Genomic DNA, 56869 nt, shown 5'->3' with positions numbered 1-56869 from the left:
GAAGGTCGCCTACAAGGGCTATGAGAAGATGGTGAAGGCGGGCATCAAGAATGTCTGCGTCCACAAGGGACTGTTCCCGCCCGGGATCGAGAAGCAGTATCCGAACCTGCGCGGCTTCGCCGACGTCGCCGATGTCGGCCAGGCCGCCAAGGACTGGCCGCAGCTCAACTTCGTCATCTATCACTCGGCCTATCGCCATGTCGGCGGCGATCCGAAGGTCGCGCTCGCGGAGTTCGAGCGCACCGGCCGGATCGCCTGGACCTCGGATCTCGCCGACATCCCGGCGCAATACGGCGTCAACAATGTCTATGGCGATGTCGGGCAATTGTTCGCGACCACGCTGGTCGCCGAGCCGAATGTCTGCGCCGCGCTGATGGGTACGCTGATCAAGGGGCTCGGCGTCGACCATGTCTGCTGGGGCACCGACGCACTGTGGACCGGCGCGCCGCAATGGCAGATCGAGGGCCTGCGGCGGCTGGAAATCCCGGAAATGATGCAGAAGAAGTTCGGCTACGCGCCGCTTGGGCCCGCCGACGGGCCGGTGAAGACGGCGATTTTCGGCGACAACAATGCGCGGCTCTACAACATCCAGCCGAAGCGCGCGATGCTCGACATCAAGGGCGATCGCTTCGCGATGATGAAGGCGCAGTATGAGAAGGCCGGCGCGGAGCCGTCGAACACGCGCTACGGCTATGTGGTGCCGAACGGGCCGATCGACCACACGGTGTTTGCTTAGTCTCTCCTCGTCATTCCGGGGCTCGCGAAGCGAGAGCCCGGAATCCATTTCTCCGCCGAAGCCGTGGTGAGATGGATTCGGGGCTCGACGCTACGCGTCGCCCCGGAATGACGAGAGAAGCCCCTCCCGCCCTACTTCCCGGTAAACTTCGGCTTCCGCTTTTCGCTGAATGCCTTGACGCCTTCCTTGAGGTCGTCGCTGTCTCTGACTTCATCGAGCAGCCGCCGCACGTCGGCGACCGTCTCCAGCGGCCCCTTCGGCATTGCTTCGCGGGCCAGCTTCTTCAGCGCGCGGACCACCAGCGGCGCGTTGCCGGCGATCTTGGCGGCCATCTGCTGTGCCATGGCGACGTGCTGCCCCTGTGCGGCGACCTTGTTGACGAAGCCGATCTGGAAGGCGCGTTCCGCCGACATCTCCTCGCCGACCAGCAGAAATTCCATCGCGATCTTGTGCGGCATCCGTGCCATCACCGACGAGACGCCGCCGGCCGTCGTGCCGATCTTGCCCTCGGGATAAATGAAGCGCGTCGTCTCGGACGCCACGCACAGATCCGCCATTTGGACCAGCACGAAGGCCCCGCCGACCACCCAGCCCGACGTCGCCGCAATGACCGGCTTGTCGAGATCGACGCCGAGGCCAGGCACCGCGTGCCACATATTGACGGGAAGGTCGGCCACATCGGCGCCGACGGAGAAATACTTGTCCTCAGCGGAAGCCAGCACCGCGACGCGATCGTCGCTGTCCCGAAACCGTAGCCAGGCGTCACGCAACTCCGTGCACAACGCGTTGTTGAGCGCGTTGTGCTTGTCGCTGCGTGCCATCGTGATGGTCGCGACGTGGTTGGCGCTCTCGTAACGAACGAGCGTCATGCTGGCCTCCCTGTTTGTTATTGTTGTCCGTCGCGGCGATGCCGCGCGGCTATTTCTTCTCGTCGGGATGCCGGTGCACCGGATCGACCCACAGCACGTTCTCCGGCTTCTCGACCGGCTCGATATCGAGATTGATCGCGACCGCCTCGCCGTCGGAGCGCACCAGCACGCATTCCAGCACTTCGTCGGGACTGGCGTTGATCTCCTGATGCGGCACGTAGGGCGGCACGAAGATGAAATCGCCGGGCCCGGCTTCCGCGGTGAATTGCAGCTTCTCGCCCCAGCGCATCCGCGCCTTGCCCTTCACGACATAGATGATGCTTTCCAGATGGCCATGATGATGCGCGCCGGTCTTGGCATCCGGCTTGATGCTGACGGTGCCTGCCCACAGTTTCTGCGCGCCGACGCGGGCGAAATTGATCGCGGCCTTGCGGTCCATGCCGGCGGTCGACGGGACGTTCGGATCGAGCTGGTTGCCCGGAATCACGCGGACGCCGTCGTGCTTCCAGCGCTCGTCGTCATGATGGTGATGATCGTGGGCGTGATCGTGGGAATGGGTGTGATCGTGGGAACCGCTCATCATTCTTGCTTTCGTTGGTCAAGTTTCGTGGCCGGAACGCTAGCGAAAACCGCGCGCGCAGGCGAGCGCAAAATGGGAACATCGCCAAATCGGAACATAGCCATGTCCCGGCGCGTTGCGTCAGCGTATTCTGAAGGAGTAATTTCATGAGTAGCAGGACCGACAAGATCAGGGGCACGGCCAACGAGGCGGTCGGCAGGTTCAAGCGGCGTCTTGGCAAGGTCACCGGTTCTCCGGCGATGCAGGGCAGAGGCGCGATCCTGGAAGCCAAGGGCAAGGGACAGAAGGCGCTCGGCGGCGTCAAGAACATCGTCAGACATGCGGTCGACAGGGTGACCGCAGCGGCCCACTGGACTCGCTGAACGATGATGAGACGGCCCGTCCATCGAGCCGGGCGCTACGGGTTAGCGACGCAGGTCAGTCGCGCGGCCGCGGATGCGCCAGTACATCCGGATTCACCACATTGGTCGGCGTGCCCGCAGCATAGGCCAATATCTGATCGAAGATGTCGGTGAACTGGATCTCGTATTCGTCACGCGAAACGTAACCGAGATGCGGCGTGCAGACCACATTGTCCATGTTGAGCAGCGGATCCGTGGTGTCGCGCAGCGGCTCCTTCTCGTAGACATCGATCGCAGCCATGCCGGGGCGGCCGGCGCGCAGCGCGTCGACCAGCGCGCCCGGCTCGATCAGCGGCGCGCGGCTGGTGTTGACGATCAGCGCGGTGTCTTTCATCCGCGCGAGGTCTTCGGCCTTGACGATGCCGCGCGTCGCATCGACCAGCCGCATATGCAGCGACAGCACGTCGCAGCGGGCGAAGAAATCGGCCTTGCTGGCCGCGGTCTCGTGACCGTCGGCGCGCGCCTTCGCCAGCGCACCCTCGCGCGCCCAGACCAGCACGTTCATGCCGAACGCCCTGCCATAGCCCGCGACCACGGCGCCGATCCGCCCGTAGCCGTAGATGCCGAGCGTCTTGCCGCGCAGCGTATGGCCGACGCCGATCTGCCACTTGCCCGCCTTCAGCGCCGCCATCTGCTGCGGGATCGCGCGCATCGCCGCGAGGATCAGGCCCCAGGTGAACTCGGCGGTAGCGTAGGACGGGGTATCGGCATGCTGGCTCGACGACACGATGATGCCAAGCCGCGTGCAGGTGTCGATGTCGATATGCGGATAGACGCTGCGCTGGCTGATCAGCCTCAGCTTCGGCAGCCGCTCGAGCAGCGGGGTGCGGATCTGGGAGCGTTCGCGGATCAGCACCAGCGCGTCGGTGTCGGAGAGCCGCTCGGCCAGCGCGTCGACGTCCTGGACGTGATCGTTCCAGATCGTGACGTCGTGGCCATTGAGCTTGCGGAAGCAATCGAGGGTGCGCAGCGTGTCGAAATAGTCATCGAGGATCGAGATCTTCATCGCTGCGCCCCTCTTGTCGTGGGCCCGTTACCTGACGGCCAGTGGCTTACTTTACACCAAGCAGTTCGACGTCGAACATCAGCGTGGCATTCGGCGGGATCACGCCGCCGGCGCCGCGCGCGCCATAGCCGAGGTTCGGCGGGATGATCAGCGTCCGCTTGCCGCCGACCTTCATGGTGGCGACACCCTCGTCCCAGCCCTTGATCACGTGGCCCTGGCCGATCGGAAACTCGAACGGCTCATTGCGGTCGACGGAGGAGTCGAATTTCTTGCCCTTCTGGCCGTTCTCGTAGAGCCAGCCGGTGTAGTGCATGACGCAAGTCTGGCCGGTCTTCGGCGAGGCGCCGGTGCCGACCTTGCTGTCGATGATCTGGAGGCCTGAAGCTGTGGTCATGGGCTTTCCTGCGGTTTGGGCCGTTGCCATTTCGCTGACAACGGACGTGGAGGCCGCCGCCGCGACAGCGGCGAATGCGGTCTTGATGATCGTGCGTCGTGAAGATTGCATCTGGGGCGTCCTTCCCTGATTGATGTCGATCCGATCAGTAGCCGAGGGCGCAGCCGTCCTTGCGCGGATCGGAGCCGCCGGTCAGCGTGCCCTTGTCCCAATCGATCCAGATCCCCTGGCCGCCGCCGAGCGGGGCGACCACGCTGGTGGTCTTGTGGCCGATCTTCTTCAGGCCTTCGACGATCTCGGCGGGCACCGAGTCCTCGAGCTGATAGAAGCCCTCGTAGTGCAGGCCGCGCGGCATGTCGATCGCTTCCTGCACGTCGCAGCCATAGTCGAGCATGTTGGTCAGCACGTGGGTCTGGCCGACCGGCTGATACTGCCCGCCCATCACGCCGAACGACATGACGGAGCGGCCGCTCTTGGTCGCCAGCGCCGGGATGATGGTGTGCAGCGGACGCTTGCCCGGCGCGATGCAGTTCGGATGGCCAGGCTGGATGCGGAAGCCGCCGGCCCGGTTCTGCAGCAGGACGCCGGTCTTGTTGGAGACGATCGCCGAGCCGAACGAATGCGCGATCGAGTTGATGAAGGAGCAGACGTTGCGATCCTTGTCGACCACCGTGATGTAGACCGTCGACGGGTTCATCGGCGGCGCCACGTTCGGCAGGTCGAGCAGGCCGTCCATCCGGATGTTCTTGATGTGCTCGTCGGCGAACTCGCGGGAGAGGATGCCGGCGACATCGACATGCACCTGCTGGGGATCGCCGATATGCTGCTCCCGCATCATGTAGGCGATGCGCGCCGCCTCGGCTTCCAGGTGGAAGCGCTCGACGCTGAGCGGCTTGTATTTGGTCAGGTCGAAGCGCGACAGGATGTTGAGCATCACCAGCATGGTGATGCCGGGGCCGTTCGGCGGGCACTGCCAGACGTCGTGGCCCTTGTACATGGTGCCGATCGGCGCGGTGGTCTCGGTCGAATGCGCCGCGAAGTCTTCCAGCGTGTGCAGGCCGCCGATGCCGCGCAGCGTGTCGACCATGTCGGCGGCGATCTCGCCGCTATAGAAGGCGTCGCGGCCCTTTTGCGCGATCGCGCGCAAGGTCTTGCCGAGCTCGGGCTGGCGGATCACGTCGCCGGCGACCGCAGGCTTGCCATGCGGCAGCAGATAGCGCTCGGAGTTGGTGCCGTTCTTCAGCTTCTCGTAGCCGTTCTTCCAGTCGAAGGCGATGCGCGGCGCGACGACATAGCCCTCTTCGGCGGCCTTGATCGCCGGCTGCAGCAACCGGTCGAAGCCGAACTTGCCGTGATCCCGCAGGATCACGTCCCAGGCATCGATTGCGCCGGGAATGCTGACGGCATGCGCCGAGGTCAACGGCACCGAATGGATGTTGCGTTCGAGATACCACTCGACATTGGCGGCCATCGGCGCCCGGCCGCTGCCGTTATAGGCCGTGATCTTGCCCTCGCCCTTCGGCTGGATCAGCGCAAAGCAGTCGCCGCCGATGCCGGTCGATTGCGGCTCGATCACGCCGAGCAGCGCGCAGGCCGCGACCGCAGCGTCGGCCGCCGTGCCGCCCTCGCGCATCACCTCGATGGCCACCAGCGCCGCCTCCGGATGCGAGGTCGCCACCATCGCGTTCTGGGCGTGGACCGTGGAACGGCCGGCGAAATGGAAATTCCTCATAACGGAGTGCTCGCTTGATCGTGATGGTCTGATGTTGCCGCAGCGGATGGATGGCAAAGGGATGCAAAGTACATGGCACATTCATCCCCAGCAGAGCAATGCCTGGCATGCCAGAGGAATTATCCCGATAATGCATGGCTTTGCGGGGTTTCGCCGGCTTGACCGGCCTGATAAACCCCCGGCCATGCCCCTCAAGGTCGCCGCCTTCTACCAGTTCGCCGCGCTGCCGGATTTCCGCGCATTGCGCGAGCCGCTGCGTGCGCTCTGCACAGACCTCGATCTCAAGGGCAGCGTGCTGCTGGCGCATGAGGGCATCAACGGCACCATTGCCGGCACCGCCGACGGCATCGATGCCTTCGTCGTGGAGCTCAGGCAAGGATCGCTGTTCGGCGGGCGTCTCGACAATCTCGAGCTGAAATTCTCCGCGGCCGCCGAGATGCCGTTCCAACGGCTCAAGGTGCGGCTGAAGAAGGAGATCGTGACGCTCGGCGACAGCACGATCGATCCGAGCCGGCAGGTCGGCACCTATGTCGACGTCGCCGACTGGAACGAGCTCATCACCTCACCTGACATCATGGTGCTCGACACCCGCAACGCATTCGAGGTCGCGATGGGCACCTTCGAGGGTGCGGTGGATCCCAAGATTGCGAGCTTTGGACAATTCAAGGACTTTGCCGCGCAACAGCTCGACCCGGCGAAGCACCGAAGGATTGCGATGTTCTGCACCGGCGGCATCCGTTGCGAGAAGGCCAGCGCCTATCTGCTCGCGCAGGGCTTCACCGAGGTCTATCACCTCAAGGGTGGCATCCTCAGATATCTCGAGGAAATTCCGCAGCAGGACAGCCGCTGGCGCGGCGGCTGCTTCGTGTTCGACGAGCGTGTCGCGCTCGGCCACGGCCTGCACGAACGTGGGCACGGAGACGCCGTCCATGAGTGATGCGGCAAGACTGAGCGAGCGTATCGACGCGCTGGAGGTCCGCCTGACTTACCAGGACGAAGCCATCGAGACGCTGAACCAGACCATCACGGCGCAATGGAAGCAGATCGACGCGCTGACGCGCCAACTCGCCGAGTTGCGCGACCGGCTCCAGGACGCCGAGCGCCAAGCACCGGGACCCGCCAACGAGCGCCCGCCGCACTATTGATCGGTGCCGCGAGATTGCCGCGGCACGGGACTACATGTTGCTCACCTGACGCATCGGCTTGGCGCCGCTGAAGAACAGGCTGGACATCCGCTGCACCATCGCCGTCGCACGGCTGCCTTCGAGGCCCGGGCGAACACAGAGCAGACGCTTCTGCACCGGCAGCTCCGGAAGATAATAGTCCTTCGCCGAGACCAGCGAGGACGGGATCATCCGCTCGGGGCACGCCGTCAGGCCGTATCCGGCCCGGGCGGCTTCCAGTCGCAGCTGGTGGTTCGGGCTCCTGAACACGATCTTGTACGTGATGTTGTGCTTGGTGAGCGTCCGGATCATCCAGTCGTCGCCCGGCCACGCCAGGATCGGGATCGGGGCGCCCGGCCGCAGCACAAAATCCCGCGATCGTACCCAGACCGAACGCTCGTCCGCCTCGGCGGCGATCGTTACCTCGTCTTCGTTCTCGAGCGAAGGGTTGCTGTAGACGAAGGCGATGTCGATGTAACCGTCGATCAATCCTCTGATGACGATCGGCGACATGTCGGCGTGAACCAGCACATCGGTGAGCGCATCGGCCGGATGCAGCTTGAGGAATTCCTCGGCAAGCATCGTGCTGAGTCCCAGCCGCAGCGGCTGGGGTCCTTCATGACTGCCACCGAGTCGAAGCAGCTGATCGTTGGCTTCGAGAATTCGCCTGGCCTGTTGCACGGCAACCTTGCCGAGCTCCGTCGTCGTGGTGCCGTTTGCCGTTCTGACGAACAGCGCGCCGCCAACCAGGCTTTGCAGTCGCTTCACCTGGGAACTGATCGCAGGCTGACTGAGGCCGAGACGTTCGCCGGCCTTCGATAGACTTCCCGTCTCTGCAATCGCAACGACGGTGCGAACAATTTCAGTAGGAATATTCAAATGCTGACGTGGTCTGTGCATCGCGACCGCTCCAATCTCAGCACGGGGCGCAATTACGATCTCCATAGTATGTGATTTAGCTATACTAACATTTGGTTGCACTTTCGTTTAGCCTCAATTTTCGGCCAACCCACTGCAATTGCAGCACATATGTATTGTTACGTGCATTATCCTGCGTAGCTGCGGTATCGGGCGACTACATCCGCGCGGGCGCGCGGATATCGAGGGTATGAGCCCCCGCATTATTACGGACGTAGCATCAAATATTTTGATCGCCTCATAAGGTGTCGAGCATCCGATAAGTTCTGGCGTAGCCATCGATCTCGATTGCCGCCACTGATTCGCTGAAGCGTTTTCATATTTTTCCTTAATCAAAGCCTCGCAACGTGACGCCGTAGCTTGCGTGTCGAGGTGTGCAATGACCAGGTTCTTTCGCTGTCGAAGCGGCGCTTCTGCTGTCGAATTTGCGCTGATGCTGCCGCTGTTTCTCGCCTTCATTTTCGGCATCATCGTATTCGGCTCATATCTCGCGATGGTGCATGGCGTTCAGCAACTCGCCGCCGAAGCGGCGCGATCATCGATCGCCGGAATGACCGACACCGAACGCAACAGCCTCGCGACGAGCTACGTCGCCGCCAACGCATCGACCTATCCGTTGCTCGTTGCCAGCAATCTCACGGTCAACGCGGCGCCGTCCCCGTCGAATGCCAACGTCTACGTCGTGACCGTCAACTACAACGCGGCCGGCAACTTCATCTACAAGCTGCCGTTCGTTCCCGCGCCGGCGAGCACCATCGTCCGCTCCGCGGCCATTCAGTACGGGGGTTTCTAGATGACGGGCATCCTCATGCTGATGCGACGCTTCGGCGCCGACGAACGCGGCAACTTCGCGATGATCTCGGCCGGCTTGATGACGCTGCTGATCGGGTGCGCCGGACTCGCGATCGATCTCGGCACGATCTTCGCCGATCGGCGCAAGACCCAGAGCACCGCCGACCTCGCCGCGATCGTCGCCGCCGCCAATCTGAGCAATCCGGTCAACGCCGCCACCGCGACGGTGACACAGAACAATTATCCAGCCAGCGCGCTGGTCAAGGTCGAGACAGGGACCTACACCGCGAACAGCGCCATCGCCCCACAGTCCCGCTTCGTGACCCCGGCGGTCGGCATTCCCAATGCCGCGCGCGTCACGTTGAACACCCAGACCCCGCTCTACTTCGCGCGCTATTTGACCGGCGCGAGCAGCTTCACCATCAAGACGACTGCCACGGCGACATCGACCGAAATGGCCACGTTCGCGATCGGCTCAAGACTGCTCTCGGTCAATGGCGGCGTGATCAACGCGTTGCTCGGCTCGATGCTCGGCACCTCGCTGTCGCTCTCGGTGATGGACTACAATTCGCTGATCAGCGCCAAGATCGACGCCCTGGACTTCCTGTCCGCGCTGGCAACCCGGGTCAACCTGACCGGCGTCACCTATAGCGACCTGCTGAGCAGCAACTTCAAGGTCGGCGACATCATCGCAGCCGCGCTGACGACCCAGCAGATCACCAACGGCGCGAACGCCGCCACGACCGCACTGTCGACGATCTCGCAGGCCGTCACCGGCTCCTCGACCAAGATTTCGCCGGGTAACCTGATCGACCTCGGCCCCTTCGCCAATCTGACGGTGGGGCAGAAACCGAAGGTCGGCGCCAGCGTTTCGGTATTCGACCTTATCTCGACGGTGGCGCAGATCGCGAACGGCAGCCATCAGATCGCAACCTCGGTCAATCTCGGCTTGCCCGGCATCGCCAACGTCTCCGTGATGGCAACGATCGGCGAGCGCCCGGTCGGATCGAGCTGGATCGTGATGGGCACCCAGGGCGTGAGCGTGCACACCGCACAGACCAGGATCCTGGCGACCATCAACGTTCTCGGCTCCGGCAGCATCGCATCGATCAATCTGCCGGTCTATGTCGAGGTCGCCTCGGGGACCGCGACGCTGAACGCAGTGTCCTGCGGCCATCCGGACATCAGCACCTCGCAGGTCACGGTCGGCGTGACGCCGGGAATCGTCGATGCCTGGATCGGCAACGTCACGGTTGCCGACATGACCAACTTCACGACCAAGCCCAATCCGCCGCCGGCAACACTGGCCACTGTGCTGGGGATCCCGATCACCGGCCTGGCCCATGCCGGCATGGGCAACACCACACCGACCAACGTCAATTTCAGCTATAGCGACATCCAGTCCGGGACCAAGAAGACGGTGACGACGACCAACTTCCTGACGTCGCTGACCAGCACCCTGCTCGGCGATCTCTCGCTCAACATCGCCGGCATTCCGCTCCCGGGATTAGGCGCGCTGGTGATGAGCATCCTGAACGCGGTGACGAGCCCGATCGACCAGGTGCTGGCGACCTTGCTCTCGACGCTCGGCATCGGGCTCGGCCAGGTCGACGTTTGGGTGTTGGGCATCCGCTGCGACGGCGCGGTGCTGGTCAACTGAAGCGCGATCCTCGCGCTCGAGGGGAACGAGCGCGACGGAGCATCACCTCGGGGTAGGGAGACCGCCGTGAGTACAACAATAAGAAGATACAAGACCGACAGCCAGCGAACGCCCCTGATAAAGCGCGGAACGATCTTCTTCCGCAACACCCGCGTCGGATGCGTTGTGCTCAACATCTCGACCGGAGGCGCGGGGCTAGCGGTGGAAGGCGACGAGGCAATCCCGTTGGCGTTCGATCTCGAGATCGAGAGTGAGCCGATCCGGCGGCGTTGCGTCCTGGCCTGGCGTCTTGAGCGCCGGCTCGGCGTGACCTTCGAATTCGACCGGATGCAGCGCCCCGAAGGCGGCCCGGTCTAGTCTGTCAATCACGCGTTGCGGGCGGCTTCGCTCGTCGGGGCCGCCCGCAAGCGTGTCACGCCTGCAAGATCAATCACCGCCGCAGACCATAGGCGCGGCACGCGTCGAACCACCGCTGCGCGGCTCATCGTTCCCCGCTTCGCCGAACTGATCTTGCATCGTGGTTAGCAAGCGCTGCGATATACCAGCTAATTGTCCCGATTGCCGTCGTGCTTCGACGGCGCGGGCTGCGTCACGCTGACCGGATCGGAAGCCGGGAAGGTATCCTCCAGCCCCTCCTTCAGCCGGGAGCGCGCCTTGCGATCGGCAGCCTGCGCCTCGTGCGGCTTCTCGGCGTGCTTGTCATGCGGGGCAGGATCGAATTTCTCGGTCATCTCGTCCCTCCATTCCCCAAAATAGCTTCGAAGGACAACGGGCGGTGCAAAGGGGGGTTCCAGAACCGCCTTGGCCCATTGCGCCGCAGCGTGTATCAGGGGCCAAATTTTGATCGAGATCAGGAACTTTGCGCGTGCCCCAGGATCCCACCAAGAAGCCGTTCATCGAGGTCCTGTCGGGCCACCGCCAGGCCGTGCCGCCGCTCTGGATGATGCGGCAGGCCGGCCGCTATCTGCCGGAATATCGCGAGCTGCGCGCCAAGGCCGGCGGCTTCCTCGATCTCTGCTTCACACCCGAATTCGCCACCGAGATCACGCTGCAGCCGATCCGCAGGTTCAACTTCGATGCCGCGATCATCTTCTCCGACATCCTGGTGATCCCCTACGCGCTCGGCCGCTCGGTGCGCTTCGAGGCCGGCGAAGGGCCGCGGCTCGATCCGCTGGCAACGCCCGGCGAGATCGCGACGCTGGCCACGCAGGCCAATTTCGACCAGCTCGAGCCGGTGTTCGAAACCCTGCGCCGTGTCCGGCGCGAGCTTGCGCCCGAGATCGCGCTGATCGGCTTCTGCGGCGCACCATGGACGGTCGCGACCTACATGGTGGCCGGACAGGGCACGCCGGACCAGGCGCCGGCACGGATGCTCGCCTACCGCCATCCGGACGCGTTCGCCAAGATCATCGACGTGCTGGTCGAGAACTCGATCCACTATCTGGTCGGCCAGTTGAAGGCCGGCGCCGACTGTCTGCAGATCTTCGACACCTGGGCCGGCGTGCTGCCGCCGCGCGAATTCACCCGCTGGTCGATCGAGCCGACGAAGCGCATCGTCGCCGGCGTACGCAAGCAGGTCCCCGGCGCCAGGATCATCGGCTTTCCGCGCGGCGCGGCCGGCATGCTGCCGGCCTATGTCGAACAGACCGGCGTCGATGCCGTCTCGATCGATTGGACAACCGAACCGTCGATGATCCGCGAGCGCGTGCAGGGCCGTGTCGCCGTGCAGGGCAATCTCGATCCGCTGGCCCTGATCGCCGGCGGCACAGCGCTCGACCGCGCGGTGGACGACGTGCTGGAGAATTTCGCCAAGGGACGGCTGATCTTCAATCTCGGCCACGGCATCCTGCCGGAGACGCCGATCGCCCATGTCGAGCAGATGGTCGCGCGGGTGCGGGCGTATAAGGGCTAACGTCCGTACCCCACTCCATCACCGTCACCCTGAGGTGGCCGCTTCTTCAGCGGCCCTCGAAGGGTCGATGGCCCGTCTGCGGCCGCGCATCTTTCGAGGCTCGTCCAACGGCGCAATTGCGCCGCATGGCTCGCTCTTCCAGCGACAAAGGCGAAGCCTTTGCGCGGGGATGACGGGACGCTGTCTATCTTGCATCCTCCAAGATCATATCCGACGCCTTTTCCGCGATCATGATCGTCGGCGCGTTGGTATTGCCCGACATCAAGTCCGGCATCACGGACGCATCGACCACGCGCAGGCCGTCGATGCCGCGCACCTTGAGCCGCTGGTCGACCACTGCGAGCGCATCATTGCCCATCCGGCAGGTCGAGGTGGGATGATAGACCGTGCTGCCGGTGCGGCGGCAGAACTCGAGCAGATCGTCGTCGCTGACCACCTTGGCGCCGGGATCGACTTCCCCGACCGCGTATGATTTCAGCGCCGGCGCGGCCAGGATCTTGCGCAGGATGCGGATGCCGTCGATGAAGGCGCGGCGATCGGTCTCGGTCGCCAGATAGTTGATGCGGATTTCCGGCGCCACGCTCGGGTCCGCGCTCCTGATCTTCAGCGAGCCGCGGCTCTCCGGACGCAGCTGGCAGACCGACGCCGTGAAGCCCGAGAACGGATGCAGGTTCTCGCCCATCTTGTCGGTCGAGAACGGCAGGAAGTGGATCTGGATGTCGGGCGAGGCCAGCCGCGGGCTGGTCTTGAAGAACGCGCCCGAGGTGCCGGCTGCAATCGTCAGCGGCCCCTTGCGCAGCGCCGCGTAGCGCAGGCCCGCCATGACGCGACGCACCGGATTGTTGACGACGTCGTTCAGCGTGACGCTCTGCGCGCAGCGTGTGACGATGCGCACCTGCATGTGATCCTGCAGATCGTTGCCGACACCGGGCGCGTCGAGCACGATCTCGATACCGTGCTGCTTCAACAGATCGGCCGGGCCGACGCCGGAGAGCTGCAGCAATTGCGGCGAGTTGTACGCGCCGCTCGACACCAGCACCTCCTTGCGCGCCTTGGCTGTGCGCAACTGCCCGCCCTGCTTGTAGGCGACGCCGCTCGCGCGCTTGCCGTCGAACAGGATGCGCTGCGCCAGCGCCGAGGTCTCGACATGCAGATTGCCGCGCGTCAGCGCCGGCCGCAGATAGGATCGCGCCGTCGAGGCGCGCCGGCCGCGCCGCGTCGTGGTCTGGAAGAAGCCCGCGCCCTCCTGGGTCGCGCCGTTGAAATCCGGGTTGGTCGGAATGCCGGCCTCGGCCGCGGCGTGCACGAAGGCTTCCGACAGCGGATCGTGATGCCGCCAGTCCGACACCGGCAGCGGGCCGCCGGCGCCGTGATATTTGTCGCCGCCGCGCTGCTGGTCTTCCGCCTTCCGGAAATAGGGCAGGACGTCGTCATAGCCCCAGCCGGCATTGCCGCGCTGCCGCCAGCGGTCGTAGTCCTCGTGCTGGCCGCGCACATAGAGCAGGCCGTTGATCGAGCTCGAGCCGCCGAGCACTTTTCCGCGCGGCTGGAACACCTGCCGCCCGTTCAGGCCGGGCTCCGGCTCGGTCTGGTACATCCAGTTGACGGATTTTTCCTTGAACAGCTTGCCGTAGCCGAGCGGCACGTGGATCCAGATGTTGGTGTCCTTCGGCCCGGCCTCGAGCAGCAGCACCGAATGCTTGCCGTCAGCGCTCAGGCGGTTGGCGAGCACGCAACCGGCCGAGCCGGCGCCGATGATGACGTAATCATACTCGGCTGCATCACGATTATTGTTCACTGGTTTCCCCCGGAATTTCTTTCTTCCGGTGGTATAGACAAAGCGGCGGCTTGAAAAGGCTAGCGCCCTGCGCTGAGGTTCTGGAGCAGTTGCCCGACAAGCATATTGAGCTCGTCGGCGTTCCCGGCGGCGCCGAACACATATCGGTCCGGCCGCACGATCACAGCAGCGGCGCCATGTTGCCGCATCCAGTCGGCGAACAGTCCGTCGCGCTCCACCACGCTCAAAATACCGTCGACATCGGCGCTTGCACCCGATGTGGCGATGACGACGCGTTCGCCGGCGAGACGCTGCCAGGCAGCACGGGACGCCTCCGACAGCCACGCCATCGGCTCTGCCGCCGTTGTCACGATGACAAATTCCGGTTGCAGCAGATCGTCGAGCCGGCAGGTCCGCCCGTCCGGCGCACGCACATGCGGCTGCACGAACAGCCGTCCGGCAAGAACAGAGTCGCGCGCGATCAGGCCGGAGACGAGATCGGGGATGAATTTCTGCCTGACGGTTTCGGCCGTGCCCGCCTTCAGCTCGGCGCGCAGCCGCAGGTCGCGTTCGGCCGCAGCCACCGGATCGAGTTCGCCGATGATCTTGCCGAACTCCTTGGCGCTGGCGACGACGGCGCGGACATGCGGCTTGCGCTCGATCTCGTAGCTGTCGAGCAGCGCCTCATCGGCATCGCCGCGCAGCACCAGCCGCAGCTTCCAGGCGAGGTTCACGGCATCCCGGACGCCGGCGCACAGCCCTTGCCCGAGGAATGGCGGCGTCTGGTGCACCGCGTCGCCCATCAGCAGCACGCGGCGGTCGCGCCAGCGCTGCCCGAGCAGCGCGTGGAAGCGATAGACCGCCGAGCGCCAGATCGTGAGGTCGGACATGTCGGTGAAGCCCTTGAGCAGTGTCACCACATTGTCGGGCGCGCCGAACGCCTCGGGATCCTCGCCGGGCAACAGCTTGATTTCCCAGCGCCGCAAATCGCGCGGACCCGGCACGAAGGTGCCGGGACGCGACGGCCAGCAATACTGAAAGCTCTTGGCCGGCCGCTTGGCGGGATCGCTGGTCAGCGTGTCGACCACCATCCACCATTCATCGAATGCGAGATCGTCAAGGCCGACGCCGAGCTGCTTGCGCACGAAGCTGTTGGCGCCGTCGCAGCCGACCAGATAGCGCGCTTGGATTGAAAACTCCTCGCCGGATTCGCGCCGCGCGGTCAGCGTCACCGCGCTGTCATCCTGCCGCAATGCCACGCCGGCGGCTGCGAGGACAACGTCGGCCTGCGGGTATTCGGCAAGCTTGTCGCGCAGCGCTCGTTCAAGATCCGGCTGCACGAAGGTGACGTTCGGAATCCAGCCGAGCGGAAACGGCGGCGGCATCGGGTCGAAGATCTTGATGAGCTCACCGTCGACGCCGAGATAGTGCGAGCCGTTATGCGGCGCGATCGCCTGCTCCATGAAATCGCCGAGCCCGATCGCCTGCAAGACGCGCAGCGCCTCGTGGTCGAGCGTGATCGCACGCGGCTTGTCGTAGATCTCGGCGACGCGCTCGACGACGGCAACCTTCAGGCCGGCTTTCGCGAGCAGGTTGGCGAAGATGGCGCCGACCGGCCCGAGGCCGACGATCGCCACGTCATGACTGGGGCTCGCGGCTGACACTGACATGCTACTTCGCGAGGTAGCTCTCGAGCGTCACCGGCTTCGGCTTGATTTGCGGCTCGCGGATCGCAACATCGGCAAACGGCGTCGCCTCCTCGAACCAGGCCTGCCGCGCCGGCAATCCCCATGGAAACGAGATCGTGTGGTCGGACGGGTCCCAGCCGATCGGCTCGTTCTCGATGTCCATGATCTGGTAGTGCGTGTTGAACAGCTCGACGCGGTGCCCGTCGGGATCGCGCATGTAAACATACATCGCATGCCCCGGCCCGTGCCGCCCCGGGCCACGCTCGACCGCGGCGCCATAGCCGAGCTCGCCGGCGATATCGCAGGCGTTCAGCAGATGATGAATTTCAGGCGCGAGGAACGCGAAATGATGCAGCCGCGGCCCCGCACCGTTGAAGAACACGATGTCGTGCGGATTGCCCTTGCGTTGCAGGAACACGCCGCGCAGATCGAACGTGCCTGCGGGCGCGATGTACTCGCTGAGCCGGAAGCCTGCCGCTGTGTAGAACTCGCACGCCTTGCGCACCTCCGGCGTCAGCACCTGGTAGTGATCAAGGCGCAGCGCCGAGCCGCCGGCATGGCGAGTGAACTTGGTGATCATGCGCGGCTCGACCGGCATGGTCGCGCAGAACTCCAGCGGCGTGCCGGCCGGATCGGTCGCCTGCAGCGTGCGGCCCTGATGCGGCACGTCGGCCCAGGCAGCCCGGCAGCCCTGCGCTTCGAAGAACGCCTTGAGCCGGTCGAGGTCATCTTCCCTGAACACCCGCAAGCCGAGCCGCGCGCAGACGGCGCCCTCGCCCCGGCGCAACACAAGGCTGTGATGACAGGCCTCCTCGACGCCGCGGAAATAGAGCGCGTCGCCCTCCTCCGCGGTCAGGATCAGCCCGATCACCTTTTCGTAGAACTGTCGGCTCGCGGCGAGGTCACGCACGGTCAGGACGACGTGGCTGGCCCGCGTGATCCGGAACCCGGGATCGTGGTTTGTGATCGGGAGGCTCATGCTCAACCTTCTGGTTCTTGCCGTTTTCCTGCCGCTCGCGGGAACTCAAGTCATTGCGAAAAACCGGCGGGGGATCAAGCCACGTGGCGCTGGGCAGTCCTTGCCGGTCCGTGATCTCCCGTCACGCATTTGTATCGATTTGTTAGCAATGCCCGCCGGTGGAACCCAAGCGGCGCCCACGGCGGCACGGTCCGCTCCAATAGTTCATAGTTTGTCAAAGGTTTGCAGAGAATTCTTCGGTGCTGCGCCCTGGCCAACCGCGCAGCCAACGTAGTGAGATGCGTACCTATCTCAGATCATATTTCGCGGCCCTGTTCGCGGGTGACCTCGCGGCCTTCGGCGCACCACCGACGGATGAAGCGCTTGCCGGCCACATCCGCGCCGAGCAGGTTTCGCTCGTGCTCGGCTATTCCTTCGGCATCATGCTGGCCAACGCCTGCAACGCGCTGGTGCTCGCCGCGGCACTCTGGCAATCGCCGGACTGGATCTTTGCGCTGATATGGGCGGCCGCCGTCAGCAGCGCCGCGCTGTTCTTCGGGTTGCAGGCGCGCGCATCGCGCCGCTTCGCCAAGCCGCAATTCGTGTCGCGCCGAACCATGTACCGCCTGGTGCGCAACGCGCTGGCGCTCGGCGCGGCCTGGGGCGTCGTCCCGGTCGCGTTCTTCGCCGGCGCATCGAGCGGCGCGCAATTGGTGATCACCTGCCTGTGCGCCGGAATGCTGGCCGGCGGCGCCTTCGCCTTCTCGACGATTCCGATCGCCGCGATTGCTTTCACCGGACCGATCTTCGTCGGCACCGCGATCTGCCTCGGCCGGGACGGCGACTTCATCTATCTCCTGATGGCGGTGCTGGTGCTGGTCTACGGTTCAGTGCTGCTGCGCGGCGTGTTCGTCAACGCCTTCGAATTCAGGCGGCGGATCATCGCCCAGCACGAGGCCGAACGGACGGTGCGGCAGGACCCGCTGACGCATCTGCCGAACCGCGTTGCCTTCAACGAGGCGCTCAACGGCGCCTTGAGCCGGCTCGAGCGTTCCGGCGAGGAATTCGCCGTGCTGCTGCTCGATCTCGATCGCTTCAAGGAGATCAACGACAGATACGGCCATCCGGCCGGCGACGAGTTCCTGGTACAAGTTGCGGCCAGGTTGCAGCGTTGCACCCGCGCGGCCGAGCATGTCGCGCGGATCGGCGGCGATGAGTTCGCGCTGATCATGTCCAATCTGACGCGGCCCGACGATGCGCTGGCGATCGCCGAACGGTTCGTCGCCGCCTTCGCCGATCCGTTCCGGATCGACGGGTTCGAAATCACCAGCGCGATCAGCATCGGCATCGTGCTCGCGCCGCGCGACGGCAACACCTCCCACGATCTGCTCAAGCATGTCGACATCGCGCTCTACCGGGCCAAGAAATCCGGCCCCGGCACGATCTGCTTCTTCGAGGCGGGCGACGACCAGTCGGCGCGCGACCGCCGCGCCTTGCAGCGGGATCTGGAACAGGCCATCGAGGCGGACCAGCTGTTCCTAGTCTACCAGCCGTTCCTCGACATCCGCAAAGGCCGCGTTACCGGCTTCGAGGCGCTGCTGCGCTGGCAGCACCCGACGCGCGGCCTGATTCCGCCGAGCGTCTTCATTCCGATCGCCGAGGAAAGCGGGTTGATCCACCAGCTCGGCGAGTGGGTGATCCGCCGCGCCTGTGCGATGCTGTCGCGCTGGCCTGACGACATCAGGATCGCGGTGAATTTCTCGGCGGTCCAGTTCCAGAACGTCGGGATCCTGCAGACCATCGTCGAGGCGCTTGCCGAGGCGAACGTCGCACCCAACCGGCTCGAGATCGAGATCACCGAATCGATGCTGATCTCCAAATACGGATCGGCGCCTGCGATCCTGAACGGGCTGCTCGAGCTTGGGCTGACGGTCGCGCTCGACGATTTCGGCACCGGCTTCTCGTCGCTGACCTATCTGCGCAAGCTGCCGTTCAGCCGCATCAAGATCGATCAGTCCTTCATCCGCGACATGTTGACCCAGCCGGATTGCGCCGCGATCGTCAAATCGGTGATCGGCCTCGCGCAGGACCTGCAGATCGGCGTCGTCGCCGAAGGCGTCGAGACCGCCGACCAGCTCGAATATCTGCGCCAGACCAGCTGCGACGAGGTGCAAGGCTATCTGATCGGCCGGCCGATGTCGGCCAGCGAGATCACCGCCCTGCTCGATCACGATCCGCGGCACTCGGTGCACGCAGCCTGATCCTGATCGCGCGCCTGCGCGTCAGGGCGCGTCGGCCCGATGCAGGGTGTCGATGGTGATGGTGCCGCGGGCGCGCGACACGCAGGCGCAGATCTTGCGGCTCTCCTGCTTCTGATGATCGCTGAAGAACACGTCGCGATGGTCGATTTCGCCGTCGACGTCGATCACGTCGAGCGCACAGACGCCGCATTCGCCGCGCCGACAGTCGCTCATCACCTCGTGGCCGGCCTCGTTGAGCACGTCCAGCATCGAGCGGTCGCGCGGGATCACGAACTCGGTGCCCTCGTCCCTGAGCCGAACGCGGAACGCCTCGGTCGGCAGCAGTCCGCTCGAGCCAAAGGTCTCGTAACGCAGATCGGTCATCGGCCGGCCGGATGCGTCCCAGGCGCTTCGCGCCGCATCCAGCATCCGCATCGGGCCGCAGAACATTGTCATCGTATCCTGCGGCAGGCCTGCGAACACGCGCGCAAGGTCGAGCCGCCTGCCCTCGTCGGCGGCATGGACGATGAGGCGATCGCCGAGCAGACGTTCAAGCGCTTCGAGATAGGCCGCATCGCTGCGCGCGCGCACGGCATAGTGCAGCGTCACGCCGGCATCGCGGCGGGCCAGTGCCTGCGCCGCGCCGATGATCGGCGTGATGCCGATGCCTCCCGCGATCAGGCAGAACTGCCGCCGCGTCCAGTCGAGCTGCACCAGCGAGGCGGGCTGCGTGATATTGAGCCGCGCGCCCGGCGCCAGCGACCACATGTAGCGCGAGCCGCCGCGGGAATCCGGCGCATGCCGCACCGCGATCCGAAACCCTTGCGGATCGATTTCGCCGACCAGCGAATAGGACCTGACCTGCGGCTGGCCGTCGATGGTGACGCCGACATCGATGTGGCTGCCGACGGGATAGGGCGCGCCGGTGAAATCGTCGGGCCGCAGCAGGAATTCTCGGATGCCGGGCGTGAGGTCGCGCACGGCAAGCAGCGTGGCGGACGTCCATGTTTCGATGAATCGCATGGCGCGCTCCGTTCAGCCGGCCGTGATCAGCGCCAGCGCCGGCAGCAGATCGAGATGGGTGCGGTTGCGCAGCGCCAGCCGTAGATTGCGCGCTGCAAGCCTTGCGTGCTCGCGCATGATCGCCTCGGCGCGCGTGCCCTCGCGGTTCTCGATGGCGTCGACCACCACGCGATGATGATCCTGTCCGATCAGCAGGATCTGACGCGCTTCGGGCAGAGCCGATTGCGCCATTACGAAGCCGCTCGGCGAGGCGAACGGCAGCGCCGAAGCGCGGTCGATCTGCCGGATCAGCGGCGGGCTGCGCGACAGCTCGGCCAGCAGCACGTGGAAGCGGGCGTTGAGCGCGACATAGGACGAAAACGCCTCGATCGAGATCGGCTCCTGCCGCACCAGGCCGTCGATCTCATTGAGGCATTGTTTCAACGGTTCGAGATCGCGCGACGAGACGCCGCGCTCGGCCGCAAAACGTGCCGCCAATCCCTCCAGCGTGCCGCGCAGCTCGATCGAATCGAGGATGTCGCGCTCGGAAAATGCCTTGACCATGAAGCCGCCGGACGGGATCACCTCCAGCAGGCCTTCCTCTTCCAGCCGGACCAGCGCCATCCGCACCGGCGTGCGCGACACCCCGGTGACCTCGACCGCCTGTAGTTCCGAGATGCGCTCGCCCGACCGCAGGCCGCCCGAAACGATCAGCTCGCGCAGCGCAAGCTGCGCCCGCACGGTCTGCGACACGGAACGATCGGCCTCGCGCTCCGCCATGCCGCCTACTCCGCTGCCTGCAACTGCTGCGGCGGATTTTCCTTCGCCACCATGCGGTCGATGACGCGCCGCGCCCACATCGCGCCGGCATCGATGTTGAGATTGTAGAACACGCGGTCCGGATTCTCGTCCATCGCGCGCTGCTGCGCTTCCAGGATGATCTCGTCCTCGTGGAAGATGCCGGCGACGCCGTCGCGGATTTCACTCGTCAGGCGCTGCTCGGTGATACGGTGACTGCGGACGAAGGCCCAGAAGTAATGGCAGGTCTTCTCGGTCTCCGGCGTGATGGTGTTGAGCACATAGCCGTTGACGCCTTGCGAGCGATCGCCCTCCGGCGCACCCGATCCGGCCGGCGCGACGCCGACGTCGATATTGACGGTACACGGCGCCTCGAAGCGGATGATCTGCCAGCGATCGACCGGGCCCGGCCTCTCGAGCTGCTTGGCCCAGAACGGCGGCGCATCGATGCCCTGCATCCAGCGCGTCACGGTGACGGTCTTCTCGCCATGGGTGACGTCGAACGGCGCTTCGGCGACCGCGTCATTGCCGATGCTCGAGCCGTGCACGAAGGTCTCGTGCGTCAGGTCCATCAGATTGTCGACGACGAGGCGGTAGTCGCATTTGACGTGAATGGTCTTGCCGTCGCCGGCCCAGGCCGGATCGTGATTCCAGTGCATGTCGGGCACCAAGGCCGGATCGGCGAGCGCGGGATCGCCCATCCAGAGCCAGATGAAGCGGTGGCGCTCGACGACGGGATAGGCGCGCACGCAGGCCGACGGATTGATCGTCTCCTGCGAGGGCATGAAGGTGCAGCGGCCCTGCGCATTGTATTTCAGGCCGTGATAGCCGCAGACCACGGTGTCGCCGTCGAGCCGGCCCTTGGAGAGCGGCACCAGGCGATGCCAGCAGGCATCCTCGAGCGCGACCACCTCGCCATCACCCGTCCGGTACATCACGACATGCTTGCCGCAGATCGTCCGCGGCAGCAGCGCGTGCTTGATCTCGGCATCCCAGCCGGCCGCGTACCAGGCGTTCATTGGAAAGGGCTTTGGCACGAGATCCTCCCTACTTTGCATTCTGATTGTATACATCGATACCCGAATTCCTGCCAACATCCAAAGAAATTTCGGCCATTCGAGCTATTTCAGTATACATAAGCTTCATCCACTGGGCCAGACCTCTGATAAAATCGATTTTCGATTGACGACGACAAAGTCGTCCGCCAGTCTGCCCAGCCATGAACATCGGGTTGAGTTTTCGCGAGGGCTTGGCCGGCGACGGGCCGCGAAGCCTGACATCGGCGGTTCAGGAGCGGCTGCGGGCCGACATCCTGTCGACCCGGCTGCTTCCAGGCCAGAAGCTGCACATCGCAGGCCTCGCCAAGCAGTTCTCGGTCAGCCTCGCCGCCGTCCGCGAGGCGCTGTCGCGTCTGGTGGCCGACGGCCTGGTGCAGGCCTCCGACCAGCGCGGCTTTCGCGTCTGCCCGGTCTCGCTCGCCGATCTCGCCGACGTCACGCAGACCCGGATCGACATCGAGGGACTTGCATTGCGGCGCTCGATCGAGCGCGGCGACGAGGCTTGGCTGTCGTCCGTCGCGACAGCCTGGGAATCGCTCAAGGCCGTGCCGCATCGCTATCCCGACGACCCCACCGTGCATTACGAGGAATGGGTGGTCCGCCACCGCATCTTCCATCGCGCGCTGGTCAATGCCTGCGGATCGCAATGGCTGCTCGGCTTCCGCGACGTGTTGCATGAGCAGAGCGAGCGCTATCGGCGGCTTTCGATCCGCCGCGAGGTCGGCAGGGCGCGCGACGTCCAGGCCGAGCACGCGGCGATTGTGGACGCGGTTTTCGCGCGCGACGCGGATGCGGCAGTTCGCGCATTGTCAAAGCACTTTGGCATCACCAAGGAATTCGTCGAGCTCGCGGCTCCGCGCATCGCGGAGGTCAACGGCACGTCCTGATCTACGGCGCACAAGGCGCCGCAAATAACAACAATCGATATTCGGGAGAAACAGAACCATGAGCATCACGCGCCGCCGCGCGCTGGCAACCCTGATCGCCACCACCCTGCTGGCCGGTCCAGCCTTCGCCGCCGACACGATCCGCGTCGGCCTGCCGACCAAGACCTATTGGCCAACCACGATCGCCGAGACCGCAGTGCGGCAGAAGCTGTTCGAGAAGGAAGGCATCAAGGCGGAGCTGACGATCTATCGCAGCGGCGCCGAGACCTTCGAGGGCATGGCGGCCGGAGCTGCCGATATCATCCTCGATCCGCCGTCGCTGGTATCCGCCGGCCGCAAGAAAGGCGTGATGTCGCGGATCGTCGCCAATGCCGCGATGGGCAATTTCGGCTGGCAGCTGATGGTGCCGACCAAGTCGACGCTCGAGGTCAAGGATCTCAACGGCAAGAAGGTCGGGATCACCGCGGCGGGCTCGGGCTCCGACCTGCTCGCACTCTGGACAATCCAGGACAGGAAGATCGACTTCACCCGCGTGCCGGTCGGCGGCGGCGGCCTGGTGCCGAACCTGCTCGCCGGCAATGTCGATGCCGCCGTGGTCTATTCACCGCTCAGCTTCCAGGTCGCCAAGTCGGGCGAAGCGAAGACCATCCTCGACTATGCGACCGCGGCGCCGCCGAACCTCACCGCGGGCTGGATCGTGCTCGACAAGTTCGCCGAGGCCAAGCCCGAGGTGGTGCAGAAGGCCGTCAATGCGCTCTATGGCGCCGTGCAGTTCATGCGCGCCAACCGCGACGTCACCGTGAAGCTGATCGCCGACCTCTACGAGATGCCGCCCGAGATCGCCGCGATGGAATACGACAACACCATCATGAAGCTCGAGACCGACGGCGACATGGGCGCGGCCAATGTGCCGGCAGCGGTGCAGCTGTCGCTCGATCTCGCCAAGCTCGGCGGATTGAAGGACATCGTTCCGGTCAAGGACGTGATCTCGACCAAATTCAAGCCGGTTCCGACCAAGCCATAACATGCAGGCCACCCTCACCATCAAGCTCGCGCGGGTCGCGATCGTGATCGCGATCTTCGCGCTGTGGGAAATGCTGTCGCGGACCGGCCTCGTCAATCCGCGCCTGCTGCCGTCGGCATCGGACACGCTGATGACGCTCGGCGATCTGCTGCAACGGTCGAGCGTACGGACGGATTTGCTGGTGACCGCGACCGAGGTGCTGACCGCCTTCGCGATCGCGGTGCCGATGGGCGCGCTGATCGGCTTCCTGATCGCGGAAAACCGCTATTTTGCCGATGTCGCGAAGCCGCTGTTGTTCTTCGCCTTCAGCATCCCGAAATCGATCTTCCTGCCGATGTTCATCCTGGTGTTCGGCGTCGGCTTTGCCCAGAAAGTCGGGTTCGGCTTCTTCTCGACCATCTTCATCGTGATCATGTCGACCACGACGGCCGTTGAATCGGTCAAGGTCGAGCATCTCACGGTGGCCCGCTCCTACGGTGCCACGCGCGCACAGACCGCGTTCCGTGTCTATCTGCCGAGCATGCTGCCGGTGCTGTTGGAGGCGCTGCGGATTTCGATGATCTTCAACCTCACCGGCGTGATCCTCGCCGAGATGTACGCCTCGCGCGACGGCATCGGCCACCAGATCGCGACCTGGGGTGAGAACTTCCAGATGAAGCAGCTGCTCGCCGGCGTCGTGATGGTTGCCGCGATCGCCATGACCTTCAATGAACTGATCAGATGGGTGGAAACACGATGCAGCCATTGGCGAACGTGACACCGTTGAAGCCGCCGCCGCGCGCCGGCGCGATCGAGGTGCGGAATGTCGGCCAGGTGTTCCGGACCAAGTCGCAGGACGTCGTTGCGCTGGAGGATGTCTCGCTCGACATCAAGCCGGGACGTTTCGTCGTGCTGGTCGGTCCGAGCGGCTGCGGCAAGTCCACGCTCCTGATGATGATGGCCGGGCTGCGCGCGCAGACCTCGGGCACCATCACCGTCAACGGCGCACCGATCCCGCAGCCCGATCCGAACCGGGTCGGCGTCGTGTTCCAGGAAGCGAGCCTGTTTCCCTGGCTGACCGCGGAAGACAATGTCGAGTTTCCGCTGGCGTTGCGCGGCGTCGCCAAGGCGGAGCGCCGGGCCAAGGCGCAGGACGCGCTCAAGCTGGTCGGCCTCGAAGGCTTCGGCAAACGCCACCCGCACGAGCTGTCCGGCGGCATGAAACAGCGCGTCTCGATCGCGCGCGGCCTGGTGCAGGATCCGCCGGTGCTGTTGATGGACGAGCCGTTCGCCGCGCTCGACGAGCAGACCCGCATGACGATGGGCGATGAGCTGCTGCGGATCTGGGCCGCCACCGGCAAGACCGTCGTGTTCGTCACCCACAGCTTAACCGAGGCCGTCTATCTCGCCGACGAGGTGATCGTGATGTCGCCGCGGCCTGGCCGCATCGTCGATCAGTTGCAGGTCAATCTGCCGCGGCCGCGGACCTACGAGATGCTGAGCGGCGACGCCTTCGGCGCGCTACGCGACCGCATCTGGCGGCATATCCGCAAATCGGCGTGAGACAGCGATGAGCGCGAAAACACTTCGCCATCTGATCGTCGCAGGCCTGCTCGTGCTGTGGGAGCTGCTGCCGCGCACCGGCCTGATCCCCGAGCTGTTCCTGCCGTCGCTGTCTTCTACCTTGCTCGCCGGCTGGAATGAGGCCGCCGAATACGGCCACGCGCTCGCGGTGACGCTCTACGAGGTCGCAGTCTCGATGGCGTTCGCCTGCGGCGGCGGCATCCTGCTCGGCGCCATCGTCGGCAGCCTGCCGCGGCCGCGTCTGCTGATCATGCCGATGGTCTCGAGCCTCTATGCGGTACCGCTCGTGATCCTCTATCCGGTGTTCACGGTGTGGCTCGGCATCGGCTCGGAGTCCAAGATCGCATTCGCCTCGATCTACGGCTTCCTGCCGACCATGCTGGCGACCGCGGCCGGGATCCAGACCATCGACCCGCAGCTCCTGCTCGCCGCCCGCAGCATGGGCGCGACGCTGAGCCAGCGGTTGGTTCGCGTCATCATTCCCGCCGCGATCCCGACCGTGCTGTCGGGCCTGCGGATCGGCGGCGCGCTCGTCATCGTCGGCGTGGTGGTCTCGGAGATGCTGATCTCCTCGGCGGGCATCGGCTATCTGATCTCGCGCTACCGCACCATCCTCGACAGCCCGCATGTGTTCGCCGGCGTGCTGCTGGTTTTGTTCATGGCGATTGCCTTCAACACCGCGATCCGCTGGATCGAGCGCAAGGCCGCGATCTGGCAGACCGGCACGCGCGCCGGCCAAAGCGCCGCCGACGAAGTCGGCTCCGGCGCGATGCAGCCGGCGACGTAAGGGGATCGCTAACGTGTTCGACCTCACGCTGACATTCGACAATGGACCCGAGCCCGAGGTGACGCCGCGTGTGCTCGATATCCTGGGCGAGCGCGGCATCAAGACCACGTTCTTCGTGATCGGCGAGAAGCTCGGCGATCCCGCACGCCGGCGGCTCGCGGCCCGAGCGCACGATGACGGCCACTGGATCGGCAATCACACGTTTACGCACAGCACGCCGCTCGGCATGCAAGCTGGCGCGGACACGGCGCAGCGCGAGATCGGCCGCACCCAAGCCGCGATCGGCGACCTCGCTCATGCCAACCTTTGGTTCCGGCCGTTCGGCGGCGGCGGCAATCTCGACGACCGGCTGCTGAAGCCCTCCGTGGTCACCTATCTCGCGCACCACAAGCACAGCTGTGTGCTCTGGAATGCGATCCCGCACGACTGGGACGATCCCGACGGCTGGACCGAGCGGGCGCTCGATCAATGCCGCGCGCAGCCATGGACGCTGCTGGTTCTGCACGATTTGCCGACCGGAGCAATGGCGCATCTCGGGAGCTTCCTCGATCGCGCCGCGGCGCACGGCGCCCGCCTCCGCCAGGACTTTCCGCCGCAATGCGTTCCGATGCGCAACGGCGAAATCGCACTTCCCATCGAAGCCTATGTTTCCTCCATCGAACAGAGTGAGAGACCATGAAGATCGCAAGTTTCAAGGCGGCAGGCACCGCAAGCTACGGCATCGTGACCGACGCCGGCGTGATCGACGCCGGCAAGCGGCTGAAGGCGTATCCGACGCTGAAGGCGCTGCTGACGATGGGCTCGCTGAATGAACTGAAGAAGCTGCAAAGCGAGCCCGTCGATCACGCGCTCAGGGATGTCGAGCTGCTGCCGACCGTGCCCGATCCCGACAAGATCTTCTGCATCGGCGTCAATTATGCGACGCACCTCGCCGAGAGCGGCCATCCGACGCCGCCGCATCCGATGATCTTCACCCGCTTCGCCAACAGCCAGGTCGGCGCCGGTCAGCCGATGATCCGGCCGCTGGAATCCGAGCGCTTCGACTATGAAGGCGAGATGGCCGTGATCATCGGCAAGGCCGGCCGCCGTATCCCGCGCGAGGCCGCGCTCGGCCATGTCGCCGGCTATGCATGCTACAATGACGGCAGCATCCGCGACTGGCAGCGCCACACTTCGCAATTCGCGCCGGGCAAGAATTTCGTCGGCACCGGCGGCTTCGGGCCGTGGATGGTAACATCAGACGAACTGACGGACATCAGCCAGCAGCACATCGCAACGCGCCTCAACGGCGTCGAGGTGCAGGCCGCGCCGATCTCGGACCTCGTGTTCGACGTCGCGACCCTGATCGCCTATTGCTCGACCTTCACCGAGCTGGTGCCGGGCGACGTCATCGTCACCGGCACCACCGGCGGCGTCGGCGCCTACCGCACGCCGCCGCTGTGGATGAAGGAAGGCGACGTCGTCGAGGTCGAGATTTCCGGCATCGGCGTGTTGCGTAACCCGGTGAAGGACGAAACCGCGGCAAGCGCAACGCGTGCGGCCTGATCCAGCCGCACCACCAACAAGAAGGAGGACATCATGAACCTGCCCAAGCACCTGCTGCCGACCACCGTCGTCGGCAGCTACCCGCAGCCGGAATGGCTGGTCGATCGCGCGATGCTGTCGAAATCGGTGCCGCGCACCCGCATGCACGCGATGTGGCGCCTGCCGGCCGAGCATCTCGAGGAGGCGCAGGACGACGCGACCATCGTCGCGATCCGCGACATGGAGCGTGCCGGCATCGACATCGTGACCGATGGCGAGATCCGCCGCGAGAGCTACTCCAACCGATTCTCCACCGCGCTTGAGGGTGTCGATGCCGACAATCCCGCTGTCATCACCGCGCGCACCGGCAACACGCAGACGCCGGTGCCGCGCGTGGTCGGCCCGGTGAAACGCAGGGGACCGGTCGAGCTGCACGACATGCAGTTCCTGCGCAAGAACACCGACCGTGCCGCGAAGATCACCCTGCCCGGCCCGTTCACGATGAGCCAGCAGGCCAAGAACGAGTTCTACAAGGACGACGAGGAGCTCGCGATGGCCTTCGCCGACGCCGTCAATGCCGAGGCGCGCGACCTCGAGAAGGCGGGCGCCGACGTCATCCAGCTCGACGAGCCCTGGGTGCGCAACAATCCGGAGCTGGCGAAGCGCTATGCGGTGAAGGCGATCAATCGCGCGCTGCAAGGCATCACGATCCCAACTGTCGTGCATCTCTGCTTCGGCTATGCCGCTGTCGTGCCGGGCTCGACCAAGCCGGCCGGCTATTCCTTCCTCGCCGAGCTCGACGACACCATCGCCGACCAGATCTCGATCGAGGCGGCGCAGCCGAAGCTCGATCTCGGCGTGCTCAGGGATCTGTCGTCGAAGAAGATCATGCTCGGCGTGCTCGACCTCGGTAATCCCGAGATCGAATCCGCGACTGTCGTCGCCGATCGGATTCGCAACGGCCTGAAGCATGTGCCGGCCGAGCGGCTGGTGGTCGCGCCGGACTGCGGCATGAAATACATGCCGCGGCAGATCGCGTTCGGAAAGCTGAAGGCGATGTGCGACGCGGCCGCGGTGGTCAGGACGGAGATCGGCTAAGCCGATCTCACCGATCAACCATGAAGAGGGTCAGTCGCCAGCACTGCTGGCGATGGGGCTCTCGGCCTAGGAGTTCGACGGCGAACGGCTCGAAGCCGATTGCGTGTCCTTGATGTTGATCACCACCGCGATGCGCTTGACCGTACCGTTGCGGTAGGCCTGCAGGAAGCGGTCGTAGTGCTTGACCGAGATGCAGCCGTTGGAGTCGCCGTTCGGCCCGAGCATGTAGCTATGGACCAGCAGGCCGACGCGCCCGAAGGTCTCGCTGCCGTCGACCGGGGTCATGCGCAGCGCGGGCACGCCATGGAACAGCTTTTCGCGCGGCTTCATCTCATAGATGCCGGGCGGCGTCGCACCTGCGTTGCGCGCATTCACATGCGCGGGATCGTCGAGCAGATTGCCAAGGCCCGAATGCGCCTCGAATTTGGTGCCGTCGGGCATGTACACGATGCGGCCGGTGATGTCGTAGACCGCCGTGGTGCTGTCATAGCCGAGTGCGCCGAGGTCGGGGCTCGGTCCGGACAGCAAGCCGTCATTCGGATCGAGCGAGGCCAGCTGGATCTTGCCCGGCATCATGTCGGCGATCTTCTGCAGGAACGTCCGGTTGTCGCCCTGCTGCACCGGTGCTTGCGGCGGTGGCGGCTGATCGTTCCGCGCCAGCAGATTGGCCTCGGCCGGACGCGAGCGCGGCATCGGCACCGCAGACGTGGATGGGGTTGTCGTCGTGGCCGCGACGGACGCCGTCGCCGGCTGGCTGGACGGCTGTTCGGTCTGGGTGTCGCGCAGCTGGCCGGCCAGCGCGTCCTCGATCTGACCGAACTCGGAATTGAAATCGCCGCGGCTCGAACGGAATCCGCGGCGGAGGGGATAATACAGTGAAGCCGTGTTGATCGTGGAGCGCGAACCGAAGCGATCGTCGAAGTTCAGCGATGCGGTGGTGTTTGCAAACGCGGATCCGTGCAGCCATGCGGTCGGGTCGATGCCGACCACCCAGGCGGCAAGGCCAGACGACAGGACGAGCGCGCTCACGGCGAACGCCGTGCTGCCCACCAGAGACACGCCACGCTTCGACTTACGCGCGGCAGGTTTCGTCGTACGTTGACCCATCATCCCCAAGTACGGTGCTCTGGAGCCTGTTATCCGGCCCACATGGGATTCACCGATCACTCATCATATCAGGGAATTAGAGTAAGGCATAATCGAGACGAAGCGGCCAACGACAGGTTTTTTAAACGTTTTTCGGATGGAAAGTGCCAGAGAATCAGCCCTGGGCGGGCTAAAACGGCCAAAAAAGTCCCGATTCGGGACAATTTCGGCGACTCAGGCGATCTTTTCCTCGCGCAGGGTAAGCACCGGCACCGGCTTCCCGATGGCGTAGCCCTGGACGTAGTCGACCCCGATCTGGCGCAGTTCGTCCAGAATCGCGAGGCTCTCGACGAACTCCGCGACCACCTGCTTCTGCATGATCTTGGCGGTCTTGGTGATCATCTCGACCATCGCGCGATCGACCTTGCTGTTCAGGATCTCCTTCACGAACGAGCCGTCGATCTTGATGATGTCGACCGGCAGGTGCTTGAGATAGGCGATCGAGGACATGCCGGTGCCGAAATCGTCGAGCGAGAAGCTGCAGCCGATCTCGCGCAGCCGCGCGATGAAGGTCTGGGCCTCGTCGAGATTGGAGATCGCGCTGGTCTCGGTGATCTCGAAACACACCACGGCCGGTGAAACATCAAGCTCGGCAAACAGCCCGGCGACGAAATCGACGAAGTCGCCGTCGCCGATGGTGGCGCCGGAGAGATTGATGGCGTAGCTCGCGATCTTGCGCGGGTGGTGTTTGCGCTCGGCGATGATCTCGAAGGCGCGGCGCACCACCCAGCGGTCGATCAGCGGCATCAGCCCGTAGCGTTCGGCCGCGGGCAGGAAGCTGCCGGGCGGCACCAGGGCGCCGCTCTCGTCGCGCAGCCGCAGCAACAGCTCGCGCCGGTCGTTGCCCTTGAGCATGCCGTTCATCGGACGGATCTCCTGCTCGTAAAGGCAGAAGCGACCCTCGTCCAATCCCTTGCGGATGCGATTGACCCAGCTCATCTCGGCGACCCGCACCGCCATGCCGGTATCGGACGGACGGTGCTCCTGGACGCGGTTGCGTCCCTTGTCCTTGGCGAGGAAGCAGGCGACATCGGCGAGGCGCAACGCGTCCTGCACGCCGGCGCTGTCAGCCAACCCGACCAAGCCGATGCTGGCGCTGATCCGGAAGCTCGAGCCCTCATGGACGAAGTTCGACTGCTCGACCACGGCCCTGATCCGCTCTGCGACGTCGGCCGCAACGTCATGCGTGGCCGAGCCGTCGTCGCGCAGCAGGATGCCGAACTCGTCGCCGCCGAGCCGCGCTACCAACCCGCTGTCGCCGACCTCGGCGGCCAGCAGCCGCGCCACCTGCTTCAGCAGCCGGTCGCCGGCCATGTGGCCGCAGGTGTCGTTGACGATCTTGAACTGATCGAGGTCGATCAGCATCAGGTCGGCGCCCGCGGCCGGCGCGCCCGACATCGCCTTGTGCAGCTCGAACTCGAACTGCCGCCGGTTCGCAAGACCGGTGAGCGCATCGTGCGAGGCGGCCCAGGCCAATTCCTCGACCAGCCGCCGTTCCGCGGTCATGTCGTGAATGATCATGACGCGGCCGGCCGGCTCGCCGGCATGCACGATCGGGGTCTCGACCACCGAGACCGGCACGCTGGAATGATCCGGCCGCACCAGCAGCCGCTGCTGCGGGCGGCTTTCATCGTCGGCATCTGCGCCCCGGAACGAACCCCGCACCGGTTGCTCGGCGATGCTGAACAGCGACGAGAGCTGCCAGCCGGTCACGTCCTGCCCCGACGTGATCAGCCGCTGCGCAGCGGCGTTCATGTAGCCGACGCGATCGTCCTGCGTGGTCACGATGACCGCGTCGCCGATCGAGGCCAGCGTGAGCTGGGCGCGCTCCTTCTCGACCGCAAGCGCAGTCTCGGCAAGCCAGCGCCGCCACAGCATCCGCCGCGTGTGGAACAGCACGATGCCGGCCAGACAGGCCGCGATCACGAGATTGACCAGCAGCAGCAGCGCAGAGACCTGGCGCGACGCCTTGCCCAGATGATCGGAGAAATCGACCGCGAGCGTGCTCATCGCGGCGTCGACCACGCCGATCCGCTCGACCCAGTGCCTGATCGTCGCAGCGGACGGATCATGCAGCGCGACGTCGTTCGCGGCCTCGTTCCTGATTTCGATCAGCTGATCGAGCAACGCATCGGAATTGCGCCAGGCCGTCACCGCGCCGGCAACGTGATGCATGGTGCGGAAATATTTGAACAGCCAGATCAGGCCGCCAATGTCGTCATCATGATTGCCTGCCTTGGCGAAACCGGCGCGGGCCACGGCGTCATTGTTGCCAGGCGATTCCAGCGCACGCCGCGCCGTGCGATCGGCGAGCGGCACCGCGATCGCGGCATCGAACTTCTGCAGATAGAGCGGCGCGCCGGTAGAGACATAGATCTGAAGATCGTGAATGGCGTCCTTCTGGCCCTTCGACCACAGGCTTTCGCCCGCCACATAGGCTCGCACCGCGGACATCACCTGCAGACTCCCGGCCGACAGACCGCCCAGCAGCAGCACGATCGCCAGCAGTGGCCCCACCACGCGCCACAGTGCCCAGCTTCGAAACGAAAAGAACATGCCCAATGCGCCCGACCCTGAAATTGTCGGGTAAGCCTAGGAACCGTGACTTAACCTCACGTTGCAAAACGCGATGAGTTTGAAACGACTTGGTTGTAACACAATCGCTTCAAAATTTACGCATCCCCACTATCAGCCGGCGCGGCTCAGGGACGCAATGTCGGCTGTGTGTTCGGCGACGGCGCCTGCTCCATCTCAGCCTCTTCGGGCAGCTTGTCGGCATGGACCGCAAGCGGCGTGCCGATCCAGAGCGGATCGTCGCGATGATCACGGCGCGGATTGGTCGTGTTGGGGTGGACAAGGATGCTCAGGCTGCCATGGTTCAGCATCAGCCATGGCACCAGGGTCGGAAACAGCTCGGCTGCAAACGCCACCTGGTACATCGCCTGATCGTGCGGGCCGACCTTGACGTCGTGCCAGCGCCCGAGCGTCACCAGGAAGCGCTCGCCCATCCAGTGGCGCAACCGCTCCGCTTCGCCGCGGCTCGTAGTGGGATCGTAGTAGACATGGGCGTGGTAGCTCGCGATCTCGCCGATCGTCCGTGGCGCGTCCGTCATCTCACCTCTCCTTCGGCGGCCGGTCACGTCCGCCGCAGCACACTGAATTGGAACGACTGCGTCGCGCCCCACGGCGTGACGTGTCGATGCGCCTCCTCGGCGATCAGCTCGAACGCCGGACCGATGATCCGGCTGAGCGTTGCCGGATCATAGCGCTGCACCGGCAGGCCGCTGCATTTTTCCGGACCGTCCAGCGCGAAGGTGCCGATCACGGCATGGCCGCCTGCCTTGACACCGCGATGCAGTCTCTCGAGATAGGCGGTGCGGTCCTTCTCCTCGACCAGAAAATGAAACGCCGCGCGATCGTGCCAGATGTCGAAAGCCTGCGGCGGTTGCCAGACCGTGGCATCGCCGGCGATCCAACGCACCGCGTCGCCGGCCGCGCCGATCCGCTCCCGGGCGCTCGCCAGCGCAGCTTCCGAGAGATCGAGCACCGTCAGATCGTGGAAGCCGCTCGCAAGCAGCGCATCGACCAGGCGCGAGGCCCCGCCGCCGACGTCGATGATCGCCGCGTCGCGGCTGGGCGCGATCGATTCGATCAGGCGTAGCGATGGCTGCGGATCGGCCTGCGACCAGCTCACCTGCTGTTCACCCTTGGTCAGATAGACGGTCTGCCAATGCGATTGGCGATCAGAAGCAGTCATGGCGATCGGTCCGGATGGCGGCAGCAGCCTGCCCTGTTAACCATGAGCTAGGCGCGGCGCTCGTCGGCGTCAACCGGCAGCGGCCAACAGGCGTGGCCGCGCAACCGCAAATGCCGCATTTGCTTCGTCGCATTTTCCATTTAACCTGACGCACAGGTTGAGATCGGGGCGTCCGGGGATGGCCAATTTCGGCTGGACACGCGGCAACAAGCCTGAACAAGCGGAGGACGCCGCCAGCGACTTGCGCGGTCTCAGCGATCCCTCGGCGTTTCTCGCCGCGCTCGACAAGGTCGTGCCGCGCTATCTCGATCTCGCCGACAATGGCGTGCTGGTCTATCCGGCCTGCAAGCGCAAGCCGGGCGACCTGCTCGGCGACGCCAGAGCGATCTGGGAGCACACGCGGCTCGAAGCGATGCGTTATATTCCGATGGTACCGCGCAAGGACGCGTCGCTGCTCGCCGATCCGGCGCGCCAGGCGGAGATGATCGACGCTTTCTTGCGGCAGCGCGCCCACGACAAGACCGTCGTCGATTTCACCGGGACGGCGATCGACGATTACGGGATTGCGATCTACGCCGGGCTGAACTGGCTGAACCATTGCGGCACCCTCGTGGGAGCTGATCCGCAAAAATTCTCCGGCACCTTGCGAAGCTTCCGCAAGGTCATGGTCGTCGCCCGGCAGTGGTGGGCGCTCGACGGCGCGGCGGAGCGCTGCCGGCAGATGCTGGAGGCGCGCGAGCGGCCGCCGCTGGTGTTCTTCCTGCTGTGGGCCGAATCCACCAACCTCGCGCGCGAGATCGCGATCGCGGCGGCCGGTGCAACAGCTACGGAAGACCTTATCGCGCGGATGCGCGCAGCCGACGATCCGGAAGAGCTGACGTAACGCGCGGAACGGACACCCCGGCCGCATGCACGATGACTTGCCAGGTAGCCACGCTCACATGAATCCGGGGTTACGCGGCAGATACTGGACCCAGTTGCCAAATTCGCGCGACGACATCAGCAACATCGGAAACTTGATCCGCATCCCAAGCTCCATCGCGGTGTTGAGAGCCGCAGCGCTTGCGCCGGGCAGGAACGCCGACACACGCGACGAGCCGCGCTCGACCGCAAGGTGCAGCGCCGTCCTGAAGGCGGGAGCGACGTGCTGGGACTCCATGACCGCGACTGGCCCGACATGTCCGCCAGCATCGACGTAGGCGTACCCCACCCAATCGTTCCGGTCGTAGAGATTGAACCCACTCACCCCGCTATCATCGATCAGGTAGCGGTGATGCTTTGCGCGCGAGACGCCGAGCACACGCTCGTCTGCTTGCGCGAGACGACGTAGGGTCGAACCATCTGGCTCGAGTGGCGTCGTGTCGTACCGTGGGCCACGCAAACGACCCATCAACTGCTCGCGCGATGCGCTGAGACTGTAGATGGGAAACCGCGGCAGCAGTCCATGGCGAATGTAGAGCCCTTGCGATACCGTGTTGAAGCTGAAGGTGATGAGGACCCGGTTGGAAGCGTGCGACTGCTCGGCGTGTTCCAGCGTCCGCCTGATCAGTTCGTCGCCGACGCCCCTCCCCTGCTGGTCCGGTGACACGAACAGCTGCGCCAGAAACCACATGTCGTCGCAGACCCAACTCCAGGCGAATCCGAGGATTCGCTCGCCCTCCTCGGCCACCCAGAGACCCCCGGCATCGTCCTTCAGCGAAAACAGCTGAAATGCGGGCGGCGAACGCACGGCCATCGGCCCGAAGCCATGCCGCTCCGTCAGGTCGTTGATGCTGGCGACGACAAGGGCATCGGCCAATTCCAGATCCCGCGCACGCGCCGGCCGGCAGACCACAGACATTGGGCACTCCGTTAGGTGATGCGTTACTTCAAAACCTCGCCGAGCCGGCATCGAGCCCAAGCGCCAGCCGACCGGCGATGATGTAGTTGTTCGGACTCATCGCGATGTGCTTGGCCGCCGCGCGCACGTCGCGCCCCGCACGCTCCAGGGCGCAGGTCTCGAAGATGGCGGCGGCGCCCGCGCTGGCGGCCAGCATGTCGGTGACGGACATCGCGGTCTCCGCCGCGTGCGCGTTGGCGATTCGAATGTCCGCGCGGGCCTCCACCAGCCGTTGGCCGCCCGTATCCGTGGCGGCGATCAACTCCGCCATGGCATCGGTCAGGAAGCCACGGGCGGCGCGAAGCATCGCTCTGGTCCGCCCGACCGTCGCCTGAACGATTTCGCGATCGCAAAGCGCGGTTCGGGTTCCGGGGCGGCCTTTCCGGCAGGCAAGTTCGGCGAACGAGCTGACAGCGCCGGACGCAATCCCGAGCGGCACGCCGCAGATGCTCCACGCGAACACGGATGATGGCGGCATGCGATAAAGCAGTCCGGGTTGGGTCGGTTGCAGACCGAGAAACGGATGGACGTGAGCTGCCGGCACGAAAATATCGCGGGCCTCGAAATCGCAACTGCCGGTGCCGCGCAGTCCGGACACATGCCAGTTGTCGAGGATGGTCACATCCGACCGGCCGACGTAGCAGCAGAGAAGCGGCGAAGCCGGATCCGCGGGGCTGACGCTGGCGAGCACCATGAAGCGCGTCGCGTGGTGCGCGCCGCTGCCGAACGGCCAGTGCCCGGAAAGACAATAACCGCCCGCGACGGGGGTCGCCGTGCCGACCGCACCGGTCGAGCTGGCGACGAAGGCACGTGGATCGGCAAACCACTCGCGTGCGACGGCCTCACCAAGGTAGCCGCCGATCCGGCTCATGCCGCCGCCGTTGCCGGCGAGCCAGCCGACCGAGCCGTCGAGCGCCGAGGCGGCTTCGATGACACGCATGAACGCGAAGGGAGACAGTTCGGGCCCGTCGAGCCGTTCCGGGAGCCACAGGCGAAACAGGCCTGCATCGGCTAGCGCCGCGAAAACCTCGTCCGGCAATCGCCGATCGCCGTCGAACTCGTTGCGCCGTGCGGCGATCAGCGGGGTCAGCGCTTGGACCGCCTCGAGCATGCGGCAAACCCGGTCCGGGGCATTGGCAATCACGTCCGGATCCCGACGGGCGGCCACAGGATCGTCCATTTCGACCAGATGGCTTGGTTCACGCATCGAGCCCTCCTCCAGGTTTTCAGCGCCGCCGCAGCATGGTCGCCCGTTTCCCTGGGGTCATGAATCCGTTCCGAAAAAGTTGCGAAAAATGTAGGCTCCAAGCCATGGAGACCATATTGGCGACGACCCTCGAATTCGGTCCCTACCGCCTCGACGCAGAGGCCGAGATGCTGTTTCGAGAGTCCGAACCGGTCGCGCTCGGACGGCGCGCGGTGATGTTGCTGCGGCAGCTTGTCGCACGCGCCGGAACGCCGGTGTCCAAGGATGCATTGATGCAAGCGGCGTGGCCGGGGCTTGCGATCGAGGAGAGCAACCTCACCGTACAGATCGCCGCCCTGCGACGGGTCCTTGCCGATGTCGAAGGCGGCGCCAGCTGGATCGAGACGCTGCCTCGCCGCGGCTACCGTTACGTCGGGCCGCCGGTCACCACCGGATCCGGAGCTGGCCTGTCCATTTCACCGGCACCTGTCGTGTCCGACGGGCCGTCACTTGCGGTGCTTCCATTTTCGAATCTGAGCGGCGATCCTGGGCAGGATTATTTCTCCGATGGGATCACGGGAGACATCATCGCAGAACTGTCACGGTTCAGGTCGTTGTTCGTCGTCGCGCGACACTCCAGCTTTGCTTACAGGGGCAAGTCGGCGGACATCAAAAGGGTCGGTCGCGAGCTCGGAGTCCGGTATGTGGCCGAAGGGAGTGTGCGCAAGTTCGGCAGCCGCGTCCGGGTGACCGTCCAGCTTCTCGATGCCGGGAGCGGTTACAGTCTCTGGACCGGGCGCTACGACCGCGACCTCGAAGACATCTTCAGCCTGCAGGACGAGATCGTCCGGGCGATCGTCGCCGGCCTGCCAGGCCGGCTGGAGGACGCCGACCGCGACATCGCCAGACGCAAGCCGACCTCCAGCATTACCGCCTATGACTTCGTTCTGCTCGGCAACGAACGATGGCGTCAGCTCACTGTGAAGGACATGGCGCAGGCCAGGGCGTATTTTCGAAGCGCCGTCGCCCTCGACCCGCAATATGCCCGCGCCCATGTCAACATCGCCTGGACGATCGTCTGCGACGCATTTCTCGAATCGCCCACCACAGCGACTTTGGACGACGCAGTTGGCGCGATGGAGACAGCGCTCGATATCGACGACGGCGACGCCTGGTCTCATGGCGTCTTCGCGCAGCTGCTGTTCCTGCGGAAGGAAGACGCCAAGGCCGAAATCCACTTCAGCCGCGCGCTCGCGCTCAATCCAAACGATGCCGATGTCGCCGCCGTCTACGCCAACATCCTGGTCTACTGGGGACGCTGGCGCGAGGCGCTGCAATGGATCGGGACAGCCAAACAGCTCAATCCCTTTCCGCCAAATCTGTACCATTGGTATCATGCGCTCGCGCTCTATTCGGGACGCGAGTACGAGCGGGCGGTCAAGGCGTTGATGGAGGCACGAGGGTTCGACAGGTGGTCGCACGGCCTCCTCGCGGCCTGTTACGGGCAGATGGGACGGCTCGGCGAGGCGCAATCCGAAGCCGACGCGTTCGTCAGCGCACGGCGTCGTGAACTGAACGCGAATGGCCAAGGCATCCCCCCGAAGTCTATCGACCTCGCGCGGGTCCGCGCCGAGAGATATCGCGATATTGCCGACCGCGAACACTTCCTTGACGGATTGCGTAAGGCGGGTCTCACGGGGTGATGCCATTCTCCCTTGACCGAACCCACGGCATGAGCGTGGATCGGAAGGATCACCAGAACGAGAATGCAGGCACTTCACTCAACAAGTAAGCCCTAGACAACCGGGTCCGCGTCGGCCGACACCACCAGCAGGTCCTTGGATTTGCGCGCGATCAGGCGGCCGAGCTCGCTCTGCTTGTAGGTCTCGACGAACTTGACGGCGAAGCCGTTCGGGAGATGCCGGACCACGCGCCCGACGCAAGCGCCGATCGCAAGCGGCATGCCGATCGGCGGCTGTACCTCGGAGGACACCGCCGCGCCCGACAGCGACATGTCGATGATGAAGCAGCTCTGCATGGTTCCGTCCGCCAGGGTCAGCATCGCGTGCGGGGCGATGGGCACGAAACGCGGATTGTTGCGCGTCTCGCGGACGCTCGGATCCTTCTGCTTCTTCTCGATCCAGGTCAGCTTGTCGGCGAACTTCTCCCGCATCGCATGCGTCATCTCGAGCTCGAGCAGGAAGCTGCCGCTCATCGTGTCGGTGATGCAGCCTTCGAACTTGCCGAATTCCTCGAAATACGAGGTCAGCCGGTCGCCGATCTTGCCGACCACGGGCACGTCGACGATCATGCGGAACGGCGAGACGCGCGTGGTGCGGCAGGCGAAGGTGCGCAATTTGCCCTGCGCGTCGTACCAATTCGGCAGCGTGTAGCTGCCGTTGACCGTGACCCTGACACCGCGTTGCCTAAGAAACTTTTCGACGGACACGACTGGACCTCGCCCGAGGCGATGTGAGTGCACGGAGGTCGAGGGGTGACCGGCGTCCCTGCCGGTCCAGTGGTGGGACTTCCGCTACCGACGCGACGGCAGCGGGAAGGCTGCGGCACGCGTCCCAGCGCGTCGCGGGTGATCCCTGCGCGCAGGTGCGTACAGTCGTACCGTCGAAAAACTAGGAAAAAGTTAAGCCGGACGGAGTGCGGGCGACGAACTCTATGGCGCAACCCTTTCCCGACCGTTTATTTTGCGAGCCGTACAACTACCGGAAGAGTTACCGCACGCCGGTGCAATCGCGCCGTGCTCTAAACTGCCTGCCCCCGCGCGCGGCCGGGTGCTAGCTTTGGTGTGGGCCTTGGCAGCAGCTTTGGCCGAAATCAGACCGGACCTTCATATGCCAAACACCTCAGATCGATCGCTAGCCGACGGCAAGATCCTGCAAAGCGTGGTCGATGGCGTCGGCGTCATCACCTTCAACAATCCCGACAAGCGGAACGCGATGTCGCTGGAGATGTGGGAAGGGCTCGGCGAGGCGCTGACCGCCTTGCGCGACGATCCTGCCGTCCGCGTCGTGATCCTGGTCGGCGCCGGCGACAAGGCCTTCGTGTCGGGCGCCGATATCAGCCAGTTCGAGAAGACCCGCCACAACGCTGAAGCCTCCGAGGAATATTCACGGCGCAGCGCTGCCCAGCGCGCGTTGCTCGCCGACTATCCGAAGCCGACGATTGCCTGCATCCGCGGCTTCTGCCTCGGCGGCGGCATGCAGGTCGCGATGCTGACCGACATCCGTATCGCCGGCTCAAGCGGCCAGTTCGGCATTCCCGCCGCCAAGCTCGGCATCGCCTATGGCTATGACGGCTTGCGCCATCTGGTGTCGCTGGTCGGCCCGTCCTGGGCGCGGCTGATCATGTACACCGGCATGCGGATCGACTCAGCCGAGGCGCTGCGGATCGGCCTGGTCGATCGCGTGCTGTCGGATGCCGAGCTGTGGGATGCGACCATGGAGATCGCGCGCACCATTTCGGGCAATGCGCCGCTGGCGATCAAGGCCGCCAAGATCACCATCGCACAGGTGCTCAAGGATCCCGCCGATCGCGACATGGCCGCGATCAGGCAGATCGGCATCGACTGCATGGACAGCGCCGATTTCCGCGAAGGCCGCAACGCCTTCATGGAAAAGCGCAAGCCAAAGTTTGAGGGCCGGTAGACATCCGGTGTCATCACCCGCGCACGCGAAAAGCGAGTGATCCAGTTTTGCTGAGACATTGGTGCGCGACGCCGTCCGGCGTCGTCCCGGCGAAGGCCGGGACCCATACTCCGCGGCGGCTGTTGTTGAAGGGACTCGTCGTCCCAGCATCGCGCAACAATCGGGATTTGTGGCTATGGGTCCCGGCCTTCGCCGGGACGACACGGAAGGTGTGGCGCGGCCTGTGAGTCATACGCCGGCGTTCTCGCGACATCATGGGGACGCCGCTTGCACGATTTCGGAATATTGGAAATGTATCCCTGAGTTGCCCGACGCGTCAAGTCCCCCGATCGGCCCCCGGCGGCTACTTTGCATGGGGTTGTTTTCGATGTTTTGGCAGCGCCCTACTTCTTCTCGGTGACCGGCACCGTGTAGTTGAGGATCAAGCGGCCGCCGTCCGGATAGATGGTTTGGCCGGTGATGTAGGAGGCATCGTCGCTGGCGAGGAAGGCCACGACGGAGGCGACCTCACTCGGCTCGCCGCAGCGGCCGGCGGGTGTGCGCGAGAGCACGCTGCGCCGCGCGTCCTCCGACGAGAAGATCGCGGTCGCCACCATCTCGGTCAGGATCGTGCCGGGCCCGACCGCCACGACGCGAATGCCGTGCGGCGCCAGCGCCACCGCGGCCACCGAGGTGAGTTGCTTCATCGCGCCCTTGGACATCGCATAGGTCGCAAGCGAGGGGATCGCGAGCAGCGCGTTGACCGAGGACATGTTGACGACGACGCCGCCACCGCCCTGCGCGATCATCTGGCGCGCCGCGGCCTGGACGCCGAAGAACGCGCCCTTGAGGTTGATCCCCATCACGTCGTCGAACTCGGCCTCGCTGATGTCGAGGAAGTCGCGATTGCGCGCGACGCCGGCATTGTTGACCATGACGTCGAGCCGGCCGAACTCCTTCACCGCGTGAGCGACGATGCGATCGACATCGGCGCGCTTGCTGACATCGGCTTCGACGGCCCGCAGCCGGTCCTCATGTCCGAGTTCCTGGGCGGCGTGGACCAATCCGGCCGCGTCGACATCGGAGATGACGACCCTGGCGCCATCGGCCAGGAAGCGCGCCGCGCAGGCCTTGCCGATGCCGCGCGCGGCGCCGGTGATGGCAACGACCTTGCCGGAATTCTTCATGGGAGTGCCTCCAGGATTTCGGTTCGCGCGTTCCGCCAGAACCGGGCTGATGCAAGATGCGGCCCGAGCATTAGCCTATTACGCAGCGTCAGGGAACGCGACGGATTCACCGTGACGCGGCGTGAACCGCGCGTCAGAAACGACTCCGCCGTCTTCGTCAAGCGGCTGCGCGAGCGAAACAGGCAGCCGTTTTGCACGCCTGCTCCCGACCGCCATAGCCTGATACGGTCGGTCCGGTATTGGCCCAATCAGCCGCTTCAATACCCATCTTACTCCTGGAGACCACCATGTCGATCACCGACCGCCGATCGCTGCTGCAGGCCGCGGCCACCATCCCCTTCATCGCATCGGCGGCGACCACGGCGGTCGCCCAGACGCCGGCCAAGCCCGAAGCCAACAAGTCTGAACCCAAGCCCGCGCAGGACGTGACGCGCAAGCTCGCGCACTATCTTGTCGCGGCAAAGTACGACGACCTGCCGGCCAATGTGCGCAAGGAGGGCGTCCGTACGCTGCTGAACTGGGTCGGCGTCGCCATCGGCGGCTCTCATCATCAGACCGTCGACATCGCGGTCTCCGCGTTGGCACCATTCTCGGGCCCGGCCCAGGCCTCGCTGTTCGGGCGGCGCGAGCGCTTCGACATCATGAACGCCGCCTTCCTCAACGGCGTGTCGAGCCACATCTTCGACTACGACGACACCCATTTGAAGACGATCATCCATCCGGCCGGCCCGGTGGCGTCCGCCATCCTCGCGCTGTCGGAGATGCAGCCGGTGTCGGGCAAGGACTTCCTCAACGCGCTGGTGCTGGGGGTCGAGACCGAATGCCGGATCGGCAACGCCGTCTATCCCAATCATTACGACGTCGGCTGGCACATCACCGGCACCGCGGGCGTGTTCGGTTCGGCCGCTGCGGTCGGCAAGCTGCTGAACCTCAACGAGCAGCAGATGGTGTGGGCGCTCGGCCTTGCCGCGTCGCAGCCGGTGGGCCTGCGCGAATCCTTCGGCTCGATGAACAAGAGCTTCAATCCGGGTCGCGCCGCATCGAACGGCATCTTCGCCGCGATGCTGGCCTCGAAGAATTTCACGTCCTCCGACAGCATGATCGAGGCCAAGCGCGGCTGGGCCAACACGATCAGCACCAAGCAGGACTACAGCGAGATCCTCGGCGACCTCGGCAAGCGCTACGAAGCTGCCCTCAACACCTACAAGCCGTTCGCTTGCGGCATCGTGATGCATCCGGCGATCGACGCTGCAATCCAGCTGCGCAACGAGAACAAGCTGACGGCCGACCAGATCGAGCGCGTCGATCTCAAGGTGCATCCGCTGGTGCTCGAGCTGACCGGCAAGAAGACGCCGCGCGAAGGTCTCGAAGGCAAGTTCAGCATCTATCACGCGGTTGCCGTCGCGCTGGTCGAGGGCGCCGGCGGCGAGAAGCAGTTCAGCGACCGCGCCGTCACCGACCCGACCATCGTCGCGCTGCGGTCGAAGGTGATGCCGGTGATCACCCCGGGCATCGATCCGGCGCAGGTCGACATGACCGTCGTGCTCAAGGATGGCCGCTCGCTGCATCGCTACATCGAACATGCCATCGGCAGCGTCGAGGTCCCGATGACCGACAAGCAGCTCGAGACCAAGTTCTCCGATCTCGCCGAAGGCATCATTCCAGCCGCCGCGGCGCGCCACGTCATGGACGCCTGCTGGAATGTCGAGAATCTGCCTGATGCAGCCGAGATCGCCAAGCTGTCGGTCTCGACTTGAAGTCCGCGCGATGCTGTCCGGTGATCACGCGATCTTCTTGCGTGATCCCGGATTGACTCGGGCCAGGATCCGATCGGCCTCGGTGCGCCAGTCGGCGCTGCGGGCGAAGTCCGGCGTTCCCTTGACACCGAACACACCCTCATCGGCAAGATCGGCGACCCAGGCTTGCCGTTCGGCGGTGCCCGATGCCGACCACGGCGTGAGGTGGGCCTCGCGCACGGTCTCCGCCACCTCGCGGACCTCCTCGGCGCGGCGGCGGCCGTGCTCGATCACCCGCTGGAAGAAATAGGCGCCCTGCTTCTCCCAATCGATGCCCGGGAAGGTCTCCTTGAGCGAGGCAAGCACCGCATCCTCGACGCCGTAGGCTCGCGCGGTGGTGAAGCTCTCGATCACCATCGCCTCCAGCCCCTTGATCATGATGCTGCGGCACATCTTGACGGCCGAGGAAACGCCGAGCTCGTCGCTCGCGACCTTCGCCGCAAAACCGAGCGCGACCAGCAGCGGCGCGAGCTCCCGTGCTCCGGCACCGCCGAGCAGCAACGGCACCTTGATCCGGTACGGCGGCAGCGAGGTCATCACCGCACCCTCGACATAGCGGCCGCCGGCGCCATCGATGTGAGCGGCCGCGCGCTGCTTCGCGCCGGGCGAGGCCGAGTTGAAATCGAGAAACCAGGCGCCGTTGCGGATTGCCGGCGCGCAGGCCTCGGCGACCGCCACCGCCTGGTTCGCCGTCACCGCCGAGACAATGAGATCAGCCCGCGTCGCGAGATCGGCATGGGATTGCGCGAGCGCGACACCGATCTCCGCCGCGTGGGCGCGTAGCGGCGTGCCCTGCCCGCGATCGATCTTGATATCGTAGGCGACAACATTCACGCCCTGCTTGCGCAGATCTTCGGCCAGGATGCGGCCAACCTCGCCATAGCCGAGCATGCCGATCTGCCATTGCCGCGGATCGCTGGAAATCGTCATCAGTTCAAGTCCCGTGTTGTGTCATCGAGCAGCTCGTCGACCGTGACGCGTCGCGGAATCAGCGCCTGCTGGACGCAATAGTCGATCATCAGTTCGAGTGGCTTGCGGTTTGCCTCGACGCCGAACGGCACCATATCAGGCACGCCCGGCGGCCCGGCCATTGCCTTGGCGCGCTTGAGGAGATCGTAGAGGCTGCGCGCCACATCGGGTCGCGATGTCGCAAGTTTCTTCGTCACAACGACCAGATGATTGACCGGCACGACGCAGTGCTGCGCATACCACCGCGCCGCCGCTGCGGCCGGATCGGCAAACAACGGCTTGAGCGCCGGATCGCTCGAGGTCTCGCCGAGCACGGCGTCCAGTTCACCGTCCTTCAACATCTGAAGGATGGCTTTGCCCTTTGGCGCACGTTCGGTGCTGTCGACATACTCGGCGACGTGCGGATCCTCGAACGTGACCCAGTTGATGCGCTCGAGGTTGACGCCATGGTCGTTGGCAAGGATGCCGCGCATCCATGCGCCGGTCGTCGTCGTGAACGAGCGGATGCCGACCCGCTTGCCTTCGAGATCGGCAGGCTTGAGCGTGCCGCAGTCGGCGTGATAGAGCGCGTGGCCGTGCTGGAAGCGGCCGACCATCGCTGCCGGCAGCAGCACCAGCGGCTTGCCGAGCGCACGCGCCATCAGATAGGTCACGATCGCCATCTCGCAGACGTCGAACGCCTGCTCGCGCACCATCGGCTTGAAGGCGGCATTGGTCGGCGTGAATTCGGTGAAGTCGAGATCGAACAGCTCCGAGCGCAGCTCACCATTCTTCACCGCCTGGATGTGCGGGTGATTGCCGAGCACAGTACGCAGCCGAAGTTTCTCCATGGCGACGAACTCCGCAGGTCAGGTCAGCGCTCGTCCCGGATTCGCACTGGCGGCCTTGCGCGGCGCGGGCGTCCCTTGGTCGAGTGGCGCGGCCTGCAGCGCGGCGACGGTCGCGCGCACCAGTTCTTCGATGGCGTGACCGGCATCGGTGCCGTCGGCGCTGCCGCGCGACAGGCGCGAGACGCGCTCCGGTGTCACCAGCGTGTAGTAGAGCGCGCCGAGCAGGAAGTGGCCACGCCAGACCAGATCGGTGCGCGGAATGTGCGGCAGGCTCTCATGGATCGCGTCGATGAAGGCGTGGCTGGTATCGTCGAACGTCTGCGCGATGATCTTGCGTACGACTTCGTTGCCTTCGGCCGACATGATCGCACGCAATCGCGTGAACCGCGTTCCGCCGCCGGCCAGATCGCTGCCCGAGGTGAAGGCCGGCAGCACATAGGCGCGCACGATCGCCTCCAGCCGGTCCTGCACATCGCGCACCCGCCGCGCCGCGGCCAGAAGCTCGGAACGCCGCCGGTTCATCGGCCCGCAATGGCGCCGATAGATTTCCAGCAGCAGGCCGTCCTTGGTCTTGAAGTGATAGGTCACGCTGCCGGGATTGGCGCCGGCAGCCTGCGCGATGTCGCGCACCGAGACGGCGTTGAAGCCGTAGGTCGAGAACAACTCCTCCGCCGCGGCGAGGATCGCCTCGCGCATGTTCGGCTTGCGGGTGCTGGCAGCGGCCTTCACGTCGGCTTTGGCGGGCTTGCGGACCATATTTGTACTATCGTCCAAATAATCAGGTCACGTCAACAAGGCGGCCCGCGCCCGCTTCCATCAGGACAATCTGACGTCCGGCTCGGCACGGCCGCGCGCCGCAGCGTCGAGCAAAAAGGTTTGGCCGTGCCCGGGATCAGCCGCGCGCTGCGCGTCATTCATGTCCTGCCAGGCCGAGGTGACCAGCAGGCGCGAGAAATCGCGGCCGACAAAGCAAGGGCAGCTCGACTGCTTCGCCGGCACCTTCAGCGAACGCAGCTGGCCGCCGCTCGGATCATAGATATCGACGCAGCCACCGCCCCAGCGTGCGTTCCAGATCAGCCCATCGGCATCGACGACCGCGCCGTCGAGCCCGCCGATGCCGCGATGCCTGATCAAATCGATCGGTTCGCCGATCGGTAGCCCCGTTGACGGATCGAGCGGCACGCGATGCAGCACGTTGGTCGCGGTATCGGCGAAATAGCCGATGTCGCCCGCGGGCGAGAAGCAGATCGCATTCGGGATCGTGATCCCCGGATAAAGCCGCGTGATGCGGCCGCGGTGCAGCGCGTAGATCGCCCCGGCGCCCTGCTCGGCCTGGCGCCCCATGGTGCCGAGCCAGAAGGTGCCGGACGGATGCACGCGCGCATCGTTGGAGCGCGTCGCCGGATTGTCGGCCTCCAGCGCGGTGAACAGCTCCAGGCGGCCATCGGCGACTCGCCGAACGTAAAGTCCGTCTTCGGTCAGGATCAACTGCCGCTCTCCATCGATCCGGGCCAACGCGCTCGCCATTTTCGGCAGCTCGTGGATGACAGTGGCACCGCCTGCAAAACGATGCTCGAACAGGCGCCGCTCGCGAATGTCGAACCACCAGGCAGTATCGGTTGCCGCGTCATAGGTCGGGCCTTCGCCAAGATGACAGCGCTCAGCCGACAGCACGGATGCCGGCACCTCTTCGATCAGCGGCTCGGCGGCACGATCGGTCATGGCGTCACTCACACGGTTGAAAAGCGGTAGACGATGCTGCGCCGGTAGATTTGCCCGGGATCGAGCCGCGCCGACGGAAAGTCGGGCCGGTTCGGCGTGTCCGGCCAGGCATGCGGTTCGAGACACAGCGCGTCGGACTGCCGGTACAGCCGATCGCCCTTGCCGGCGCTCGAGCCGTCGAGGAAATTACCGGAATAGAACTGCAATCCCGGCTGATCGGTAAACAGCTCCATCACACGACCGCTGCGCGGCGCCTCGAGGCGCGCGGCCAGGCGAAGGTCGGAGCCTGAGGCGAGGCAGAAATTATGGTCGTAGCCGCGCCCGAGCCGCAGCTGCTCGTCATTCATCCTGATCCGCGCGCCAATCGCGATCGGCTCACGGAAATCGAACGGCGTGCCGTCAACCGGCCGCGGCGGCTCCGGTAGCGGGATCGCCGTGGCATCGACCGCGAGGAAATGGTCTGAGGGGATGGTCAGGCGATGATCGAGAATCTGTGTGCCCGAGCGCGCACCTTCGAGATTGAAGAAGCTGTGATTGGTGAGGTTGAGGCAGGTCGGCCGGTCGGTCGTCGCCTCGTAGGTGACCGAGAGCTCCATCGGAGCGCGCACGCGATAGGTCACCCGCGTCGAAAGATTGCCCGGATAGCCCTCCTCGCCATGCGGGCTCTCGCGCTCCAGCACCAGCGTCGGCCCCGGATCGTTCGAGAGTTCGACGATCCGCCACATCTTGCGATCAAACCCCTGCGGCCCGCCGTGCAGCGCGTTGGGCCCGTTGTTGGCCTCGAGCGTCACCGCCTCGCCATCGAGCACGAACCGCCCGCCGGCAATCCGGTTGGCAAAGCGCCCGATGGTCGCGCCGAAGAATTTGCGCTGCGCGAGATAGCCGTCGAACGCGTCATGGCCGAGCACGATGTCGTCGCATTGTCCGTCGCGATCGGACGCGAGCAGCGCTTGCAGCGTGGCGCCGAAGGTGAGGATGGCGGCCTCGAAGCCGTGTTCGCCACGCAGCGTTACGCGCTCGACCACGGTGCCGTCGTGCAATGTGCCGAAGGGGGCGCGAGCGATTTTGGCTGATGTCATTGTCAGTCCTCGAACGCCTCGACGAGGCGCCGTCGCCCCAGCATGAAGCTATCGGCGACCAGCCGCAAGGGCGCGAGGTCGACGTCCGATTTTCCTTCCGACGTCAGCGTGACAAAACGACGGTACAGCGCGGGATATTCCTCACCCGTGGCATCGACCATCAGCCTGTCGCCGTCGCGCAGCTGCCGTCCGCCTTTCGACAGCGTCACCAATCCGGCTTCAGTCTCGCACAGGATGTCCCAGCTCGGCGCGCCGGTCTGGCGGAAATCGAACTGGGCGTGGATCGGCAGACCGCTCTGATCGGACAATTCGAGTTCCGCTGCGATCGGCGCCTCGCGATTGGCGGGAAAGTCCAGCACCGCGCTCCTGACAAAGACCTGACGCGGCAGGATCTCGGTCAGGATCGACAGCGCGTTGATGCCGGGATCGAACACGCCGAAGCCGCCTGCCTCGAAGATCCAGGCCTGGCCGGGATGCCAGACGCGAACATCTTCCTTCCAGACCACGGTCATCTTGCTGATGGTGCGGCCAGCGAGCAATTGCCGCGCCGGCCCAACCGCGGGCGCGTAGCGCGAATGCCATGTTGCGAATAATGTCCTGCTCGCCTCATGCGCGGCCGCGATCAATGGCGTGAGCTCGCTCAACGTCGCGCCCGGCGGCTTCTCCAGCAGCACGTGCTTGCCCGCGGCGAGCGCAGCAGTGGCCTGCGCATGACGCAGCTGCGGCGGCGTGCACAGCGCGACCGCATCGATCTCCGGCCCATCGCGCAACAACTCCTGCAGATCGCGGAAATGCGGCAGGCCGGGCGGCGTCTTGACCGGATCGACCACCGCGACCAACGCGGCGCCTGATGTCTTCGCGATCGCAGGCAGGTGCTGCCGGCCGGCGATCTCGCCGAAACCGACGATGGCGATGCGAAGCAGGTCACTCATGGCCGTCCTCGCGCTGTGGCCCACCGACCGGCTGATGCCGACCGGCCAGAATCATAGGCCAATGCCGAATATCAACGGCATGATCGGACATTGGTTGCAAGCGCGCAAGCCCGCCACGTCCCGCTGTGACGGTCTGGCGTCGGCGACAGTCTCATCCAGGGTTCGATTCCGTGCTATGCCGGTCCACGAAACGATGATTCAAACACGGGATGCGAATCCGGCCATGGCGAGCGGCAAGGCGGAGACCGAGGCGACGGGGCGGCGCGGCCGGCCGCGCTCCGCCGCAACCACAGCCGCGATCCTGCAAAGCGCCTATGTGCTGATGGCGACCACCGACCTTGCCGCCACCACCATCGACGCGATCGCCAGGCACTCCAACGTTTCGAAGATGACGATCTACAAATGGTGGCCGTCCCGCGAGGCGTTGCTGATCGATGCATTCCTCGACCAGGCCTCGCGCGCTGTGCCTTTACCGGAGACAGGCAGTGCCGTGGCCCGCATCCGCCGCCATGTCGCGACCTATGTCGAGGCGTTGCAGGGCGAGTTCGGACGGGTGCAGCTTGCGGTGATCTCGGAATGCATCTCGAAGACCGGCACGGCCGAATTGTTCTATGAACGCTATCTTGGCCTGCGCCGTACCAGGATGCTCGAGATCATCACCGCCGGCCAGAAGGACGGCAGCATCGGCGCACCGGGCGTGCCCGGCGATATCTATGACGCGATCTATGGCAGCCTGTTCTATCGCTACGTCTTCGGCATCAAGCCGCTGACGCCGGCCTATGCCCGCAACCTCGTCAATCTGGTGCTGCGGCCGCGCGCCGACGCTTAGGCCGACCGCTGCCGCTGGCCGCGAAACCACACCCAGGTCTCGCGCGTCACCGCGCGGTAATTTCTCCCGCGATAGACGATGTGGCCATCGACGACCGCATTCAGCTTCGGCAGCGCATGGAACGGCACCGTGGGATAGGCATGGTGCTCGACATGATACGGCATGTTCCAGGCGAACCACCTCATGATCCGGCCGGTCATCGTGGTGCGCGTGTTCTCGAATGCGCTCCGTGTCCGCTCGCAACCGGTGTGCTCTGCATAGAGGTACGGCCGCAGGATCAGTTGACCGGCGAGCAGCGGCACGATCCAGACCCAGAGCAGGATCGCGCTGTGCAGCGCGAGCGATGCCGCAAGCAGCAGCAGGTAGCCGGCGAGATAGAGTCTTGCCTCCAACACGATCGAAGCGCGCTTGTGCTGCGGAATCCACGGCACGATCACTTGTCCAGTGAGTGCGTGCCGAAACATCAAACGGATGCGGACCAGCACCTGCAACAGCCCGGAATAGGCGATCGCGAGCTGGGTGTCAGACGCCGGCTTCGGACCGACGATCAACTCCGGATCCTTTTCCGGATCCTGGGTGTAGCGGTGATGGTCCCAGTGAAACAGACAGTAATACTGGTAGGGCAGTCCAATCATGAAGGCCGACAGATTGCCGACGGCGAGATTGAGCGCGTGGCTGCGGAACGCCGTTTTGTGCGCGGTCTCATGCACCACCATGAACAGGAACGCGACGAAGTAGCCCTGCAACGCGATCAGGGGCAGCGCCCATGGCAGACCGTAGCGCGACGAGACCAGCCAGATCAGCGCTCCAACAACAGCGATCATCCCATAATGGCTTGCAGCGCGCACCGCGCCGGCGAAGTTCGACTTGGTCGACAGGTCGCGCAAGGTCAGCGGGCTCAGCGGCTTGAGGCGAGGTCCGGCGTCACTGGTCTCTGCGATGCTCATGGTCGTCTCATTTGTCAGCGTTGCAGCAGCGCCGAGATTTCGGCGTTGATGAAGGCGCGGTCTTCGGCGTTGTTGATCGGATTGCCGGCGCGGTGGCCGTGGATCGAGGGAATGGCGTGCAGCGCCGCCGAACGAGCATTGACCAGGCGGCCGAGCTCGTCCTCATTGTCGCGCGGATCCAAATAGCGGTCGGTACGCCCCGGCATCAGCAGCACATGCGCCTTGATCGCGGCGAGCGCGCGGTCGAAGTCGCCACCGAATTCATCGCAGCGGCTGATGTCACCGGCCTGCCAGATCGCGACCTGCGCCAGCAGATCATTCGCATCGCGCCGCGCGAAGGCACTGTCCCACGATTCTGCGAGGTAGTCTTCCAGCGAGTTGAAGCCGGCCGCGCGCCACAGTTCCTCGCGATAGAATTCATGCGACATCGCCCAACCGGCATAGACGCGTCCCATCGCGCGCAGGCCGGCGGTCGGCTTGGTGACGAAACGGCCGTCCCGGTACGCCGGGTCGGCCGTCAGCGCAGCCTTCACAGCTTCGAGGAAGACATAGTTGTACGGCGAGCACCGTGCGCTGCCGCACACCACGGCGGCGCGCTCGACCATGTCGGGATAGCGCGCGGCCCAGTGATAGGCCTGCATGCCGCCCATCGACCAGCCATAGACCAGCGCGAGCCTGGTCACGCCAAACCGCTCGACCAGCAGCCGACGCTGGATGGCGACCGCGTCGTGATAGGTGAAGGCGGGAAACGTAGCGCCGCCGAGCACCTCGGCCGAATTCGACGGCGAAGACGACAGGCCGTTGCCGAACAGGTTCGCGATGATGATGAAGTAGCGCTCGGGATCGAGCGCCCCGCCCGGCTGCACCAGCCATTCGATGTCCTAATGCTGAGCGGAGAACGACGTCGGATAGAGGATGACATTGTCTTTGGCCGCGTTCAGCGTGCCGTAGGTCTTGTAGGCGAGCGCAAGCTGCGGAAACACCGCGCCACCCTGCAAGGTCACCGAACCTGCCTCAAACACCTCGTAGTCGCGTGGCGTGGTCATTCGACCTCCAACAGCGGGGCGCACCACTGCACCCTTAATAACTGTACTATTGGTACACTAATTGGAGGGCCGAGGCAACAGGGGTCGAAGGTGGAATGACACCGGGCCGATCCATTCAAAATCGGTATGGATCAATACCCGTTTCGGCTTGGACCCATTGCCGTCATCTCTCTAGGACAGACCCTGAGGAAATTTCCAAGGAGGCGCGAATGAGCGCAATTGTGTCCGCCACGGATGCGCGGCGATCCCGCGTCCGGCTGTTGATCGTGACGATGCTGTTTCTCGTCACCACCGTGAACTATGCCGATCGCGCCACGCTCTCGATCGCCGGCCCCGCCCTTTCCAAGGAACTGCATCTCGACCCCGTCGCGATGGGTTACGTGTTCTCGGCCTTCGGCTGGTCCTATGTGGTCGCCCAGGTGCCATGCGGCTGGCTGCTCGACCGTTTCGGTTCGAAATGGGTCTATGCGATCGGCATCATCATCTGGTCGATCTTCACCGCGATGCAGGGTCTGGTCGGGTTCCTCTCCGCCGGCGCGGCGGTGGTGCTGCTGTTCGGCCTGCGCTTTCTGGTCGGCATCGCCGAGGCACCGTCGTTCCCGGCCAATGCGCGCATCGTCGCCTCCTGGTTCCCCGGCAATGAGCGCGGCACCGCATCGGCCTTCTTCAATTCCGGGCAGTATTTCGCCACCGTGATCTTCGCGCCGCTGATGGGCTGGATCGCACACGCGTATGGCTGGAGCCACGTGTTCTACGTGATGGGTGGGCTCGGCATCATCATGGGGATCGCCTGGATCAAGACGATCTACGAGCCGAAGGACCATCCCGCGATCAACGAGGCCGAGTTCGACTACATCAAGGAGGGCGGCGCGCTGGTCGATATGGATGCGGCGAAGGCCGGCAAGACGCAGGACTCTGGCCCGAGCTGGGACCACATCCGCCAGCTGCTCTCCAACCGCATGATGCTCGGCGTCTATATCGGCCAGTACTGCATCAACACCCTGACCTACTTCTTCCTGACCTGGTTCCCGGTCTATCTGGTGAAGGAGCGCGGGCTGTCGATCCTGCAGGCCGGCTTCGTCGCGACCTTGCCGGCGCTGTGCGGCTTCATCGGCGGCGTACTCGGCGGCGTGATCTCGGACTATCTGCTGCGCCGCACCGGCTCGCTGACCATGGCGCGCAAGGTCCCGATCGTCGGCGGCATGCTGCTGTCGATGTCGATCATCGCCTGCAACTATGTCGACGGCCAGGCGCTGGTGGTCGGCTTCATGGCGCTCGCCTTCTTCGGCAAGGGCATCGGCGCGCTCGGCTGGGCCGTCGTCTCGGATACTTCGCCAAAGGAAGCCGGCGGCGTCTCCGGCGGGCTGTTCAACACCTTTGGCAACCTGTCCTCGATCACCACGCCGATCATCATCGGCTACATCCTCGCCGCCACCGGCTCGTTCAACGGCGCGCTGGTGTTCGTCGGCGCCAACGCGCTGGTCGCGGCGATCGCCTATCTGTTCATCGTCGGCGAGATCAAGCGGGTGCAGCTGAAGGCGGCCTGAGCCAGGCCGCTCGCGGTCGTAACAACATCTCGACGGCGGCTGCGGCCGCCGTCTTTGTCTTCTTGTTTGTCTTCTTGGCCAGTGGGAGGCATCGATGCTAGAACGGACAAATCCTAAAGCGATCCATTCCAGGCTAGCATCGATGTTCGACCTGAACCAGCTCCGCTGTTTCGTCACGGTGGCCGAGGAATTGCACTTCGGCCGCGCCGCGACGCGGCTCAACATGACGCAGCCGCCGCTGAGCCGGCAGATCCAGGTGCTCGAGCACATCATCGACGCGCCGCTGCTGGAGCGCACCAGCCGCTCGGTGCGACTGACCCCGGCGGGACGCAGCTTCCTGCCGGAGGCGCGACGCATCCTCAAGCTCGCCGAGTCGGCCTCTCAGGTCGCGCGCCGCATCGCGCTCGGCAAGACCGGTTCGCTCAAGATCGGCTTCACGGCGGCCGCCGCCTACGGCTTCCTGCCTGACCTGATCGCGGCCGCCCGATCGCGCCTGCCCGAGGTGGATTTCTCCCTGAAAGAGATGGTCTCCGGCGAACAGTTCGAGGCGCTCACCACAGGCCAGATCGATGTCGGCCTGTTGCGCCCGCCGATCGCGCGGCCGGAATTCGCCAGCCGGCGCGTTGTCGCCGAGCCGTTGCTCGCCGCGATCCCGAAGAAGCATCCGCTGGCGGCAGCCGAGACCGTCAGCATCAAGGATTTCGACGACCAGCCTTTCGTGATGTATTCGCCCTACGAGGCGCGCTACTTCCACGATCTCTTGGTGTCGCTGTTCACCCGCGCCGACGTGCTGCCGCGCTATGTGCAGCATCTCAGCCAGATCCACTCGATCCTCGCAATGGTGCGGGCCGGGCTCGGCATCGCCATCGTGCCGGAGGCCGCCGCCAGCCTGAAAATCGCGGATGTTCGGCTGAAGCCGCTGAAGCTGCGCACGCCGGTGCCGGTCGAGCTGTTCATGGTGTGGCGACGCGATCACGAGAACCAGCTGCTGCCGTCATTGATCGAGATCGCAACTGAAATCGCAGCCCCGCAGCTGCGCGGCGATTGATGCAGAGTTAGCATCGCTCGATACCGCGTTTGGCTTGGACGCGCATCGAAGCATTTCCTAGAAATGCGCCATGGACGCGCGCTGCTCGCGCATCCTTCCCAACATCATTCAAGGAGTGGCGCCATGAGCAAGATGACCCCTCAGGAGATGGCCGCGAGAATTGGCGGCGGCCTCCTGTCTTTCCCCGTGACCCCGTTCAAGGCCGACTATTCGTTCGACGAGGCGACCTATCGCGCCAACATGGACTGGCTGTGCGGCTATGACGTCGCCGGCCTGTTCGCCGCAGGCGGCACCGGCGAGTTCTTCTCGCTGACCCCGGCTGAGGTTCCGCATGTCGTGAAGATCGCGGTCGAGGAGACCAAGGGCCGCGTTCCCGTGCTGGCCGGCACCGGCTACGGCACCGCCATCGCGCGCGAGATCGCTGTTGGCGCGGAAAAGGCCGGCGCCGACGGCCTCTTGCTGCTGCCGCCCTATCTCACCCATGCCGAGCAGGACGGCCTCGCCGCGCATGTCGAGGCGGTGTGTTCGTCGGTCAAGATCGGCGTCATCGTCTACAACCGCGACAATGCGATCCTGCAGCCCGATACGCTGGCGCGGCTCTGCGAGCGCTGCCCGAACCTCGTCGGCTACAAGGACGGCATCGGCGACATCGAGCTGATGACCCGCGTCTATACCAAGCTCGGCGACCGCCTGACCTATATCGGCGGCCTGCCGACCGCGGAAACCTTCGCGCTGCCCTATCTCGACATGGGCGTGACCACCTATTCGTCGGCGGTGTTCAACTTCGTGCCGGAATTCGCCACCAACTTCTACGCCGCGGTGCGCCGGCGCGATCATCAGACCATCCATGCAGGTCTGAAGGATTTCATCCTGCCGCTGATCACGATACGCAACCGCAAGAAGGGTTATGCGGTGTCGATCATCAAGGCCGGCATGAAGGTGATCGGCCGCGATTCCGGCCCGGTGCGCCCGCCGCTCACCGATCTCACCGCGCAGGAGATCGCCGAGCTCGCAGCACTGGTGGCAAAGCTGCCGCAGGCCGCGACCCGGCAGGCAGCGGAATAAGCCAACAGCAAAGCACGAAGGGAGGAGCAAATGATTCAAGACACGATCCGCACCGGCTTTGCCGGCGCCCCCGTCGTCACGGCGATGGAGGTGATCCCGGTCGCCGGCCGCGACGGCATGCTCCTCAATCTGAGCGGCGCACACGCGCCGTTCTTCACCCGCAACCTCGTCATCCTCACCGACAACTCCGGCCACACCGGCGTCGGCGAGGTGCCGGGCGGCGAGAAGATCCGCAAGACACTGGAAGATGCCCGCGACCTCGTCGTCGGCCAGACCATCGGCGCCTGCAACAACATCCTGGCGGCGATGCGCAAGACCTTTGCCGACCGCGACGCCGGCGGCCGCGGCAAGCAGACCTTTGACCTGCGCGTCACCATCCACGCGGTCACCGCGGTTGAATCAGCGCTGCTCGATCTGCTCGGCCAGCATCTCAATCTCCCGGTCGCTGCATTGCTCGGCGAAGGCCAGCAGCGCGCTGAAGTCGAGACGCTCGGCTATCTGTTCTTCGTCGGCGATCGCAGCAAGACCAGCCTGCCTTACGTCGAGGGCGAGACCGGCAAGCCCGACTGGTTCAATCTGCGCCATCAGGCGGCGATGACGCCGGAGGCGATCGTGCGGCTCGCCGAGGCGACGCAGGCGCATTACGGTTTCGCCGATTTCAAGCTCAAGGGCGGCGTGCTCGCGGGCGAAGCGGAGATCGAGGCCGTCACCGCGATCGCGAAACGCTTTCCCAAGGCGCGTGTCACGCTCGACCCGAACGGCGCCTGGTCGCTCGACGAGGCGATCCGGCTATGCAGCAACATGCATGGCGTGCTCGCCTATGCCGAGGACCCCTGCGGCGCCGAGGCCGGCTTCTCCGGCCGCGAGATCATGGCCGAGTTCCGCCGCGCCACCGGGCTGCCGACCGCGACCAACATGATCGCGACCGACTGGCGCCAGCTCTCCCACGCACTGCGGCTCGGGGCCGTCGACATTCCGCTCGCCGATCCGCATTTCTGGACCATGCAGGGCTCGGTGCGGGTGGCGCAGACCTGCCGCGACAACGGCCTGACCTGGGGCTCGCACTCCAACAACCATTTCGATATTTCGCTGGCGATGTTCACCCATGTCGGCGCCGCCGCGCCGGGCAAGGTGACCGCGATCGACACCCACTGGATCTGGCAGGACGGCCAGGCGTTGACCAAGGAGCCGCTGCAGATCAAGGGCGGCAAGATCGCGATCCCGGATCGGCCGGGCCTCGGCATCGAGCTCAATCGCGGTGCCATCGAGGCGGCGAACGCGCTATACAAGCAGCATGGTCTCGGCGCCCGCGACGATGCGCTGGCCATGCAGTTCCTGATCCCGGGCTGGACCTTCGACGACAAGCGTCCCTGCCTCGTGCGCTAACAAGAAAGTTGGAGAGAAACATGACCGCTCACCAGAAGAACTTCATCGCCGGCGAATGGGTCGACGGAACCAGCATCACGCGGGACATCAATCCCTCCAACACCAAGGACGTGGTCGGCGAATACGCCAAGGCCGACAAGGCGCAGACCGAAAAGGCGATCGCAGCCGCAAAGGCCGCGTTCCCGGCCTGGGCGCGCTCGACGCCGCAGGAGCGCTTTGACGCGCTGACCAAGATCTCGGTCGAAATCCTCGCCCGCAAGGAAGAGCTCGGCCGTCTGCTCGCGCGCGAGGAAGGCAAGACGCTCCCCGA

General features: G+C 65.0%; 55 protein-coding genes and 1 pseudogene (2 of these 56 cut by a window edge). 27 read left to right on the top strand and 29 right to left on the bottom strand.

All coding sequences use genetic code 11. The features are described 5' to 3' along the window. On the top strand, positions 1–736 hold the 3' end of the coding sequence (locus JQ616_RS21015) for an amidohydrolase family protein (RefSeq protein ID WP_212017538.1). The gene continues 791 nt to the left of window position 1, outside the view; the window shows 736 of its 1527 coding nt (coding positions 792–1527); its start codon lies off the left edge, out of view; its stop codon occupies positions 734–736. 131 nt (positions 737–867) lie between these two features. On the opposite strand, the gene JQ616_RS21010 is transcribed toward JQ616_RS21015, so the two are convergent. Further along, entirely contained in the window at positions 868–1605 is a 738-nt protein-coding gene (locus JQ616_RS21010; protein ID WP_212017536.1) for an enoyl-CoA hydratase/isomerase family protein, read from the bottom strand. Between the two features lie 49 nt (positions 1606–1654). Beyond that, on the bottom strand, positions 1655–2185 hold the full coding sequence (locus tag JQ616_RS21005; RefSeq protein WP_212017904.1) for a cupin domain-containing protein: 531 nt from the start codon (positions 2183–2185) through the stop codon (positions 1655–1657). Positions 2186–2331: 146 nt separating this feature from the next. On the opposite strand from JQ616_RS21005, the gene JQ616_RS21000 reads away from it, so the two are divergent. Further along, the gene (locus tag JQ616_RS21000) at positions 2332–2547 is read left to right on the top strand and encodes a CsbD family protein (RefSeq protein WP_212017534.1); all 216 of its coding nucleotides are present in this window, start codon (positions 2332–2334) and stop codon (positions 2545–2547) included. 55 nt (positions 2548–2602) lie between these two features. Here JQ616_RS21000 and JQ616_RS20995 read toward each other — a convergent pair whose 3' ends face one another. From JQ616_RS20995 to ggt, 3 genes are read right to left on the bottom strand one after another with little or no spacing between them, the layout of a single operon-like run. Then, positions 2603–3592 carry a D-2-hydroxyacid dehydrogenase family protein gene (locus tag JQ616_RS20995; protein ID WP_212017532.1) on the bottom strand — a complete coding sequence of 330 codons (990 nt, stop codon included), beginning with the start codon at positions 3590–3592 and terminating at the stop codon, positions 2603–2605. A 46-nt stretch (positions 3593–3638) separates the two neighbouring features. Continuing rightward, positions 3639–4097: an FKBP-type peptidyl-prolyl cis-trans isomerase gene (locus tag JQ616_RS20990; protein ID WP_212017530.1), complete on the bottom strand. Its 459-nt coding sequence runs from the start codon at positions 4095–4097 to the stop codon at positions 3639–3641. Positions 4098–4131: 34 nt separating this feature from the next. Then, complete coding sequence (gene ggt, locus JQ616_RS20985) at positions 4132–5718, bottom strand: gamma-glutamyltransferase (protein ID WP_212017528.1); 1587 nt, start codon at positions 5716–5718, stop codon at positions 4132–4134. Between the two features lie 184 nt (positions 5719–5902). Here ggt and JQ616_RS20980 point away from each other — a divergent pair, with 184 nt between their 5' ends. Then, positions 5903–6655: a rhodanese-related sulfurtransferase gene (locus tag JQ616_RS20980; protein WP_212017526.1), complete on the top strand. Its 753-nt coding sequence runs from the start codon at positions 5903–5905 to the stop codon at positions 6653–6655. Beyond that, entirely contained in the window at positions 6648–6863 is a 216-nt protein-coding gene (locus JQ616_RS20975) for a SlyX family protein (RefSeq protein WP_212017524.1), read from the top strand. The genes JQ616_RS20980 and JQ616_RS20975 overlap by 8 nt, the downstream gene beginning before the upstream one ends. 30 nt (positions 6864–6893) lie before the next feature. On the opposite strand, the gene JQ616_RS20970 is transcribed toward JQ616_RS20975, so the two are convergent. After that, entirely contained in the window at positions 6894–7781 is an 888-nt protein-coding gene (locus JQ616_RS20970) for a LysR family transcriptional regulator (RefSeq protein ID WP_249137026.1), read from the bottom strand. A gap of 397 nt (positions 7782–8178) precedes the next feature. Between JQ616_RS20970 and JQ616_RS20965 the strand changes: the two genes are divergently transcribed. From JQ616_RS20965 to JQ616_RS20955, 3 genes are all read left to right on the top strand, one after another. Next, entirely contained in the window at positions 8179–8592 is a 414-nt protein-coding gene (locus tag JQ616_RS20965) for a TadE/TadG family type IV pilus assembly protein (RefSeq protein ID WP_212017522.1), read from the top strand. Continuing rightward, positions 8593–10251, top strand: coding sequence for a pilus assembly protein TadG-related protein (locus JQ616_RS20960; protein WP_212017520.1), 1659 nt, complete (start codon positions 8593–8595; stop codon positions 10249–10251). A gap of 66 nt (positions 10252–10317) precedes the next feature. After that, positions 10318–10608 carry a PilZ domain-containing protein gene (locus JQ616_RS20955; RefSeq protein WP_349630028.1) on the top strand — a complete coding sequence of 97 codons (291 nt, stop codon included), beginning with the start codon at positions 10318–10320 and terminating at the stop codon, positions 10606–10608. Between the two features lie 188 nt (positions 10609–10796). Here JQ616_RS20955 and JQ616_RS20950 read toward each other — a convergent pair whose 3' ends face one another. After that, a complete protein-coding gene (locus JQ616_RS20950) occupies positions 10797–10982 on the bottom strand; it encodes a hypothetical protein (RefSeq protein WP_212017518.1) in 186 nt (61 codons plus the stop codon). Between the two features lie 134 nt (positions 10983–11116). On the opposite strand from JQ616_RS20950, the gene hemE reads away from it, so the two are divergent. Beyond that, on the top strand, positions 11117–12163 hold the full coding sequence (gene hemE, locus JQ616_RS20945; protein ID WP_212017516.1) for a uroporphyrinogen decarboxylase: 1047 nt from the start codon (positions 11117–11119) through the stop codon (positions 12161–12163). A gap of 184 nt (positions 12164–12347) precedes the next feature. Here the strand turns inward: hemE and JQ616_RS20940 are convergent, their stop codons facing one another. The 3 genes from JQ616_RS20940 to JQ616_RS20930 are packed head-to-tail and all read right to left on the bottom strand — an operon-like array spanning position 12348 to position 16607. Further along, positions 12348–13961 (bottom strand): GMC family oxidoreductase, encoded by a 1614-nt coding sequence (locus JQ616_RS20940; RefSeq protein ID WP_212017514.1) that lies wholly within the window; start codon positions 13959–13961, stop codon positions 12348–12350. 59 nt (positions 13962–14020) lie between these two features. After that, on the bottom strand, positions 14021–15610 hold the full coding sequence (locus tag JQ616_RS20935; RefSeq protein ID WP_212017512.1) for a bifunctional 3-(3-hydroxy-phenyl)propionate/3-hydroxycinnamic acid hydroxylase: 1590 nt from the start codon (positions 15608–15610) through the stop codon (positions 14021–14023). Between the two features lies 1 nt (position 15611). Further along, positions 15612–16607, bottom strand: a complete 996-nt coding sequence (locus JQ616_RS20930; protein ID WP_249137025.1) for a VOC family protein — start codon at positions 16605–16607, stop codon at positions 15612–15614. Between the two features lie 278 nt (positions 16608–16885). Here JQ616_RS20930 and JQ616_RS20925 point away from each other — a divergent pair, with 278 nt between their 5' ends. Then, complete coding sequence (locus JQ616_RS20925; RefSeq protein WP_212017510.1) at positions 16886–18847, top strand: putative bifunctional diguanylate cyclase/phosphodiesterase; 1962 nt, start codon at positions 16886–16888, stop codon at positions 18845–18847. 21 nt (positions 18848–18868) lie between these two features. On the opposite strand, the gene JQ616_RS20920 is transcribed toward JQ616_RS20925, so the two are convergent. Genes JQ616_RS20920 through JQ616_RS20910 form a run of 3 tightly spaced genes read right to left on the bottom strand, consistent with a single transcriptional unit; the run spans position 18869 to position 21663 of the window. Continuing rightward, entirely contained in the window at positions 18869–19849 is a 981-nt protein-coding gene (locus JQ616_RS20920) for a PDR/VanB family oxidoreductase (protein WP_212017508.1), read from the bottom strand. 12 nt (positions 19850–19861) lie between these two features. Next, complete coding sequence (locus JQ616_RS20915) at positions 19862–20608, bottom strand: GntR family transcriptional regulator (RefSeq protein WP_212017507.1); 747 nt, start codon at positions 20606–20608, stop codon at positions 19862–19864. A 5-nt stretch (positions 20609–20613) separates the two neighbouring features. Then, on the bottom strand, positions 20614–21663 hold the full coding sequence (locus JQ616_RS20910) for an aromatic ring-hydroxylating dioxygenase subunit alpha (protein ID WP_212017505.1): 1050 nt from the start codon (positions 21661–21663) through the stop codon (positions 20614–20616). Positions 21664–21857: 194 nt separating this feature from the next. Between JQ616_RS20910 and JQ616_RS20905 the strand changes: the two genes are divergently transcribed. Genes JQ616_RS20905 through JQ616_RS20870 form a run of 8 tightly spaced genes read left to right on the top strand, consistent with a single transcriptional unit; the run spans position 21858 to position 28567 of the window. After that, positions 21858–22571 (top strand): GntR family transcriptional regulator, encoded by a 714-nt coding sequence (locus JQ616_RS20905; protein WP_249137024.1) that lies wholly within the window; start codon positions 21858–21860, stop codon positions 22569–22571. 58 nt (positions 22572–22629) lie between these two features. After that, positions 22630–23595 carry an ABC transporter substrate-binding protein gene (locus JQ616_RS20900; protein WP_212017501.1) on the top strand — a complete coding sequence of 322 codons (966 nt, stop codon included), beginning with the start codon at positions 22630–22632 and terminating at the stop codon, positions 23593–23595. Position 23596: 1 nt separating this feature from the next. After that, positions 23597–24352, top strand: a complete 756-nt coding sequence (locus tag JQ616_RS20895) for an ABC transporter permease (RefSeq protein WP_212017499.1) — start codon at positions 23597–23599, stop codon at positions 24350–24352. Further along, positions 24331–25137, top strand: a complete 807-nt coding sequence (locus JQ616_RS20890; protein WP_249137023.1) for an ABC transporter ATP-binding protein — start codon at positions 24331–24333, stop codon at positions 25135–25137. The genes JQ616_RS20895 and JQ616_RS20890 overlap by 22 nt, the downstream gene beginning before the upstream one ends. Before the next feature lie 7 nt (positions 25138–25144). Continuing rightward, complete coding sequence (locus tag JQ616_RS20885) at positions 25145–25945, top strand: ABC transporter permease (RefSeq protein WP_212017495.1); 801 nt, start codon at positions 25145–25147, stop codon at positions 25943–25945. A gap of 13 nt (positions 25946–25958) precedes the next feature. Beyond that, complete coding sequence (locus JQ616_RS20880; RefSeq protein ID WP_212017493.1) at positions 25959–26624, top strand: polysaccharide deacetylase family protein; 666 nt, start codon at positions 25959–25961, stop codon at positions 26622–26624. Beyond that, the gene (locus tag JQ616_RS20875; protein ID WP_212017491.1) at positions 26621–27490 is read left to right on the top strand and encodes a fumarylacetoacetate hydrolase family protein; all 870 of its coding nucleotides are present in this window, start codon (positions 26621–26623) and stop codon (positions 27488–27490) included. The genes JQ616_RS20880 and JQ616_RS20875 overlap by 4 nt, the downstream gene beginning before the upstream one ends. A gap of 33 nt (positions 27491–27523) precedes the next feature. Then, the gene (locus tag JQ616_RS20870) at positions 27524–28567 is read left to right on the top strand and encodes a cobalamin-independent methionine synthase II family protein (protein ID WP_212017489.1); all 1044 of its coding nucleotides are present in this window, start codon (positions 27524–27526) and stop codon (positions 28565–28567) included. A gap of 66 nt (positions 28568–28633) precedes the next feature. Here JQ616_RS20870 and JQ616_RS20865 read toward each other — a convergent pair whose 3' ends face one another. The 4 genes from JQ616_RS20865 to JQ616_RS20850 all read right to left on the bottom strand — a co-directional run bounded on the left by JQ616_RS20865 (position 28634) and on the right by JQ616_RS20850 (position 33470). Further along, positions 28634–29596: a DUF2778 domain-containing protein gene (locus JQ616_RS20865; RefSeq protein WP_349630027.1), complete on the bottom strand. Its 963-nt coding sequence runs from the start codon at positions 29594–29596 to the stop codon at positions 28634–28636. Between the two features lie 291 nt (positions 29597–29887). Next, positions 29888–32269: a putative bifunctional diguanylate cyclase/phosphodiesterase gene (locus JQ616_RS20860; protein WP_212017485.1), complete on the bottom strand. Its 2382-nt coding sequence runs from the start codon at positions 32267–32269 to the stop codon at positions 29888–29890. A 146-nt stretch (positions 32270–32415) separates the two neighbouring features. Then, positions 32416–32826 carry a DOPA 4,5-dioxygenase family protein gene (locus JQ616_RS20855; RefSeq protein WP_212017483.1) on the bottom strand — a complete coding sequence of 137 codons (411 nt, stop codon included), beginning with the start codon at positions 32824–32826 and terminating at the stop codon, positions 32416–32418. 23 nt (positions 32827–32849) lie between these two features. Further along, positions 32850–33470: a class I SAM-dependent methyltransferase gene (locus tag JQ616_RS20850; RefSeq protein ID WP_212017481.1), complete on the bottom strand. Its 621-nt coding sequence runs from the start codon at positions 33468–33470 to the stop codon at positions 32850–32852. A 178-nt stretch (positions 33471–33648) separates the two neighbouring features. Between JQ616_RS20850 and JQ616_RS20845 the strand changes: the two genes are divergently transcribed. Continuing rightward, on the top strand, positions 33649–34353 hold the full coding sequence (locus JQ616_RS20845; RefSeq protein ID WP_212017479.1) for a hypothetical protein: 705 nt from the start codon (positions 33649–33651) through the stop codon (positions 34351–34353). A 54-nt stretch (positions 34354–34407) separates the two neighbouring features. Here JQ616_RS20845 and JQ616_RS20840 read toward each other — a convergent pair whose 3' ends face one another. Then, a complete protein-coding gene (locus tag JQ616_RS20840; RefSeq protein ID WP_212017477.1) occupies positions 34408–35310 on the bottom strand; it encodes a GNAT family N-acetyltransferase in 903 nt (300 codons plus the stop codon). A gap of 28 nt (positions 35311–35338) precedes the next feature. Continuing rightward, entirely contained in the window at positions 35339–36556 is a 1218-nt protein-coding gene (locus JQ616_RS20835) for an acyl-CoA dehydrogenase family protein (RefSeq protein ID WP_212017475.1), read from the bottom strand. Between the two features lie 116 nt (positions 36557–36672). Between JQ616_RS20835 and JQ616_RS20830 the strand changes: the two genes are divergently transcribed. Continuing rightward, positions 36673–38238, top strand: coding sequence for a winged helix-turn-helix domain-containing tetratricopeptide repeat protein (locus JQ616_RS20830; protein WP_212017473.1), 1566 nt, complete (start codon positions 36673–36675; stop codon positions 38236–38238). Between the two features lie 92 nt (positions 38239–38330). On the opposite strand, the gene JQ616_RS20825 is transcribed toward JQ616_RS20830, so the two are convergent. After that, positions 38331–38984, bottom strand: a complete 654-nt coding sequence (locus tag JQ616_RS20825; protein WP_212017471.1) for a PilZ domain-containing protein — start codon at positions 38982–38984, stop codon at positions 38331–38333. Positions 38985–39384: 400 nt separating this feature from the next. Here JQ616_RS20825 and JQ616_RS20820 point away from each other — a divergent pair, with 400 nt between their 5' ends. Further along, positions 39385–40197 carry an enoyl-CoA hydratase gene (locus JQ616_RS20820; RefSeq protein WP_212017469.1) on the top strand — a complete coding sequence of 271 codons (813 nt, stop codon included), beginning with the start codon at positions 39385–39387 and terminating at the stop codon, positions 40195–40197. 383 nt (positions 40198–40580) lie between these two features. Here JQ616_RS20820 and JQ616_RS20815 read toward each other — a convergent pair whose 3' ends face one another. Continuing rightward, entirely contained in the window at positions 40581–41363 is a 783-nt protein-coding gene (locus JQ616_RS20815; protein ID WP_212017467.1) for an SDR family NAD(P)-dependent oxidoreductase, read from the bottom strand. A gap of 287 nt (positions 41364–41650) precedes the next feature. Here JQ616_RS20815 and JQ616_RS20810 point away from each other — a divergent pair, with 287 nt between their 5' ends. After that, the gene (locus JQ616_RS20810) at positions 41651–43120 is read left to right on the top strand and encodes an MmgE/PrpD family protein (protein WP_212017465.1); all 1470 of its coding nucleotides are present in this window, start codon (positions 41651–41653) and stop codon (positions 43118–43120) included. A 24-nt stretch (positions 43121–43144) separates the two neighbouring features. On the opposite strand, the gene JQ616_RS20805 is transcribed toward JQ616_RS20810, so the two are convergent. Genes JQ616_RS20805 through JQ616_RS20780 form a run of 6 tightly spaced genes read right to left on the bottom strand, consistent with a single transcriptional unit; the run spans position 43145 to position 48691 of the window. Then, positions 43145–44089: an NAD(P)-dependent oxidoreductase gene (locus JQ616_RS20805; RefSeq protein ID WP_212017463.1), complete on the bottom strand. Its 945-nt coding sequence runs from the start codon at positions 44087–44089 to the stop codon at positions 43145–43147. Further along, complete coding sequence (locus JQ616_RS20800) at positions 44089–44958, bottom strand: ABC transporter substrate-binding protein (RefSeq protein ID WP_212017461.1); 870 nt, start codon at positions 44956–44958, stop codon at positions 44089–44091. The genes JQ616_RS20805 and JQ616_RS20800 overlap by 1 nt, the downstream gene beginning before the upstream one ends. 18 nt (positions 44959–44976) lie before the next feature. Beyond that, a complete protein-coding gene (locus tag JQ616_RS20795; protein ID WP_212017459.1) occupies positions 44977–45714 on the bottom strand; it encodes a TetR/AcrR family transcriptional regulator in 738 nt (245 codons plus the stop codon). Positions 45715–45774: 60 nt separating this feature from the next. Next, positions 45775–46653, bottom strand: coding sequence for an SMP-30/gluconolactonase/LRE family protein (locus JQ616_RS20790; protein WP_212017898.1), 879 nt, complete (start codon positions 46651–46653; stop codon positions 45775–45777). 35 nt (positions 46654–46688) lie between these two features. Continuing rightward, complete coding sequence (locus JQ616_RS20785; RefSeq protein WP_212017457.1) at positions 46689–47759, bottom strand: aldose epimerase family protein; 1071 nt, start codon at positions 47757–47759, stop codon at positions 46689–46691. 2 nt (positions 47760–47761) lie between these two features. Then, positions 47762–48691: a Gfo/Idh/MocA family protein gene (locus JQ616_RS20780; RefSeq protein ID WP_212017455.1), complete on the bottom strand. Its 930-nt coding sequence runs from the start codon at positions 48689–48691 to the stop codon at positions 47762–47764. 223 nt (positions 48692–48914) lie between these two features. Here JQ616_RS20780 and JQ616_RS20775 point away from each other — a divergent pair, with 223 nt between their 5' ends. Beyond that, positions 48915–49520 carry a TetR/AcrR family transcriptional regulator gene (locus JQ616_RS20775; protein WP_212017453.1) on the top strand — a complete coding sequence of 202 codons (606 nt, stop codon included), beginning with the start codon at positions 48915–48917 and terminating at the stop codon, positions 49518–49520. Here JQ616_RS20775 and JQ616_RS20770 read toward each other — a convergent pair. Together JQ616_RS20770 and JQ616_RS20765 are read right to left on the bottom strand one after the other, a co-directional pair. Beyond that, positions 49517–50467: a fatty acid desaturase gene (locus JQ616_RS20770; RefSeq protein WP_212017451.1), complete on the bottom strand. Its 951-nt coding sequence runs from the start codon at positions 50465–50467 to the stop codon at positions 49517–49519. The two genes, JQ616_RS20775 and JQ616_RS20770, sit on opposite strands and share 4 nt — an antisense overlap. A 14-nt stretch (positions 50468–50481) precedes the next feature. Beyond that, positions 50482–51513: pseudogene (locus tag JQ616_RS20765) on the bottom strand (alpha/beta fold hydrolase). A 209-nt stretch (positions 51514–51722) separates the two neighbouring features. On the opposite strand from JQ616_RS20765, the gene JQ616_RS20760 reads away from it, so the two are divergent. The 5 genes from JQ616_RS20760 to JQ616_RS20740 form a co-directional block, all read left to right on the top strand. Beyond that, complete coding sequence (locus JQ616_RS20760) at positions 51723–53060, top strand: MFS transporter (protein ID WP_212017449.1); 1338 nt, start codon at positions 51723–51725, stop codon at positions 53058–53060. Positions 53061–53202: 142 nt separating this feature from the next. Next, entirely contained in the window at positions 53203–54108 is a 906-nt protein-coding gene (locus JQ616_RS20755; RefSeq protein WP_212017447.1) for a LysR substrate-binding domain-containing protein, read from the top strand. 123 nt (positions 54109–54231) lie between these two features. Next, a complete protein-coding gene (gene kdgD, locus JQ616_RS20750; protein ID WP_212017445.1) occupies positions 54232–55173 on the top strand; it encodes a 5-dehydro-4-deoxyglucarate dehydratase in 942 nt (313 codons plus the stop codon). A gap of 30 nt (positions 55174–55203) precedes the next feature. Next, positions 55204–56559: a glucarate dehydratase gene (gene gudD, locus JQ616_RS20745; RefSeq protein WP_212017443.1), complete on the top strand. Its 1356-nt coding sequence runs from the start codon at positions 55204–55206 to the stop codon at positions 56557–56559. Positions 56560–56579: 20 nt separating this feature from the next. Next, positions 56580–56869, top strand: partial view of an aldehyde dehydrogenase family protein gene (locus JQ616_RS20740; RefSeq protein ID WP_212017441.1) — the 5' portion only. The gene runs 1159 nt beyond the window's last position; the window shows 290 of its 1449 coding nt (coding positions 1–290); it begins with the start codon at positions 56580–56582; its stop codon lies beyond the right edge, outside the window.

It is taken from the genome of Bradyrhizobium tropiciagri (genome assembly GCF_018130545.1).
In the GTDB taxonomy this organism is placed as follows: domain Bacteria; phylum Pseudomonadota; class Alphaproteobacteria; order Rhizobiales; family Xanthobacteraceae; genus Bradyrhizobium; species Bradyrhizobium tropiciagri_A.
The sequence above is the reverse complement of the archived record's forward strand: the minus strand, read 5'-3'. Positions and strand labels throughout refer to the sequence as shown.

Bases quoted from the DNA above. Each gene is read 5' to 3' on its own strand.
- JQ616_RS21010 (WP_212017536.1), bottom strand. From the start codon at position 1,605: ATGACGCTCGTTCGTTACGAGAGCGCCAACCACGTCGCGACCATCACG.
- JQ616_RS21005 (WP_212017904.1), bottom strand. From the start codon at position 2,185: ATGAGCGGTTCCCACGATCACACCCATTCCCACGATCACGCCCACGAT.
- JQ616_RS21000 (WP_212017534.1), top strand. From the start codon at position 2,332: ATGAGTAGCAGGACCGACAAGATCAGGGGCACGGCCAACGAGGCGGTC.
- JQ616_RS20995 (WP_212017532.1), bottom strand. From the start codon at position 3,592: ATGAAGATCTCGATCCTCGATGACTATTTCGACACGCTGCGCACCCTC.
- JQ616_RS20990 (WP_212017530.1), bottom strand. From the start codon at position 4,097: ATGCAATCTTCACGACGCACGATCATCAAGACCGCATTCGCCGCTGTC.
- ggt (WP_212017528.1), bottom strand. From the start codon at position 5,718: ATGAGGAATTTCCATTTCGCCGGCCGTTCCACGGTCCACGCCCAGAAC.
- JQ616_RS20980 (WP_212017526.1), top strand. From the start codon at position 5,903: ATGCCCCTCAAGGTCGCCGCCTTCTACCAGTTCGCCGCGCTGCCGGAT.
- JQ616_RS20975 (WP_212017524.1), top strand. From the start codon at position 6,648: ATGAGTGATGCGGCAAGACTGAGCGAGCGTATCGACGCGCTGGAGGTC.
- JQ616_RS20970 (WP_249137026.1), bottom strand. From the start codon at position 7,781: ATGCACAGACCACGTCAGCATTTGAATATTCCTACTGAAATTGTTCGC.
- JQ616_RS20965 (WP_212017522.1), top strand. From the start codon at position 8,179: ATGACCAGGTTCTTTCGCTGTCGAAGCGGCGCTTCTGCTGTCGAATTT.
- JQ616_RS20960 (WP_212017520.1), top strand. From the start codon at position 8,593: ATGACGGGCATCCTCATGCTGATGCGACGCTTCGGCGCCGACGAACGC.
- JQ616_RS20950 (WP_212017518.1), bottom strand. From the start codon at position 10,982: ATGACCGAGAAATTCGATCCTGCCCCGCATGACAAGCACGCCGAGAAG.
- JQ616_RS20935 (WP_212017512.1), bottom strand. From the start codon at position 15,610: ATGTCAGTGTCAGCCGCGAGCCCCAGTCATGACGTGGCGATCGTCGGC.
- JQ616_RS20930 (WP_249137025.1), bottom strand. From the start codon at position 16,607: ATGAGCCTCCCGATCACAAACCACGATCCCGGGTTCCGGATCACGCGG.
- JQ616_RS20925 (WP_212017510.1), top strand. From the start codon at position 16,886: ATGCGTACCTATCTCAGATCATATTTCGCGGCCCTGTTCGCGGGTGAC.
- JQ616_RS20920 (WP_212017508.1), bottom strand. From the start codon at position 19,849: ATGCGATTCATCGAAACATGGACGTCCGCCACGCTGCTTGCCGTGCGC.
- JQ616_RS20915 (WP_212017507.1), bottom strand. From the start codon at position 20,608: ATGGCGGAGCGCGAGGCCGATCGTTCCGTGTCGCAGACCGTGCGGGCG.
- JQ616_RS20900 (WP_212017501.1), top strand. From the start codon at position 22,630: ATGAGCATCACGCGCCGCCGCGCGCTGGCAACCCTGATCGCCACCACC.
- JQ616_RS20895 (WP_212017499.1), top strand. From the start codon at position 23,597: ATGCAGGCCACCCTCACCATCAAGCTCGCGCGGGTCGCGATCGTGATC.
- JQ616_RS20890 (WP_249137023.1), top strand. From the start codon at position 24,331: ATGCAGCCATTGGCGAACGTGACACCGTTGAAGCCGCCGCCGCGCGCC.
- JQ616_RS20885 (WP_212017495.1), top strand. From the start codon at position 25,145: ATGAGCGCGAAAACACTTCGCCATCTGATCGTCGCAGGCCTGCTCGTG.
- JQ616_RS20875 (WP_212017491.1), top strand. From the start codon at position 26,621: ATGAAGATCGCAAGTTTCAAGGCGGCAGGCACCGCAAGCTACGGCATC.
- JQ616_RS20870 (WP_212017489.1), top strand. From the start codon at position 27,524: ATGAACCTGCCCAAGCACCTGCTGCCGACCACCGTCGTCGGCAGCTAC.
- JQ616_RS20860 (WP_212017485.1), bottom strand. From the start codon at position 32,269: ATGTTCTTTTCGTTTCGAAGCTGGGCACTGTGGCGCGTGGTGGGGCCA.
- JQ616_RS20855 (WP_212017483.1), bottom strand. From the start codon at position 32,826: ATGACGGACGCGCCACGGACGATCGGCGAGATCGCGAGCTACCACGCC.
- JQ616_RS20850 (WP_212017481.1), bottom strand. From the start codon at position 33,470: ATGACTGCTTCTGATCGCCAATCGCATTGGCAGACCGTCTATCTGACC.
- JQ616_RS20845 (WP_212017479.1), top strand. From the start codon at position 33,649: ATGGCCAATTTCGGCTGGACACGCGGCAACAAGCCTGAACAAGCGGAG.
- JQ616_RS20840 (WP_212017477.1), bottom strand. From the start codon at position 35,310: ATGTCTGTGGTCTGCCGGCCGGCGCGTGCGCGGGATCTGGAATTGGCC.
- JQ616_RS20835 (WP_212017475.1), bottom strand. From the start codon at position 36,556: ATGCGTGAACCAAGCCATCTGGTCGAAATGGACGATCCTGTGGCCGCC.
- JQ616_RS20820 (WP_212017469.1), top strand. From the start codon at position 39,385: ATGCCAAACACCTCAGATCGATCGCTAGCCGACGGCAAGATCCTGCAA.
- JQ616_RS20815 (WP_212017467.1), bottom strand. From the start codon at position 41,363: ATGAAGAATTCCGGCAAGGTCGTTGCCATCACCGGCGCCGCGCGCGGC.
- JQ616_RS20810 (WP_212017465.1), top strand. From the start codon at position 41,651: ATGTCGATCACCGACCGCCGATCGCTGCTGCAGGCCGCGGCCACCATC.
- JQ616_RS20805 (WP_212017463.1), bottom strand. From the start codon at position 44,089: ATGACGATTTCCAGCGATCCGCGGCAATGGCAGATCGGCATGCTCGGC.
- JQ616_RS20800 (WP_212017461.1), bottom strand. From the start codon at position 44,958: ATGGAGAAACTTCGGCTGCGTACTGTGCTCGGCAATCACCCGCACATC.
- JQ616_RS20795 (WP_212017459.1), bottom strand. From the start codon at position 45,714: ATGGTCCGCAAGCCCGCCAAAGCCGACGTGAAGGCCGCTGCCAGCACC.
- JQ616_RS20785 (WP_212017457.1), bottom strand. From the start codon at position 47,759: ATGACATCAGCCAAAATCGCTCGCGCCCCCTTCGGCACATTGCACGAC.
- JQ616_RS20780 (WP_212017455.1), bottom strand. From the start codon at position 48,691: ATGAGTGACCTGCTTCGCATCGCCATCGTCGGTTTCGGCGAGATCGCC.
- JQ616_RS20775 (WP_212017453.1), top strand. From the start codon at position 48,915: ATGGCGAGCGGCAAGGCGGAGACCGAGGCGACGGGGCGGCGCGGCCGG.
- JQ616_RS20770 (WP_212017451.1), bottom strand. From the start codon at position 50,467: ATGAGCATCGCAGAGACCAGTGACGCCGGACCTCGCCTCAAGCCGCTG.
- JQ616_RS20760 (WP_212017449.1), top strand. From the start codon at position 51,723: ATGAGCGCAATTGTGTCCGCCACGGATGCGCGGCGATCCCGCGTCCGG.
- JQ616_RS20755 (WP_212017447.1), top strand. From the start codon at position 53,203: ATGTTCGACCTGAACCAGCTCCGCTGTTTCGTCACGGTGGCCGAGGAA.
- kdgD (WP_212017445.1), top strand. From the start codon at position 54,232: ATGAGCAAGATGACCCCTCAGGAGATGGCCGCGAGAATTGGCGGCGGC.
- gudD (WP_212017443.1), top strand. From the start codon at position 55,204: ATGATTCAAGACACGATCCGCACCGGCTTTGCCGGCGCCCCCGTCGTC.